The 56,004-nt window shown below is 66.2% G+C and carries 51 protein-coding genes (2 of these 51 only partly in view); 16 read left to right on the top strand and 35 right to left on the bottom strand.

The annotated features are described in order from the left end of the window. The 11 genes from AC13GF_RS06435 to AC13GF_RS06385 form a co-directional block, all read right to left on the bottom strand. Positions 1–224, bottom strand: partial view of a RebB family R body protein gene (locus AC13GF_RS06435; protein WP_006446865.1) — the 5' portion only. It extends 43 nt beyond the left edge of the window; 224 of the gene's 267 nt are visible here — the first part of the coding sequence; its start codon is at positions 222–224; its stop codon lies beyond the left edge, outside the window. 26 nt (positions 225–250) lie between these two features. After that, positions 251–520 carry a RebB family R body protein gene (locus AC13GF_RS06430; protein ID WP_046985582.1) on the bottom strand — a complete coding sequence of 90 codons (270 nt, stop codon included), beginning with the start codon at positions 518–520 and terminating at the stop codon, positions 251–253. 43 nt (positions 521–563) lie between these two features. Next, positions 564–854, bottom strand: a complete 291-nt coding sequence (locus tag AC13GF_RS06425; RefSeq protein ID WP_483003942.1) for a RebB family R body protein — start codon at positions 852–854, stop codon at positions 564–566. A 244-nt stretch (positions 855–1,098) separates the two neighbouring features. After that, positions 1,099–2,052: an NUDIX domain-containing protein gene (locus tag AC13GF_RS06420; RefSeq protein WP_483003941.1), complete on the bottom strand. Its 954-nt coding sequence runs from the start codon at positions 2,050–2,052 to the stop codon at positions 1,099–1,101. A 30-nt stretch (positions 2,053–2,082) separates the two neighbouring features. After that, a complete protein-coding gene (locus tag AC13GF_RS06415; RefSeq protein WP_483003939.1) occupies positions 2,083–3,762 on the bottom strand; it encodes a hypothetical protein in 1,680 nt (559 codons plus the stop codon). A gap of 177 nt (positions 3,763–3,939) precedes the next feature. Continuing rightward, on the bottom strand, positions 3,940–5,232 hold the full coding sequence (locus AC13GF_RS06410; RefSeq protein WP_483003937.1) for a transporter: 1,293 nt from the start codon (positions 5,230–5,232) through the stop codon (positions 3,940–3,942). 46 nt (positions 5,233–5,278) lie between these two features. Further along, positions 5,279–6,028 (bottom strand): hypothetical protein, encoded by a 750-nt coding sequence (locus AC13GF_RS06405; RefSeq protein ID WP_483003936.1) that lies wholly within the window; start codon positions 6,026–6,028, stop codon positions 5,279–5,281. Between the two features lie 12 nt (positions 6,029–6,040). Next, positions 6,041–6,745, bottom strand: a complete 705-nt coding sequence (locus AC13GF_RS06400) for a C39 family peptidase (protein WP_483003934.1) — start codon at positions 6,743–6,745, stop codon at positions 6,041–6,043. Between the two features lie 100 nt (positions 6,746–6,845). Beyond that, on the bottom strand, positions 6,846–8,162 hold the full coding sequence (locus tag AC13GF_RS06395) for an adhesin (protein WP_126929059.1): 1,317 nt from the start codon (positions 8,160–8,162) through the stop codon (positions 6,846–6,848). A 43-nt stretch (positions 8,163–8,205) separates the two neighbouring features. Next, the gene (locus AC13GF_RS06390) at positions 8,206–8,823 is read right to left on the bottom strand and encodes a hypothetical protein (protein WP_111151031.1); all 618 of its coding nucleotides are present in this window, start codon (positions 8,821–8,823) and stop codon (positions 8,206–8,208) included. Continuing rightward, entirely contained in the window at positions 8,820–9,350 is a 531-nt protein-coding gene (locus tag AC13GF_RS06385) for a hypothetical protein (RefSeq protein ID WP_483003933.1), read from the bottom strand. Before AC13GF_RS06385 ends, AC13GF_RS06390 begins: the two co-directional genes overlap by 4 nt. 396 nt (positions 9,351–9,746) lie before the next feature. On the opposite strand from AC13GF_RS06385, the gene AC13GF_RS06380 reads away from it, so the two are divergent. Then, positions 9,747–11,102: a sigma-54 interaction domain-containing protein gene (locus AC13GF_RS06380; RefSeq protein ID WP_483003932.1), complete on the top strand. Its 1,356-nt coding sequence runs from the start codon at positions 9,747–9,749 to the stop codon at positions 11,100–11,102. On the opposite strand, the gene AC13GF_RS06375 is transcribed toward AC13GF_RS06380, so the two are convergent. The 4 genes from AC13GF_RS06375 to AC13GF_RS06360 form a co-directional block, all read right to left on the bottom strand. After that, on the bottom strand, positions 11,103–11,411 hold the full coding sequence (locus tag AC13GF_RS06375) for a DUF6958 family protein (RefSeq protein WP_088479274.1): 309 nt from the start codon (positions 11,409–11,411) through the stop codon (positions 11,103–11,105). Continuing rightward, entirely contained in the window at positions 11,404–11,940 is a 537-nt protein-coding gene (locus AC13GF_RS06370; protein ID WP_483003931.1) for a GFA family protein, read from the bottom strand. The genes AC13GF_RS06375 and AC13GF_RS06370 overlap by 8 nt, the downstream gene beginning before the upstream one ends. 68 nt (positions 11,941–12,008) lie before the next feature. After that, entirely contained in the window at positions 12,009–12,890 is an 882-nt protein-coding gene (locus AC13GF_RS06365; RefSeq protein ID WP_483003929.1) for a TolB family protein, read from the bottom strand. Beyond that, a complete protein-coding gene (locus AC13GF_RS06360; protein ID WP_483003927.1) occupies positions 12,887–13,927 on the bottom strand; it encodes a hypothetical protein in 1,041 nt (346 codons plus the stop codon). Before AC13GF_RS06360 ends, AC13GF_RS06365 begins: the two co-directional genes overlap by 4 nt. Before the next feature lie 91 nt (positions 13,928–14,018). Between AC13GF_RS06360 and AC13GF_RS06355 the strand changes: the two genes are divergently transcribed. From AC13GF_RS06355 to AC13GF_RS06340, 4 genes are read left to right on the top strand one after another with little or no spacing between them, the layout of a single operon-like run. Next, on the top strand, positions 14,019–14,945 hold the full coding sequence (locus AC13GF_RS06355) for a LysR substrate-binding domain-containing protein (protein ID WP_111151038.1): 927 nt from the start codon (positions 14,019–14,021) through the stop codon (positions 14,943–14,945). After that, entirely contained in the window at positions 14,942–15,403 is a 462-nt protein-coding gene (locus AC13GF_RS06350; RefSeq protein WP_483003925.1) for a helix-turn-helix domain-containing protein, read from the top strand. Before AC13GF_RS06355 ends, AC13GF_RS06350 begins: the two co-directional genes overlap by 4 nt. 10 nt (positions 15,404–15,413) lie before the next feature. Continuing rightward, positions 15,414–15,839 (top strand): VOC family protein, encoded by a 426-nt coding sequence (locus AC13GF_RS06345; RefSeq protein WP_088436517.1) that lies wholly within the window; start codon positions 15,414–15,416, stop codon positions 15,837–15,839. Next, complete coding sequence (locus AC13GF_RS06340; RefSeq protein ID WP_483003923.1) at positions 15,836–16,066, top strand: hypothetical protein; 231 nt, start codon at positions 15,836–15,838, stop codon at positions 16,064–16,066. The genes AC13GF_RS06345 and AC13GF_RS06340 overlap by 4 nt, the downstream gene beginning before the upstream one ends. A 7-nt stretch (positions 16,067–16,073) precedes the next feature. Here the strand turns inward: AC13GF_RS06340 and AC13GF_RS06335 are convergent, their stop codons facing one another. From AC13GF_RS06335 to AC13GF_RS06320, 4 genes are all read right to left on the bottom strand, one after another. Then, complete coding sequence (locus tag AC13GF_RS06335) at positions 16,074–16,769, bottom strand: HAD family hydrolase (RefSeq protein ID WP_483003922.1); 696 nt, start codon at positions 16,767–16,769, stop codon at positions 16,074–16,076. A 104-nt stretch (positions 16,770–16,873) separates the two neighbouring features. Then, positions 16,874–17,614: a DNA/RNA non-specific endonuclease gene (locus tag AC13GF_RS06330; RefSeq protein ID WP_483003920.1), complete on the bottom strand. Its 741-nt coding sequence runs from the start codon at positions 17,612–17,614 to the stop codon at positions 16,874–16,876. 328 nt (positions 17,615–17,942) lie between these two features. Beyond that, positions 17,943–18,332, bottom strand: a complete 390-nt coding sequence (locus AC13GF_RS06325; protein ID WP_483003918.1) for a hypothetical protein — start codon at positions 18,330–18,332, stop codon at positions 17,943–17,945. Continuing rightward, entirely contained in the window at positions 18,329–19,255 is a 927-nt protein-coding gene (locus AC13GF_RS06320) for a hypothetical protein (RefSeq protein WP_483003916.1), read from the bottom strand. Before AC13GF_RS06320 ends, AC13GF_RS06325 begins: the two co-directional genes overlap by 4 nt. Positions 19,256–19,597: 342 nt before the next feature. Here AC13GF_RS06320 and AC13GF_RS06315 point away from each other — a divergent pair, with 342 nt between their 5' ends. The 3 genes from AC13GF_RS06315 (at position 19,598) to AC13GF_RS06305 (ending at position 23,585) form a co-directional block, all read left to right on the top strand. Then, a complete protein-coding gene (locus AC13GF_RS06315; RefSeq protein WP_483003915.1) occupies positions 19,598–21,172 on the top strand; it encodes a CocE/NonD family hydrolase in 1,575 nt (524 codons plus the stop codon). Between the two features lie 87 nt (positions 21,173–21,259). After that, positions 21,260–22,711 (top strand): S41 family peptidase, encoded by a 1,452-nt coding sequence (locus AC13GF_RS06310; protein ID WP_483003913.1) that lies wholly within the window; start codon positions 21,260–21,262, stop codon positions 22,709–22,711. Positions 22,712–22,970: 259 nt separating this feature from the next. Beyond that, positions 22,971–23,585, top strand: a complete 615-nt coding sequence (locus AC13GF_RS06305; protein WP_483003911.1) for a hypothetical protein — start codon at positions 22,971–22,973, stop codon at positions 23,583–23,585. A gap of 17 nt (positions 23,586–23,602) precedes the next feature. Here AC13GF_RS06305 and AC13GF_RS06300 read toward each other — a convergent pair whose 3' ends face one another. The 6 genes from AC13GF_RS06300 to AC13GF_RS06275 are packed head-to-tail and all read right to left on the bottom strand — an operon-like array spanning position 23,603 to position 31,607. Then, positions 23,603–24,622 (bottom strand): sugar kinase, encoded by a 1,020-nt coding sequence (locus AC13GF_RS06300; RefSeq protein ID WP_483003909.1) that lies wholly within the window; start codon positions 24,620–24,622, stop codon positions 23,603–23,605. A 10-nt stretch (positions 24,623–24,632) separates the two neighbouring features. Further along, the gene (locus AC13GF_RS06295; RefSeq protein ID WP_483003907.1) at positions 24,633–25,820 is read right to left on the bottom strand and encodes a GDSL-type esterase/lipase family protein; all 1,188 of its coding nucleotides are present in this window, start codon (positions 25,818–25,820) and stop codon (positions 24,633–24,635) included. A 21-nt stretch (positions 25,821–25,841) separates the two neighbouring features. Next, positions 25,842–26,594, bottom strand: coding sequence for an SDR family NAD(P)-dependent oxidoreductase (locus AC13GF_RS06290; RefSeq protein WP_483003905.1), 753 nt, complete (start codon positions 26,592–26,594; stop codon positions 25,842–25,844). Positions 26,595–26,641: 47 nt separating this feature from the next. Continuing rightward, positions 26,642–27,946, bottom strand: coding sequence for an MFS transporter (locus tag AC13GF_RS06285; protein WP_483003903.1), 1,305 nt, complete (start codon positions 27,944–27,946; stop codon positions 26,642–26,644). After that, complete coding sequence (locus AC13GF_RS06280) at positions 27,943–30,171, bottom strand: oligoalginate lyase (protein WP_483003902.1); 2,229 nt, start codon at positions 30,169–30,171, stop codon at positions 27,943–27,945. The genes AC13GF_RS06285 and AC13GF_RS06280 overlap by 4 nt, the downstream gene beginning before the upstream one ends. After that, the gene (locus AC13GF_RS06275) at positions 30,168–31,607 is read right to left on the bottom strand and encodes a polysaccharide lyase 6 family protein (protein WP_483003900.1); all 1,440 of its coding nucleotides are present in this window, start codon (positions 31,605–31,607) and stop codon (positions 30,168–30,170) included. Before AC13GF_RS06275 ends, AC13GF_RS06280 begins: the two co-directional genes overlap by 4 nt. A gap of 241 nt (positions 31,608–31,848) precedes the next feature. Here AC13GF_RS06275 and AC13GF_RS06270 point away from each other — a divergent pair, with 241 nt between their 5' ends. Further along, positions 31,849–34,740, top strand: a complete 2,892-nt coding sequence (locus AC13GF_RS06270; protein WP_483003898.1) for a TonB-dependent receptor — start codon at positions 31,849–31,851, stop codon at positions 34,738–34,740. A 102-nt stretch (positions 34,741–34,842) separates the two neighbouring features. Further along, entirely contained in the window at positions 34,843–35,586 is a 744-nt protein-coding gene (locus tag AC13GF_RS06265) for a FadR/GntR family transcriptional regulator (RefSeq protein WP_032127248.1), read from the top strand. 68 nt (positions 35,587–35,654) lie between these two features. Here the strand turns inward: AC13GF_RS06265 and AC13GF_RS06260 are convergent, their stop codons facing one another. Further along, complete coding sequence (locus AC13GF_RS06260; RefSeq protein ID WP_483003896.1) at positions 35,655–36,581, bottom strand: hypothetical protein; 927 nt, start codon at positions 36,579–36,581, stop codon at positions 35,655–35,657. A gap of 192 nt (positions 36,582–36,773) precedes the next feature. On the opposite strand from AC13GF_RS06260, the gene AC13GF_RS06255 reads away from it, so the two are divergent. The 3 genes from AC13GF_RS06255 (at position 36,774) to AC13GF_RS06245 (ending at position 39,566) form a co-directional block, all read left to right on the top strand. Next, entirely contained in the window at positions 36,774–36,926 is a 153-nt protein-coding gene (locus tag AC13GF_RS06255) for a hypothetical protein (protein WP_162292569.1), read from the top strand. A 150-nt stretch (positions 36,927–37,076) separates the two neighbouring features. Beyond that, a complete protein-coding gene (locus tag AC13GF_RS06250) occupies positions 37,077–37,712 on the top strand; it encodes a lasso peptide biosynthesis B2 protein (RefSeq protein ID WP_483003894.1) in 636 nt (211 codons plus the stop codon). Positions 37,713–37,724: 12 nt separating this feature from the next. Next, on the top strand, positions 37,725–39,566 hold the full coding sequence (locus AC13GF_RS06245; RefSeq protein WP_483003892.1) for an asparagine synthase-related protein: 1,842 nt from the start codon (positions 37,725–37,727) through the stop codon (positions 39,564–39,566). On the opposite strand, the gene AC13GF_RS06240 is transcribed toward AC13GF_RS06245, so the two are convergent. The 4 genes from AC13GF_RS06240 to AC13GF_RS06225 are packed head-to-tail and all read right to left on the bottom strand — an operon-like array spanning position 39,563 to position 45,499. Continuing rightward, positions 39,563–40,273, bottom strand: a complete 711-nt coding sequence (locus AC13GF_RS06240; protein ID WP_126929713.1) for an ABC transporter ATP-binding protein — start codon at positions 40,271–40,273, stop codon at positions 39,563–39,565. The two genes, AC13GF_RS06245 and AC13GF_RS06240, sit on opposite strands and share 4 nt — an antisense overlap. Before the next feature lie 12 nt (positions 40,274–40,285). Beyond that, on the bottom strand, positions 40,286–41,644 hold the full coding sequence (locus AC13GF_RS06235; protein WP_483003890.1) for an ABC transporter permease subunit: 1,359 nt from the start codon (positions 41,642–41,644) through the stop codon (positions 40,286–40,288). Beyond that, a complete protein-coding gene (locus AC13GF_RS06230; RefSeq protein ID WP_483003889.1) occupies positions 41,641–43,104 on the bottom strand; it encodes a DUF3526 domain-containing protein in 1,464 nt (487 codons plus the stop codon). The genes AC13GF_RS06235 and AC13GF_RS06230 overlap by 4 nt, the downstream gene beginning before the upstream one ends. 10 nt (positions 43,105–43,114) lie before the next feature. Beyond that, positions 43,115–45,499 (bottom strand): TonB-dependent receptor plug domain-containing protein, encoded by a 2,385-nt coding sequence (locus AC13GF_RS06225; RefSeq protein ID WP_483003887.1) that lies wholly within the window; start codon positions 45,497–45,499, stop codon positions 43,115–43,117. A gap of 167 nt (positions 45,500–45,666) precedes the next feature. Between AC13GF_RS06225 and AC13GF_RS06220 the strand changes: the two genes are divergently transcribed. Together AC13GF_RS06220 and AC13GF_RS06215 are read left to right on the top strand one after the other, a co-directional pair. Next, positions 45,667–47,316, top strand: a complete 1,650-nt coding sequence (locus tag AC13GF_RS06220) for an ABC transporter ATP-binding protein (RefSeq protein WP_483003885.1) — start codon at positions 45,667–45,669, stop codon at positions 47,314–47,316. Between the two features lie 137 nt (positions 47,317–47,453). Continuing rightward, positions 47,454–48,053, top strand: a complete 600-nt coding sequence (locus AC13GF_RS06215; RefSeq protein ID WP_483003884.1) for an NADPH-dependent FMN reductase — start codon at positions 47,454–47,456, stop codon at positions 48,051–48,053. Between the two features lie 19 nt (positions 48,054–48,072). Here the strand turns inward: AC13GF_RS06215 and AC13GF_RS06210 are convergent, their stop codons facing one another. Next, positions 48,073–49,719: a fatty acid--CoA ligase gene (locus AC13GF_RS06210; protein ID WP_483003882.1), complete on the bottom strand. Its 1,647-nt coding sequence runs from the start codon at positions 49,717–49,719 to the stop codon at positions 48,073–48,075. A 129-nt stretch (positions 49,720–49,848) separates the two neighbouring features. Between AC13GF_RS06210 and AC13GF_RS06205 the strand changes: the two genes are divergently transcribed. Beyond that, positions 49,849–50,523: a response regulator transcription factor gene (locus AC13GF_RS06205; RefSeq protein ID WP_483003880.1), complete on the top strand. Its 675-nt coding sequence runs from the start codon at positions 49,849–49,851 to the stop codon at positions 50,521–50,523. Between the two features lie 4 nt (positions 50,524–50,527). On the opposite strand, the gene AC13GF_RS06200 is transcribed toward AC13GF_RS06205, so the two are convergent. The 4 genes in view from AC13GF_RS06200 to AC13GF_RS06185 are tightly spaced (at most 36 nt apart) and all read right to left on the bottom strand, a layout consistent with a single transcriptional unit that may run on beyond the window. Then, positions 50,528–53,854, bottom strand: coding sequence for a hybrid sensor histidine kinase/response regulator (locus AC13GF_RS06200; protein WP_483003878.1), 3,327 nt, complete (start codon positions 53,852–53,854; stop codon positions 50,528–50,530). Positions 53,855–53,890: 36 nt separating this feature from the next. Then, the gene (locus AC13GF_RS06195; RefSeq protein ID WP_483003877.1) at positions 53,891–54,367 is read right to left on the bottom strand and encodes a MaoC family dehydratase; all 477 of its coding nucleotides are present in this window, start codon (positions 54,365–54,367) and stop codon (positions 53,891–53,893) included. Then, positions 54,364–55,242: an alpha/beta fold hydrolase gene (locus AC13GF_RS06190; protein ID WP_483003876.1), complete on the bottom strand. Its 879-nt coding sequence runs from the start codon at positions 55,240–55,242 to the stop codon at positions 54,364–54,366. The genes AC13GF_RS06195 and AC13GF_RS06190 overlap by 4 nt, the downstream gene beginning before the upstream one ends. Before the next feature lie 32 nt (positions 55,243–55,274). Further along, positions 55,275–56,004, bottom strand: the end of a protein-coding gene (locus tag AC13GF_RS06185) for a TonB-dependent receptor (protein WP_483004290.1). Its footprint extends 1,445 nt past the window's final position; 730 of the gene's 2,175 nt are visible here — the last part of the coding sequence; its start codon lies beyond the right edge, outside the window; its stop codon occupies positions 55,275–55,277.

Here is a 56,004-nt window from a genome sequence, read left to right as displayed (position 1 = left end):
TCGACGGCGTAGAGCAGCGCGACGCCCATCGTGGTCGCGGCCTGTGCCGTGACATACATCTGCTGCTGGGCGAGCGTCGCGTTGTGGGCGGCATTGGCCAGCGCCTGCGCGGTGGCCTGGTACAGCGTGCCCATTGCCGTGGCAGGCGCCACGCCCAGCACCTGCAGGTTGGCCTGGCTGACCGAGTCGGTGATCTGGTCGTTGACGGCCGTGGGAAATGCCATGGCTCAGCTCCTTGCCTGCCGGCGCATCACGCGCCGAGGATCTGCTTGGTAGCCACGCCGGTGGTGGCGGTATCGATCGCGTACAGGGTGGCCACGCCCATGGTGGTGGCTGCCTGCGCAGTCACATAGGACTGCTGCTGGGCATTGGTTGCGTTGTGGGCAGCGTTGGCCAGCGCCTGCGCGGTGGCCTGGTAGAGGTTGCCCATGGCCACGGCGGGGCCGTCGCCCAGTACTTTGGTGTTGACCTGGGTGACTGAATCGGTGATCTGGTCGTTTACAGCGGTCGGGAATGCCATATCGATCTCCTTGAGGTTGGCGGGTCAGCTACGGAACGACAGATCAGGAACCCAGGCCGCGCACGCGGGTGCTGAGAATTTCCTTGCTCGCTACCGCCGTGGTGGCGGTATCGATCGAGTACAGCGTGGCCACACCCATGGTGGTGGCCGCCTGCGCGGTCACATAGGACTGCTGCTGCGCGTTGGTGGCGTTATGCGCGGCGTTGGCCAGTGCCTGTGCGGTGGCCTGGTACAGATTGCCCACTGCCACGGCGGGCGCATCGCCCAGCACCTTGGTGTTGGCCTGGGTGACCGAATCGGTGATCTGGTCGTTTACCGCGGTTGGAAATGCCATGTCCTGCTCCTGCGAAAAGGTGGAAGTGCGTGGTATCCAGTGTCACGGTGCGTGGTGCGTAACTGCGTGTGCTTCACCGTGGATGCAGATTAGAAAGAAGCGGCGATGTCGGATTGGTGGAATCGACGGAGAATGCGGGGGAAATGGTGTGAAGATCGGCGCCGTGATACGGGCGGATTGCTGGTCGGTAAGGTATTTCGTCGATGATGCATCAGCACACGGCGCGGCCCCGTCACGCGCTGGCTCAGCCTGCGGGTAGGCCTTCGATGTAGCGTGCGATCGCGGCGTACCAGTCGATGCTCTGCCGGTGCGCGGGACCGCCCGGCGGCGGATCCACCGGCTGGCGAACTCCCAGCTGCGACGAAATCGCGGCCTGTTCCACCCGCTGTACGCGCGACAGTTCCCAGTCCACGATCGAATCCGAGGCCGGACGGCCCATCCAGGCCGGTCGTGGCGCCAGCTGCTGGTTGAGCGTTGTCGCCAATACCGCCAGATCGATGTCTGCGGGCGCGGTAAAGCAGACCAGGAAGAACAACACCTGGCCCGGTCGATTGCCGAACGCAGCCGTGTGGTCCATGACATAGCCTGCATCGAGGACCATCCCGGTTTCCTCCACAAACTCACGACGGGCCGCCGCCTCCGCCGCCTCGGCAGCGCCCATCGCACCACCGGGAAGCGCCCATTGCCCAGCCTGGTTGACGGTCACCGGCGGCCGCTCGGCGGTCCAGGTTTCCAGCGCTGCCTGTGCCCCGGCGATGCGTGCGCCGAGCCCTGCATCGGGCCACGCGGCGATGGGAGGTGCGCCGAGCGCGACGCGGCCGGCGAACCCGGCGGCCAGCGAGGCACGATCGACGGCAGTCAGCACTGACGGAATCGCGCCCTGCAGTGCCTCGACGGTGTTGACGCCGCGGGCGGTCTGGACTTGACCCGCCGCGGTGGCGACCGCCGCGATGGCCGCGGCATTGGCTGGGACCGTACTCCAGGCAGTGCGGGCGGCAGTCTCGGCATTCGCCAGCAGCGCGATGGCGCTGTCGGTCTGGGCGGCACGGTCCGCCGACGTCAATGCGGTGTTCAACAGCGCCGCAGCCTCCATCACCAGAACCGGCGTGGCATAGGCGCTCCACCAGTTGCTGGTAGCGCGCTTCTGGGCAATCAACCATTGGGTGCCGGATCGTACGGCGGCATAGACCTGGGGCATCGGTGTTCTCCTTCGGGTGGGTGGTTGCGGTCAGTTGTTACGGTGTTCGATCAGATAGCGGGCAGGCTGCACGGCATTGCCCTCGGCGTCGGTGACGATCGGCCGGTACAACGTGTCGTAGCGCGCTTCCCATGGCGGAACGCCTTCGCGTTCCAGGAAGCGGCGTTGATCTGGCGGTGGCAGGTCAGCCGGGCCCGGCACCGGTGGCAGCGGTTGGCCGAGATCGGTCAACCGATCGGCCAGTTCCCGCGCAACGGTCTGTATGCGTGCGGTCAACGCCGCACGGGTTTCACGGCGGCGGAAGTAGTCCAGGTCATTCCAGTCCACATCCGCGCGATCGCGCAGCCGTTCGATGGTTTTGAGCACATCCCAGTCTTCGAACGCGGTGAACCAGATAGTGGGATCTCTCAGCACCGCAGGCAGGTTCAGCACCGCCCATTGGTAGGTGGCCAGATCCTGTGTGCGCAGTACATCCAGCAGCGAGGCTTTCAACCAGATGCCGGTCAGGTCCTTCAGGCTGCTGTGATAGGGCGCCCAGTCACGCTGCGCCGCTGTCAACGTGCTGCCCTGGTCCGCGTCGATGGCCTGGGTGGAGCTGGCGTCCCAGGCAGCACGTTGCATCTCCAGCTGCAATGGCTCGCTGATGGCGGCCATGGCACCGGTAAGCAGCTTGCTTGAGACCAGGTAGAGCACGGCGCAACGCGGCAGCTGTACGGGATCGAAGGCATGCTGTGTGTCCAGGCCCTGTACCTTGAAGATGTAGCCACAGCAGGCGCGCAGCAGGACATGCCGCCAGTACCAGTGATTGAGCTTGCGGTTGTCGCGCTCGGTGATGCACGGAGGATGCCCGAGGCCGGTGAGCAGTTCGTTGTACCGGGGCATGGCTGTCTTGCGCAGCATGTAAAGGTAGTAGCCACACAGGGTCATGGGCAGGTTCATCTGCGAGGAGAATCCGCTGGACCAGAACTTGCTGTACTTGGCAAGAATGATCTGCCGGGTGTAGTCCGGCCACGTGTCCTGCTGCAACTGGAGGCGATAGCGGGCGGCAGGAATGTTGATGCCATCGTCAACGTTGTAGAGATTGACCTCCTCGTCCACCCGGCGCCAGTCGGCGTACTCGCAGCTGGCAGGCGCAAGCTGCTGTGCAGCGTTGTCCCGCTCGTGCAGGCCAATCAGGCCAGCATTGGCTGCATCAGTGAGAAGGGCGCGCAGGCGCCCCTGGAAACGCTCCTCCCAGCGGTGGAAGAGGCAGGCTACGATCGGTGTGCCGGCCTCCATCGGCGGATCCTCGATCTCCATGCGGTCGTCCGGCAGCGGCACGGTGACCGCGACCGAGTCGCGCAGCGCCTGAACCAGCTTGGCCTTGAATCCGTATGCTGCCTCGATGGTGCTGAAGTGCAGGGGCGGGCTGACGAGTTCTAAGGTGTGGTCGGAATCGGACTCGATCATCCATGGGCCGTTCTCGCCCAGGTTCAGCTTCGTGTTGTTCTTCCACGGGATCTCTCCGGGCCAGAGGCGGGCGGCGGTCACATGGGTGAAGGCGAAGATCGAACTGTCGTGCGTACAGAACTCGATCTCCATGCCGTAGGTGTTCCACGGAATGGCTTCGCCGCCCTTGCCGACGGTGATGTTGTTGAGGACCAAGGCTTCCGTCGGACTCGAGTCCTGCACGGTCCAGCCGATGATGTCGTTGCGGATGATGTTCAGCATGGAGCACCCTGCGCGGCGCGAGGCCTGGAATGGCCGGCTCAGGGGCATGCTAGAAACGGGGAGACTGCGGGAATCGGCGGAATCGACGCGCAATGCGGCGCCATCGCGTGGATCTGTGCCGATGCGGTGGAATCGACGACGGCGGGCAGCAGCCGCGCCGTCGACGGCCCGAGAGCGCTAGAGCATGTACGGAATCTTGAACGCCAGCGTGAAGTCCGGCGCATCCGGGGTCAACCCGATGCCCAGCAGCGTCACCAGCGTGGTGTGCTGGTTCAGCGCATAGGTCACGCCCAGATTCAGGGATGCCGCATTGGCGTCACTGCCGATCACCTTCATCCACTTGCCGCCCTGGAAGCGGGTGGAGGCGCGGGCGCTGATGCGGTCACTGAAGGACAGGCTCAGGCTGGTCCGCTCGTTGAATGCGAAGGCAACGCCTGCGCCGAAGTACACCGAGCCGCCCAGCTTCACGTCGCCCGGGTTGACCGTGTCCGGATTGCTGTCGATGTCGTTGAATCCGCGCGGGATGGAGTGCACATAGCCGATGTTGGCAAACAGGATGGCCGGGTCGGCGGTCTTCACCATCGACAGGCCGAGGTTGGCCTGCCAGACGCCGTTGCCGGTGGGCTGCTCGCGCGGCACGGCGAAGCGGATGTAGTCATCGTCATCGCGCTCGATCACCTTCCAGTCCAGGCCGTAGGGTGCGCGCCCGGTGGGGGCGGTGACGCCGGCCGTGAGCACGGTCTCCGGGCGCCAGCCGCGTTCGCCGAACAGCCGGTAGTTCGCGCTCAGGCCAATGTCGCCCAGGCCGTTGCCGTTGGTCTGTTCCTGTGCGATGGCGGCTGCTGCACCGCCGGCGCCGCCTTTCTGGTACACGGTGCGCCGCGCCAGATAGGGCACATCCAGGTTGAGCGTCAGGTTCGGGCTGACGCCCCAGCGGGCCGCCACGTTGTAGGTCAGCGAGTCGGACTCCACGTTCTCGATGGCGATATTGCCGAGGAAGATGGCGTCCAACGCGAGGAAGCCGTTGAGGGTGAGCTGCTTGCGGTCGTAGCGTGCGTAGGTGAGGCTGTTCTCGATGGTGAAGCGGCGCGAGAACAGGGCCGATTGCTGCTGCTTCACGTCGTCCACGCTGCGCCGCGACTCCTGCTTGGCCTGCTGGGCCTCGGCAGCGGTACTGGCGTAGCCCTCGCTGCTCGGCGGAACCGCGGCGGCCGCCGCCTGCGCCAATGGCGCGGCCGGTGGGGTCGAGGTTGGGCCAACCCGCCCGCCCAGGCGCGCCTGCATGGCCTGCACCTGCATGTCCAGTTCGCGCAACCGCCGCACTTCCTGTGCGTAGTTGGCCTTCAGCTGTTCCAGCTGGTTGGCCAGGGCCTGCACGTCAGCGCCATCGTCAGGCGTCGGCGGTGCAGCAAGGGCGGTGCCCGCCAGCGCCGCCAGCGCCAACGGGGTGATCCTCATCAGGGTGTGCATGTTCGTGTCCTGCGTTGTGGAGCGTTTCCCCCAATGCCAGGCCCTGCTACTGGCCCGGCCCCATGCCGCGGTTCAACGCAATCGCCTGGGCCACGTTCTGGCTCAACGGCAGGTTGCCGCCCACGGCGTTGCGCACCAGCTCCAACCGCAGCTGGTTGCTGGCGATCTGGCCGTCACCGGCGAGGGCGATGCCCTGGCCGACGCTGCCATTGCGGATCCACTGCTGCACCAGCCCCTGGCCATCCACCTGCAGCAGCAGGCGTGCCTGGTTGCCTTCCAGCACCGCCGTCGCGCTGGCGCCAGACTGCTGCGCGCTGACGCTGCCTGCGCCATCAGAGAGAGCAGCCGGCACGCCACCCTCGCGGACGGTCAGCGTGGTGACGTTGCGCGCGACATTGCCATCGCCGGCCACTTGCACGCTCTGCACCAGGCCGCTGGCGTTGGCCAGGCCGCTGCTGTCGATGCTGCGTCCCTGGGTATCGGGCAGCGGCGCATCGGCTGCCGTGACATGCACGCTGGGCTGGAAGCTGAGTTTCGGCGCGCCACCGCCACGGAAGTCCATGCCCAGGGTCAGGCTGCCCTGCAGGGTCGTGCCGTTGCTGGCCTGCCACTGCGACACCATGGTGACCCCGAACCAGGCAACGTTGCTGCCGCCCACGGTGTAGCGCCCCCGCATCAGGCTCAGCTCCGGATCGGGGATTTCCGTGAGTCCACGCCCGGTCCTGCCGTCGGCGGCCTGCAGGGGCAGGGCAGGGGCCATCAGCAGCAGAGCCATCCATACGTGTTGACGGAACATGGTCGTACCTCCTCAGAACAGGTCGGCGTGGCTGAAGCCGAAGTCGACCAGTTCGGCATCGGTGATCGGCCCCTGCCGCGCGTAGAGCGCGCGGGCACTGGGCCGTTCGCTGGGTTGCAGAAGAACCGTGTTGCGATCGAAATCGCTACCGATTACCACGAAGACCGCGCGCGATGGCCAGGCGGCCAGGAACTCCGGCAGCGCCAGGCTGCGGTTGCCGAGGATCGGGTCAGCCACTTCCACGATGCCGTTGCGCACCTGCTTGAGCACCACGAAATGGCGGAAGCCGCGCACGTCCATCAGCACCAGCCCTGGCACGCGAAGGGTGCGCAGTCGTGTTTCATCGATGCGGTAGCCCCGGCCACGCATGCCCAGCGATTCCACGTAGCGCTTGATGTCGAGCAGGGAGAAGCCGCGTTCGGCCACCAGCGCCGGGTCGGAGACCCCCATCATCCCTTCGATCACCGTCGCTTCGTCGGTCTGCAGGTGATAGGCATGGCGCAGGATGGTCGCCAATGAGGCCGCCCCGCAGCTGTAATCGGTGTGCTGGCGCACCACGTTGCGGTAGCGCCGCTCCTGCATGCTTTCGACCTTCTGCTGCAGCAGCGCGCCGTTGGGCAGCACGCCGGCGAAGTGGACCTCGCCCGCCCACGCCGATGCGGTGCCCAGCAGCAACAGGCAGGCCAGCAGGCGCATCGATGGAGGGCAACGGATCATCTACGTTCTCCGGCAGCAGGGGGGAGCCCCCGTTCCAAGGGGGAGGAGGAACAGGGGCTCCCGGGGACCCGGCCATTGGCGGACGGCCGGGGTGTTGCGCTTACTCGCCGTTGCCGCCACCGCCGCCGGTGCTGGGCTGGGCGACTGCCAGGGCCAGGCTGTTGGCCTGCAGGTTGCCGGTGCCCGCAGCAACGTTCACGCCGATGTTGCCGGAGGCGCCCGAGAAGGCACTGCCGGACAACGCCGAGGTGTTGGTCGCGTTGACGTTCACCCAGCGCGTGGTGCTGACCGTGCCGCTGAGGCTGGCATACAGGTCGGCCACGCCCAGTTCGACGAACTGGCTGGTGCCACTCTCACGCGTATCGAAGCCCAGGCCGCCCACCCCCGGCCGATTGGGGTTCATCGTGGCGTTCTGGATCTCGTTGTCCAGGTCGATGTGGCCGGTGCTGTTGCCACCCGGGTGCGGCAGCTCGCCATTCCACGTATCCAGGTAGTAGTTGGCCATCTGGTAGGCGTTGCCGGTGCCGCGGTAGGTGCCGGCGCCATAGGCCAGGGTCAGGCCGCTGACGCCGCCACGCATGCCGACCTGCACGGTATCGGTGTAGGACTGCACGAAGCCGGCATTGCTGACCGTGTTGCCGGTGGAGACCTGGTTGGAGCTGATGCTCGACTGGGCCACCGCCGTGGTCGCTACCGAGGCCGCGAGCGCGTTCTTCTGCTCGTTGTTGTTGCCCGAGGCGATGTTCACGCCGATGTTGCCGGACGCGCCGCCAAAGGCATTGCCGCCGAGACCTGCGGCGTTGGTGACGCCGGAGTTCATGGTGGCGTTGCCGAAGCCGGCCTGGTTGACGAACACCTCGGCGTCGGCCATGCCGAAGCTGAAGGACGCATCGGCAGCGGACAGCGACGCGGCATTGTCCTGGGCGTTGTTGTCGCCGGATACCACGTTGAAGCCGAGATTGCCCGATGCGCCTGCACCCACGCTGTCACCGATGGACGCACTGTTGGTGACCAGGCTGTTGCTGGTGGCGTTGTTGCTGATCGACTGGCGGTTGTCGATCACGGCAATGGCCGCCGAGTCGAGGTCGATGTCGCCGGTGATGTTCGGGTCGCCGGAGAAATTGATGTCGGTGCTCAGCCGCAGGTCCTTCTCCAGGTTCACGTCGACGCCGTGGTTGTTCTTCTCCTTGCGTTCGTCGGCCTGGATGTTGCTGTGCTTCTGCACATTGACGTTGACGGTGCGGTTGCGCACGTCGTTGTCAGTGTGGTTGTGGGTGTCGTTGCGGGTTTCGCTGACGGTGTGGTTGTGGTTGATGTTCGCGTTGGCGTTCTGGTTGTCCCAGCCATTGGCCGCAGCGGCGGTCGAGGCAGTGGCAATCGCCATGGCGAGCATGGTCTGTTTGACGGTCGCTTTCATGGTGCCCTCTCTCTCATCAGGTGGTGCATCGGTTGGGTGGTTGTCACGGGCGGTCCTGCACGACCAGGCCCAGTACGTTGGCCGTGTCGTTGCCGTTGCCCGCGATCTGATTGAGTTGCAGGACCCCGTCGAATCCCCGCAGTGCGGTGCTGGCTACACCGGCGCTGCGGGTGCCCGTCGCGACGCCGCGACCGGTGTCGTCCCGCCCCCCTGCCAACGCGGAACCCTCGGCGGCCAAGGCCGTATCGTCGGTTTCGCGTATGCCCTGTCGGGCCAGCGTCGCGCTGACGACGTTGAGCGTCGTGTTGGCGATGCCGCTGGCCTGGTTGATGGATGCGATGCCACTGGCACCGGCCAGTGCGTCACCGCCAATGAATGCAGTGGCCTGCAGCGGCCCGGACAGCACGCGGTTGCCCTGCTGCAGTTGCCGCGCATTGATCGCTACGTCGGCGCGATCGCCCTTGGCGATACCCCGCAGGTTGGCCTGCACGTTGAGGTCGCCGGCGGCCTGGTTCACGGCGATGGCGCCATTGGCCCCGGCCAGTGCGTGGCCGTCGATCCGGGCCACGTCGAGATAGGCGAGCATGCCGCTGTAGTCATCGGCCCAGGTCGCCGCGGGCATGGCAGCGAGCAGCAGAAGCACGCCGTGCAGGGTCTTCATTTTCCACCTGCCGGGGCCGTGCCCTGCAGGGGGAACTGGGCCAGTGCGCCGCGCACGGTGTCGGCGATACCGCGGGTGCTGCTGCCGACCGCACCGAGCGGACCACTCATGGCGCCCCCCAGGTTGCTGCCGACCATGCCGTCGCCACTGCGGCCAAGCGTGCCGCCCAGGGCCTGCCGGGTGACCCGTTCAACGGTGGTTCCACCCGGCGCCGCGATGGACGCTGCCTGGCCGGCCCCCATGCCGGCATAGTCCTCATCGCTCAATTCATCCATGCCGGTCGTCGTGCCGCCGGCGCCCAATGCGGTGGCGATCTCGCGCTGCGGTTTCGGGTCGGCAATCAGCGCCATGCCCGGTGGTGCCATGCGATAGGCCGGCCGCGCGGAGACGTCCCGCAACAGGACGATTTCGCCCGGTTGTGCCTTCACGCCCTGGCGGGCGCCCGACGCGGACGCGTCGACGCCAACCGACAGCAGGGCTATTGCCAGCGCTGCGGCCAGGCCTCGAATCAGGGTGGTGCCGTCCATGCCGATCTCCCGCGATGGGTGCGGCGGAACCACGCATCAACCGTGCCAACTTCGAAGTGCCCACGCGCCAACATGGTGACCGCGCAGCACCTGACCGGGCTGCTGCCACGCTGTTACAGGCACGTCGCGGAATTGTTGGGATTTCGAAGCCCCAGGCGCCGCAGGGCAAGGGCTGCGGGCGACTGTCGCATCGGTGTTACAGGTGGCGTCGCCGTCTGCTACGGTGCCGCTTCAGCCAGGAATTTCTTGACGCACTGCTCATTGCGCCGCCGTTTAGGGAAGCGCTAGGATCCGCCCAACAAAGGCCACCCCGGTGGCCGTAGAGGTCCCGGCGGGGGGCGGCACGCCGGTGATTGCCTGACAGTCCGCCGACGGTGTCCGGATGCTGGGGGAAGCATGGCAGCGGTCCCGGAGGCTTCTACGTCACGTTGCGTGCTCTGGTTTGGCGAGCCGTTGGCGAACGAGCGCAGTGCGCTGGCGGCAGCGGGCTGGTATGTGCGCAGCATCCATCCCGATCCCGCCATGGCGATTGGCCTGCGTGGGCGCGATCGATTGCTCGCCGTGCTCGATCTGCGCCATCTCGATGCGGTCGCGCTGCAGCTGCTGGTGCCGTGGATCGAGCAGCACCAGCATCTGCCCTGGCTGGCGGTACTACCACCGGGTGCCGGACCCACATCGCCGGCTTGGCTGCCGTTGCTGCAGCGATGCTGCGCGCGCTTCACGCTGCCGTTCGGCCTGCAGGACCTGGTCTGCGCAATGCGCCAGCAGTTCGACGCGGATGATCCGCCTGTCGACGCAACCTGCGGTGGGCACGGACCGCACGCGCTGATTGGCGAAAGCGCCGCGTTGCATGCGGTACGCACGGTGCTGCACAAGTTTGCGCCGGTGGAACTGCCGGTGCTGGTCACCGGTGAAACCGGTACAGGCAAGGAACTGGCCGCACACGCGCTGCATGCGCTGTCGGGGCGTGCCGGCAGGCCTTTCATTGCAGTGAACTGCGGTGCGATTCCGGCCAACCTGGTGCAGTCGGAGCTGTTCGGCCACGAACGTGGCTCGTTCACCGGTGCCGACAAGCGGCAGATCGGCGTGTTCGAATCGGCCCACGGCGGAACGGTATTTCTTGATGAAGTGGGCGATCTGCCGGCAGAAGCACAGACCAGCCTGCTGCGCGTGCTGCAGGAGGGAACCTTCGAGCGCGTGGGCAGCAGCCAGCCGCTGCGCGCAGACGTGCGTGTACTTGCCGCGACCCACGTCGAACTGGAACACGCGGTGGCGCAGGGACGGTTCCGCAGCGATCTCTACTACCGTCTGAATGTGCTGCGCCTGCTGATGCCACCGCTGCGTGAGCGCGGCGCCGACGTGCAGCTGTTGGCCGAGCACTTCCTGCGCTGCTTCCGGTTGCGCCACAGCGTGCGTGCACGCGGCTTTGCACCGGCCGCAGTGCACGCCATGCGGCGCTTCGACTGGCCCGGCAACGTACGCGAACTTCTCAACCGTGTGCAGCGTGCAGCGATCATGGCCGAAGGCGAGCTGATCAGTGAGCGTGACCTGGAGCTGGGCGCATCGGCGGCGGTCCTGCCCGCGGCGATGCTGCACGATGCACGGGGGCAGGCTGAGCGCGATGTGCTGCTGCAGACCCTGCGCCAGACCGGCTACAACGTCTCCGAGTGTGCGCGGCAGATGCAGATATCGCGGGTGACGGTGTATCGCCTGTGCCGCAAGCACCGGCTGGAGCTGCCAGCGCAGCGCTGATCAGCCGGCCGCCAGGTGCTTGAACAGGCGCAACGGCTTGCCCGCGACGCGCTCGATCACGCCCTTGGCTTCCAGGTCCAGCTGCACGGCCTTCAACCACCAGCCGGCGGTGGCACCAGCCGGGAACAGGGCGGCGGGCAGATGTGGCAGCAGTGCCTGTTTTGCCTGCGCAACGGTCAGGCCGGGCGGTTGCGCAGGCAGGGCCCGCAGCAAGGCATGGCGCATGGCGAGATACTTGGCACGATCCACGCGCTGGATGTGCCCGGGCGTGGTGATGCTCTCGATCTCGATCCGCTCCGGCTCAGACATGGGTATCTCCTGCGACTTCGATGCGTGGGCTGCGGAAGCCCATGGCGATCCACGCCTTCATCAACCGGGCATAGAATTGCAACGACCGGGTCTCCAGGTTCGGCACATCGTCGGGAAGGACAGACGGATCAGGAAGATCACTGACCATCGTCCGCATCTCCACGGCGGGTCTTGCCGATGCCGGCCACAACAGGCCATAGAGGCTCAGCCAATGGCCGCCGCTGAACTCCAGGAAGAGCGGTGTATTGCAGCATCCTGCCAGGACGCGGCGGCTGCCGCCGCTGCTGGACAACCGCAACACGCGCAGCATGGAATGTCCGGCATCGATGCTGACGCGATCCTTGCGGTGCATTACGAAGAGCGTCTGGCCGTGCGGGCCCAGCACGTCCGGTGCTCGGGGCATCGACTGCAGCATGGCGCCGGCCTTGCGGCAGCTGTCGCAGCAGCATTCGACGGTGGCAATGGGTTGGCCCGTGGCGGTCAGGCGCACCTGGCCGCAGGCGCAGGCAAGGGACTGGTGTGAGGCCATCTGCGTTTTCTCCTGGGGTAGTCATCCTCTCGACGAACGGGGGCGCCGAAAATCGACAACATCTGCCTTCAAGGGCGCATCATCCGATAGCGGATGCGGTACAGGTCCAACCCTGCACCGTCCGCACGCCGCGCCGAATAGGTCAAGGTGTCGGGTTGCGAGCCATCGAGCATCGCGCCGTAGCTGTCGCCGGAGGCCTCGTTCAAGGGGGAGGGCAATGCAAGGCCTGCGTCATAACGGCCTCCACGCGCGTAGGCAATGAACTGGCGTACCGGTGCACTGCCGAAGTCCAGGGCGCGGGCAAACACCAGCGTCCGGCCGTCGCCCAGGAAGGTGGCATCGAACTCCTGCGCTGCGGTATTGAGGTCTCCCGGCAGCGGCCGTGCCGGCTGCGCCATGCCACGGACCATCGCTGCGACGTAGAGGTCATGGCCACCCGCACCACCTGCGCGATCGCTGGAGAACAGCAGCGTACGACCGTCTGGCGAGAGCATCGGCGCGAACTCATCGGCCGCGCTGTTCACTGCGGGGCCAAGATTGACCGGCTCCCCGAATCGACCGTCGCTCCCCATGCTGACCCGATACAGATCGTCGCCGCCCTGGCCGCCTGCGCGATCCGAGCAGAAATACACCACGCGGCCATCGGCGGAAAAGGCGGGATCGAAGTCGCGCCCCGGCGTGTTGAACGGCACCGGCGTCGCCGGCCGCCAGCGCTGCCCATCGTTGCGGGAGACCCAGATGTCATACCCGCCCGGACCGCCGGGCCGGTTGCGGCTGAACCACAGTGCGGTTTTTCCGTCCGGGCTCAAAGTCAGTCGAATCTCGTCGTACTGCGTGGATGCAACGCCCGGGGCAAAGCGCTCGGCCGGGCCGACGATCTGCAGCACCCTGGATGGAGACGCGGCAGGCGACGCAGCAACCAGCAGCAGCACGGCCAGCAGCGCCTTCATGCCTGTCGCTCGAAGTCGCTGACCCAGTTGGTTTCCCAGCTGCGCCCACCATCAATCGAAGCCGCCTGTTCCCAGCGCGCCGAACGCGGGGTGATGCGCGACCAGATCACCCGCGTCTGGATTGATCGACCGTCGTGCTGGTCTTCGCCGAAGAAGCGGCCGACACCGGCCTGGAAACCACCGCGCAGTGGCGCGCCGATCCGGGTCGGCTCCCGGCCATCCAGCCACCAGCTCAGCCAGTGCTGCTCCGCCGCATTCCAGGCGCGGATGCCCATGCCGCGCAGCGGCGCTCCAGGCACGTTCATCAGGTTGTCACCCACGTTGCCGAATCCTCCCAGTACCGGCCAGTTGTGCAGGGTGCCGTTGAACGCGTCCCACGCATCGCTGCCCGCCAGCCGAGCGCGCAGGCGACGATGGCGCACGTTCCAATGGCCCACCAGGAAATCAAAATCGCCCGGTGCATCCGGCAGCTTCGGAAGCGGAGAGGGGATCGCAGCAGTGCGGCGGAACCCGTTGCGCCAGTTCACTTCCCAGTGCGCACCGGCATCGTCGGAGAACGCCTGCTCCCACCACGGCTCCTCGCCGTGGATGTCATGCCAGCGGAACCACACGTCGATGGGGCGCCCGTCGATCCGGTCGGTGCCGCGGAAGCTGCCGGCATCGCCCTCGAAAACGCCACGCACGGGGGCTTCGATACGGGCAGGATTGCGGCCATCGATCCACCAGATCGACCACGTGGAAGACACCGGATCAAATGCACGTACGCCCAGGCCCCTGTAGGCACCTGAAGGCAGCGCCATGACGTTGTCATCGATGGTGCCGAGTCCGCCCAGGGTGAGCCAGACCGCGCTGGAACCGGTGAAGGACTCCCAACGGGTATCGCCGACCAGGCGCTCCTTCAGGCGTTGGTGCCGGACCTGCCAGTTACCCTGCAACCATTTCCAGTCTTCGCCGTGGCTGGCCAGGGCCCACCCGGAGGGCAGGGCAGTCGACGCCGCCGCGGCGGCCAGGGTAGCCAGGAACTGCCGTCGATCCATGTGCGTGATCCCGTGTCGAAGGTGCCTCCATCGTTGCGGACAGGAGGGGGATTGACCACGCAGATATCGGGGCTCAGGCTAAGTCACACTTATGGTCACCCAACGCCAGCTGCCATCACTTGCCGCCATCCGCGCCTTCGAGGCGGCGGCGCGGCTGGGCAGCTTCGCGCGTGCCGCCGAGGAGCTGGACACCAGTGCGGCATCGGTGAGCTACCACGTGCGGCGGCTGGAGGCCCAGACCGGGACCTGCCTGTTCCTGCGCCACGCACAGCACGTGGAACTGACGGTGGCGGGTGCCAGCGTCGCCCAGGAGGCGACCCGGGCATTCGATGCACTGCGCGCCAGCTTCATGCGCGCCGCTGACATGGATGCGGCGCGACTGCGCCTGTCCGTGCTGCCGACGCTGGGCACCAGTTGGCTGACGCCGCGGCTGGGCACGTTCCGCGCCCGCCACCGGCAGTTCGTGCTGGAGCTGGATCTGTCAGCAGAGCCGCAGGATCTGACCGGCGGTCACTTCGATGCCGCCATCCGCAACGGGAATGGTGAGTGGCCCGGGCTGCGGGCCACGCCGTTGTTCCCCAGCATTTTTGCCCCGTTGTGTGCGCCGGCGCTGCTGCCGGCGGCGCGTGGGCTGGGCAGCACCGCGCTGGAGATTCCCCTGCTCGGGCGGCCGGACTGGTGGGCCCTGTGGTTTGCCGCGCACGGGCACATGCCACCACCGGCACCGGAGAGTTTCGTCGCGCCCTTTGCCGTCGAGCATCTGGATGTCGGCGCCGCGATCGCAGGGCAAGGCATCGCCATCGGTTCGCCGATCCTTTTCCAGGCCGAGCTGGACAGCGGGCGGCTGGTGCAGGCGCATCCGGGTGTCGCCAGCGACGGTCGCAGCTTCTGGTTCGTGGCACCCACGGCGCGGAATGGCAGTGCCAAGGTCATTGCATTCCGTGATTGGCTGGTCGAGCAGGCCGCTGAGGCGCGGCATGCGGCACGCCACTATCTGGCCCAGGCGGTGATGCCATGAACCAGAGCCCCGAACTGCTGCGGCGCCTGCTGCGTGCCAAGGACCGGATGGACCGGGCCAGCCACGAAGAGTGGCCAGTCGCGCGCCTGGCAGAGGTCAGTGCGGTGTCGCCGGCGCACTTCGCCCGCTCGTTCAAGCAGGCCTTCGGGCTGCCGCCGCACCGCTACCTTCTCAGCCGCCGCATCGAACGGGCCGTGGCGATGTTGCGTGACACCGATCTGCCGGTCACCGAAATCGCCGCGCAGACGGGCTGGAGCAGCCAGGGCACCTTTGGCCGCATCTTCCGTGACATCACCGGCGACAGCCCGGGCAATGTGCGCGAGCGCGAGCGTGCTGGCCAGGCGGCGCCGGCCAGCGTGCCGGAGTGCCACGCACGTGCCGCGCAGCGACCGGACCTGAACATCGCAGTTTTGGAGAAGCGGCGCCGTGAGGCGGTTGCTAACGTGGATCCCACCTGAGGGAGGTCCCATGACAAACACTGTGAACACGGTCGGCCTGTATGTGCGCGACCAGGATGAAGCACTCGCGTTCTACGTCGGCACGCTCGGCTTTGAAGTGCACACCGACGTGCGCAATGGCAGCTACCGCTGGCTGACGGTACGCAGCCCCGGGCAGGACGGTTTCCAGCTGGGCCTGTTCGTGCCAGGCCCGCCCACCCACGATGCGGCCACCGCGCTTTCGCTGCAGCAGCTGGTGGCCAAAGGCGCAATGCCGCCCCTGGTGCTGGCGGTCGATGACTGCCAGGCGTGCTACACGCAATGGCTGGCACAGGGCGTGGAATTCACCCAGGAGCCGATCGAGCGCTATGGCGCCGTCGACGCCGGATTCCGTGACCCGTCCGGCAATGGCTGGAAGATGATCGAAGCCCGTTCCGAAGCGAGGCGCCGGCAATGAGCCGCGGTGACTGGGCGCGGCCCGTGCATCGCTGGACCTCGATCGTGTTCACCCTGGCGGTGATCGCCAACTTCGTGGTGCGTGGGCTGGGGCAGGGCGAGCCTGCGGCGTGGATCACCTATTCGCCGCTGCCGCCGCTGTTCCTGCAACTGTTCACCGGCCTGTACCTGTTCGTGCTGCATTACGCCGGGAGGCGCCGCAACGCCGCGCTGGGCGCTGCGGGCTGAGGCTGCCTCAGGCGGCTGCGTCGGCGGCGTAGGCCGCAAGCAATGCAGGCAGCTGGTCCATGCGCTGGAAGATCACCTTCGCACCCGCAGCACGCAGGGCTTCCGGCGTGCTGTGGTGCGGGCCGCCCTCGCTGAAACCAAACACGGTCGCACCCGCCGCGAAGCCGGCGGTGGCGCCGGTGACGGTGTCCTCGATGACTGCACAGCGCGTCGGGTCCACGCCCAGTGCTGCGGCAGCAGCCAGATACGCGTCCGGGTGCGGCTTGGTGCGTGGCATGTCCTGGCCGCTGAAAACGTGGTCGCCGAAGGCATCGAGGATGCCGACCTTGCCCAGCTGCAGCTTCACCTTGAACAGGTCCGCACCGGAAGCGCAGGCGATCCGCCCGCCGGTGGCCGCAGCGATCGCACGCACGGCCTCGGGTGCCCCCTGGATCGCTTCAAGGTCACGTTCCAGTGCCCGGTTGCGCTGCTGGCGGAACTCCTCCAGCCATTCCTCGGTGAACGGCTTGCCGGTGCGCTCCTCGATCAGGCCTGCCAGATGGGCCACGGACTGGCCGAGGAAGACTTCACCCGCCTGCGCCGGGGTCAGCGGCCAGCCGCGTGCGGTCAGCATTTCCGAGAGAACGCGGGCGACCAGCGGCTCGGAATCGACGAGTACGCCGTCGCAGTCGAACAGCACGGCATCAAACGGGAAACGGGACATCTACAGCTCCAGGGGGCAATGCGGTGGTGCAATTGCCCGCCATTTTCCCACAGCCAACCTTGCGTGGCACCCGGAGCGGGTGCCACCCATTCCCGGCAGGCCGGTCAGCCCAGATCACAACCCGCCGGCTGCGGCCAGGTGCTGGCCGGCAGCATGTTCTTCAGCGAGGCCGGTGCGTTGATCGCCACGTAGCTGGCACCCAGCAGCTCTTCCAGATCGGCGATGGTCACCAGGTAGCTGTCAAGGCTGCCGAGATTGGCTTCGTTGGGAATGATCCAGCTGATCGCCTTGGCTGTGCCTGTGTTCGGGTCACGGGTGATGATGGTCTTCCAGAAGAACTCCGGCGTCGGGATGCCGTGGCTGGAAAGGAAGTAGTCGTTGGAGGCGTTGCCGTAGACCACACCACCATAGACATCCACCGGCGCGATGTCGCGGTAGCACTCGGCCACGTTCTCGGCCTTCACCCAGATGCCCTGGTTGAAGCTGGATACCTGCGGAACGATGTTGGTCATGTAGTTGGCGCGGCGGATGTAGGTCGCGTTGTAGTCCATGTGGTTGGAGGTCACCAGATGACCGCGGTCATAGCCGGATCTGATGCTGGCGTAGGAAGCGGTGCTGGTCTGGCCGAGGCAGCCTGCCGGCAGGTCGGGGTCCTTGTAGAAGCTGGACGGCCGCGCGGCCGAGCCGGTGTCTGCGGTCAGGGTGTACTCGTAGCGGGTGGCGCTGTGGATGCTGCAGTCGTAGGTGAGTACGAAGCCGCCCTTGTTGAGGGTGACGACCTGGGCCTGGGCAGCGCCGGCGACGGCACTGAGGACGAACGCGAGGAAGAAGCTTGCAAGGCGCATTGCGGTTCTCCAGCAGAAGTTCAGGGCGCAGTCGTCCGCCACGACCGTGCCGGAGCCGGGTCATGCGGAGACGTTGCGGAGTCGGGTGCTGCGGATTGCGGTAGGACGTGACCGCACGGGTGGGGCCATGCAGGCCCTGCCGCGTCGTAAGCGTCACAAGCTGCCGTCTTTAGGTCAACGACGAAAAGGCGAAGCTGTGACAGCGCGCAAGCACTGGTGATGTGTCAGATCAGGCGGCGCGTGGGTGACACGCGCGAGTGCTAGGGCGTGGCAGGGAGCGTCCGGATGTGCAGTGTGCAGCCAGCCGGAACCGGTTGCTTCCTGCGGTTCACTTGTACTGATTGTGGCAGGAGCCGCAGCGCAGGGACATCTGTTTCTTGGTCATCTGAGTGCCTGGAATCGGCTCGATGCCAGTGGTCAGGAAGGGATCAGCGGCCAGTCCCTTCTCGGCGGAGCCGTCCGGCCAGATGAAGGTGATTGTCTCGCCGCGCTTCACCGAAGCAAGGCCATGCGACAGGCGGTAGGCACCCACCATCTGGAACATGGCGGCCTGCCGGATCCCGAGATCGGAGCCGATGCTGGCATCGACCACGTTGGCGAGGTCCTTGTAGATGCGATCAGCGGCATTGATCACCTTTCCCATGCCCTTGGCAGCCATAACAGTCACCGGGACCATCAACGTTACCAGCAACAACTTCCGTACCACAGATGCGTTCACTTCATCTTCCTTGACATTGCGATGATCGTAGAAGCGCGGGTACGCGCCTCGTTCATTTCTTCGTTGGTGAGTACGCCATTGGCGTAGGTATCCTCGACCGATCCATAGCCACACATGCCGGCTTGCCCGCACATGCGGTTCAGCAGGGCGGAGTCGGTACCGCAGGGCACTCCTTTCTGGCAGCCGACCAGGATCCAAGCGACTTCATCCACCTGCGTGCCGACCTTGAAAGGCTGCATCTGCCGGGTGCGGCTGGCAGCGGTGTCACCCATCAGGCCAGCGAGTGCGATGTAGGCTTCGCCGTCGTCCTGCATCAGGACCGCGTCGACCAGTGTCCGGTGATCCTCGACTGAGAAGTTCCTGTCGGTCAGGACAAGCGCTCCCGAAAGCACGGTCTTTTCGATCTGGGCCACGAGACTGCCCTGTTCGGCGGCAAGATCGCGGTAGTGACGCTGCCTTTCGATGGCTTCGGGCGCGGTGACGGCGACGCCATCACAGCGCTGCTTCAGCCATCCGCTGCTTCGCGCAAGTGCACTGAGGCGTTCGCGCGGAATCTCCGCGACGCTGAGCAGCGAGGCGTCGATCGAGCCGCTGCATTCGCTGTAGACGCGGCTCAGGATCAGGCTGGCGCTGCCATCGCCGCTGCCGGACAGGTATTCGAGATCCGCAATGAGGGGGCGCAGTCGATCTGTGTGGTTGTAGCGATCAAGTACGGAGTTCCTGGCGGCGTGTAACGGAGCACCCTGCCGGATCGCGGCGGCGGACAGAGGTTCCGATGCCGCATCAGTGATTGATGGAGAAGGCGCGTGAACCTGGTCGGCTTCAGATCCACAGGCGCCCAGGGAAAGCGCGAGCGCGAAGGCGAGGATGGCTGAGGGTGCGGGGCGGGCGCGGCCTGGTATTGACTGGTATCCGTATTGCACGAGTTCCTTTGGCTCCAATGTCCATGAAAGCGCAGGCAGCCGCAGGGTCGCGACTACGCTGGAAAGAGGGGGGGGGGATGAGGCACCTGGGCCAGGAGTAGGCGCGGGTGCAGCGCTGCACATGGCAGGCAGTGAACAATCGGGTTTTCTACATCGGGCAGCACTCTGGAGCGAGTCCGCTGGCGATGGCTGGGACGTTCTTGACGTTGCTGAATGATAGCACGTCGCATTCGCATTGAAGGCGGAGCCCTTGCCCGGCGATGCTGCGTCGCAAGGTGTCACCCACCATTCGCACTGGTACGGTCCGATCCGTTGCACCACCACCGACGGGGAGAGACCACGATGCGCAAGGTATTGCTGCTGTTGATCCTGCTGACCGGGCTGGCGCCCACCGCCTGGGCGGCCACGGTCAAGACCACCCATCGCACCATTCCCAGCTGGGATGGCACGCCTCTCGGGGCCTTCGTCATCGAACCGCAGGACGCGGGAAGCGGACGGTATCCCCTGTTGGTGATGCCCAGCAGCTGGGCCGTGCCCAGCGTGGAATACGTGGGCGTGGCGCAGTCGCTGGCCCGGCGTGGCTACGTGGTGATCAGCTACAGCTCGCGCGGCTTCTGGGAGTCCGGCGGCGCCATCGACATCGCGGGGCCGGCCACGGTCGAGGACGTCAGTGCGCTGATTGACTGGGCGCTGGACAACACCCGCGCCGCCCCGTCACGGATCGGCGTATCGGGCATCTCCTATGGGGCTGGCACCAGCCTGCTGGCGGCCGCACGTGATCCGCGCATCAAGGCAGTGGCCGCACTGAGCGGCTGGGCCGACCTGCAGGCGTCGCTGTACAGCAACGACACGCCCAGCGCGCAGGGCATCGCGCTGCTGGTGGCAGCCGGTCTGGTAACCGGCCGCCCCGGACCGGAGCTGTCCACCATCAATCGCAATGTGCTGGTCGGCAACTACCAGGGCGCGGTGGACTCGCTGTTGCCGGTGGCGGCGCAGCGCAGCCCCGGGTCCAGCATCGACGAGATCAACGCCAACCAGCCAGCGGTGTTCCTGGCCAACGCGTTCAACGACAGCCTGTTCCCGCCAGGCCAGCTGGTTGATTTCTTCAACCGCCTGAAAGGCCCCAAGCAGCTGCAGCTGCGCCATGGCGATCACGCGCTCAACGAAGCCTTTGGCGCATTGGGTATTCCCAACGAGGTCTACGATTCGGTGGGCGACTGGTTCGACCATTACCTCAAGGGCGAAGCCAATGGCATCGACCGGCAGCCTGCGGTGCAGCTGAAGTCGCAGAAGGGCAGCTGGAGCACCTACCCGAACTGGCAGGCGACCAATGCCGGCGCCGTCAGCTATGCGCTGACCGCCCCCAAAGGGCTGCTGCTGCCCACGGGCGGCCTGGCCGAGAACGGCAGCAGCACCGGCTGGAGTTACCGCATCGGCAGTGGCCTGCTGACCGCTGCCAATTCCGGCGTGGCAATGGCCTCTGGTGCACTGCAGATGATCAACCTGCCGCCGGGTGCCTACGTGCCGTTCGTGGGCCGCAACGCCGCAGGCGTGTGGCAGGGGCCGATTCAGTGGACTGCGCAGCGTCTGGACGGCACCCCGGAAGTCCGCTTGACCGTCACGCCCAGTCGCGCCAACACCACGCTCTATGCCTATCTGTATGCCGAGGACGTGCTGGGCAACGGCCAGCTGATCAGCCACAAGCCCTATACGCTGCGTGGTGCCACCCCGGGGCAGGCGAAGACCATCGACCTGCGGTTGGAAGCCAGCAGCTGGAACGTTCCGGCCGGCAGCCGCCTGACCCTGGTGGTTGATACGGTGGATCTGCGCTATGCGGGCATCAGCCAGTTGGGTGGCACGGTGACCTTCAGTTCACCGGCGAACGCGCCGTCGGTACTGAAGCTGCCGCTGCATTGATGGAAGGCCGCGCCCGTTGCGGCGGGCGCGGTACGCCAGGCTGGAAAACTGCGAGACTGGCGTTTGTTCCGGCAAAGGGATGAATCCATGGTCATTGCATGGTTGCTGCTCGGTGCGGTGCTTGCGGCGCCTACCGCGCAAGGCGCGCCGATCGACTGGTCGGACACGCTATTGAAGGATCTGGACGCTGCCGACGCCGCCATGTGCGGCAGCCATCCCGGCGCCGTGGATCTGCGGAATCCCGGTTTCGTTCCGCAGCTGGAGGCCGCCTCGGCGCTTGCCCGCGCGCGCGCGGGCAACGTCGAAAGCTTCGCAGGCTACTGGTGGGCCATGAAGGGCTACGCGGCCTCCTTCAATGACGGCCACGCCAGCCTCAACGCGCTTGCCGGCGCTCCCGATCTTCCAACGCAGTGGCCCGGGTTCCTGACCGGTTTCGACGGCGATGCGCAGGTGGTCATGACCGTGGACGGTGGTCCGGGCCATCCGCCGCTGGGGGCTCGATTGCTGTCCTGTGATGGCATCGATGCGCAGGCGCTGGCTGCGCGCCGGGTGGGTGACTTCAGCGGGCGCTGGAACCTGCAGGCCAGCCGCATCCAGGGTGGCGGTGAAGTGCTGCTGGAGCAGGGCAATCCGTTCGTGCCCACGCTGCGCAGCTGCGTTTTCCGTGTGAATGGTCGAGAGCAGGCCCATGCGCTGCGTTGGACGCCACTCGATCCGGCAGCCCTGAAGGAGCGCCTGGCCGATACCCGGCGCAGCTTCCGCCCGGCCAATGGCTGGCACACGATGCCAGGCGGTGGCTACTGGATCACCACCAGCAGCTTCAACGCCGATCCCACTGCGGCCAATTTCAAGGAGCTGACCCGGATGCTGCAGCAACTCACCCCGGTGGCTGATGCGTTGCGGCAGGCGCCCCTGATCGTGCTCGATGTGCGCGGCAACAGCGGTGGCGCGTCGCACTGGAGCATCGAGCTGGCGCGGTTGATCTGGGGGCGCGAGGCCGTGGATGCAGTGCGTGACGACAGCTGGGTGGAGTGGCGGGCGTCCGAGCCCAACATCGCACAGCTTCGTGGTTTTCTGGAGAAACTGAAGCAGGCGCCTGACGCATCACCCGCGTTGCTGCACATGCTGGAGTCCGTGACCGAAGGGATGGCGCAGGCAAGAGAGCAAGGCCAACCATTATGGCGGGAACCGGCCAATGATCCGGCCGCCGCGGTACTGCAGGTAGAGCAGTCCGGACCCGGACACACGGGCAGGGTGGTGGTCGTGGCCGATGCGTCCTGCGGCTCGGCCTGCCTCGATGCGCTGGATCTGTGGAAACGGCTGGGCGCGATGCAGGTCGGTGTCGAAACTTCGGCCGACAGCCTCTACATGGATGTCAGGCCGGAGCGGCTGCCGAGCGGACTGGCCAGGATTTCCGTACCGATGAAGGTTTTCCGAGGCCGGGTGCGCGGTTCCAATGAACCGCATGTTCCGGATCGCCGCTATGACGGCGACATGCGGGACACCGCCGCACTTGAAGCGTGGATCTCCGGACGATGATCCGGTCCCGGTGGCCTGCCGGTGGCGCTGCACCGGTGCATTAAACCTCTTCACCGGCAGCGGCATCCAATCCGCAAGGGGCACGGCACCTGCTGCGGCTCTACTGAAGGAAGGAGCCCTTGGATGTACGAACTGCCTCGTACTGCGCTTCAATGCGCGATGCTGATCATGCTGGTGCCTCTCGCAGCAGGTGCTGCGGTCACCGACATTCCCTTCGAGCAGGGCAAGGATCACCGGATCTATGTCGAGGGTACGATCAATGGCTCGCGACCACTTCGCTTTCTCGTCGATACCGGCGCGTCTGGGAGCGGTGGTGATCGACTACAGGGGACGCCCCTTCGATGCGGTGCTGGGCTGGACCTTCTTCCAGGGCAAGGTCCTGGAAATCGACTACGACCGCAGCCTGCTGCGCGTGCACGACGATGTTCCCGACCTTGCCGGGTATGTCCGGGCCAACGTGCGCTGGATCGACAATATCCCAGCCATCCAGGTCACGCTCGGCAACGGCAGCAGCACCTTCGCGCCCTGGCTTACCCTGGACACGGGCAGCAACGGCAACATCGACCTGTCCTACGCCTTCGGCACCGCCCACCGCCTGCAGGAGGCGTTCCCGGAACGGCTCGGCACGTCACAGTTCAGCGGCAGCGCGGGCCGGAAGATCCGCGCGGTGGACGTGCGTGTGCCCGTGGCCAGCATTTCGACCCTGCAACTGAAAGGGCCGAGAGCCTCGATCACCGTCGATGACGAAGGCTCCTCGGACGACGGGACGCTTGGCAGCGAAGTCCTGCAGCAGTTCAATATCCTGCTGGATGCCCGTTCCGGCAGCATCTATCTGCGCCCCAATCGTCGCTTGGTCAGCGCGCCGACAGAGTGACCACGCGCGTCCCGCGTTCAGCGCCGGACATCCGCGCCTGCATTGCCCAGCAGGGCCAGCACCTGCGCCTCAGCTACCGGGCTGAAGTCGCCGGGAATGGCGTGCTTCAACGCGCCCGCAGCCAGTCCGAAGCGCACGGTGCCTTCTGCGTCGAGCCCGGACAGCAATCCGTGCAGGATGCCGGCGGCAAAGGCATCGCCACCCCCGATGCGATCAACGATACCGGGCAGCGGACGCGGTGGTGCCTGCGTCCGCGTGCCGTCGCGCCCCAGCAGCAGCGCGCCCAGGATGTGATGGTCTGCACTCACTACGTGACGCTGGGTGCAGGCCAGCCACTGCAGGTGAGGAAACGCGGCAAAGGCAGCGGCCGCAGCGGCTTCGGTTCGGGCGACTACATCGTCCTGCGGGAAGTGCAGCCCCAGCACCAGTTCGATGTCCCGATGATCGGCAAAGACAATGTCGGCCTCGGCGAAGACCTCACGCAGGATCGCCGCTGCGTCGCCATCCCAGCGTCGCCACAGTGAGGGACGGTAATTGCCGTCGAAGGACACCTGCACACCGGCCGCGCGAGCCGCACGCACGGCACCCAGCACCGACTCGGCCACGTTGGCGCCCAGCGCCGGGCTGACGCCCGAGACATGCAGCAGGTGCGCGCCGGACAGCAGGGTGGACCACGCATGATCCTTGGCGCTGCTGTTTGCGAATGCAGAACCGGCCCGGTCATACACCACTTCGCTGGCCCGCTGTACCGCACCGGTGGCCAGGAAGTACAGGCCCATGCGGTCACCCTCCACTTCATGCACGGCGGCCACGCCCACGCCATGCCGCCGCAGCTCGGCCACGGCATGCCGGCCCAGCGCGTTACCGGGTACTGTGCTGACCATCTGCACATCGTGGCCCAGGCAGGCCAGCGAGACCGCCACATTGGCCTCGGCGCCTCCCACATGAACCTGCAGCTGCGGCGTCTGCAGCAGCAGTTCACGACCGGGCGCGCCCAGGCGCAGCAGCAACTCACCGAAACAAACGACGCGGCTCATCGGTTCTCTCTCACTCGGGGGCGGTGCAGCCCAGCATGCGCAGATCGATGGCATCGGCCATGCGCCGGTAGCCTTCGTCGTTGGGATGCAGATGGTCGCGGGTGATGTCGTTGGGCAACGATTCGGCTGCCTTCGGGTCGCGCAGCGCGGCATCGAAATCGATGATGCCATCGAAGCCGCTGTTGCCGCCGCGTGCCCACTGGTTGATCGTGGTGCGGGTGGCTGCGGACACGGGCTCGTAGCGCTCGGAACCGCCGAATGGGGTCAATGTACCCAGCCAGGAGCGGATGCCATGCGCATGCAGCCGCGCCGCAACCTGCTGATAGCCCAGCAGCATGTCCGCCGCATTGCGTCCAGGCAGCGGCTGCGCGCCACCGCCATGGCGGATGTCATTGATGCCCTCAAACAGGATGGCCTGATCGGCATCGGCCACCGCGATCACATCGCGATCCAATCGTGACAGCGCACTGTGGCTGCGGCCATGGTCAAGCAGCTTGTTGCCGCTGATGCCCTGGTTGAGCACCACGAACCGGTTCGGGCAGGCCTGCTGCAGGCGCTGCGCCAACCGCTCTGGCCACTGGTTGAAGGTGCCGCGACGTGCGGTGGCACCTTCCGTGATGGAGTCGCCCAGCGCCACGATTACCTGGGGGCGATCTGCGCGCTGCACCATCACTGCCGAGAACACGTTCTGCTGGTAGCTCAGCCGCACGCTGTCGGCGACGGTTGTCTGCCTGCCATCCGCAACCCGCAGCTCGGTGCGGCGCACGGCGGGGCGGGTGGGCTGCGGGAAATAGGCACTCACGCTGATCTCCTGCAGCGCCGCCACCGGCATCCGCACCGGGTCGCTCAGCAGTGCGGCACCCACCGGCACCTCGATGACCGCGCGGCCATCCACCGTTACCGGCAGCGGTGCGGCCTTGCCGTTCTTCACTCCCACACGCAGGTCCTCGACCCGCAAGGGTGCCGTGCCGAGCTCGTTGCTGATGCGCAGCCGCAGCGCATCGCCACGGCTGCCGATACGCATGTCCTGGCGCACGGTCTGTGCGGCGAACTGTACCGGCGCATCGGACGTTCCGTCCTTGCGGTCGGGCGCAGGCGCGGCCGTCCAGGCGGTGACCCACACGGGTGCGGCCCACACAGCGGGCGCCGTCATGGCGGAGCCGAGCGTCAATGAAAACAGAAGTGTCCAGCGCTGCATGGGCGGGAGTCCGGTCAGGTGTCAGGAGAAGTAGGTGCCGCCGTTGACGTCCAGATTCGCGCCGGTGATGAACGCCGCCGCATCCGAGGCCAGGAACACCGCAGCGTCGGCGGCTTCGTCCGGCGCGCCCTGGCGGCGCAGCGGGGTGGCGCCGGCAACGGCCGTGCGTACTTCCGGCTTGGTGAATTCGTCGTGGAAGCGGGTGGCGATCATGCCGCAGCACAGTGCGTTCACCCGGATACCTTTCGGCCCCAGCTCCTTGGCCATGGCACGGGTGAAGGTCATCACCGCCGCCTTGGCGGTGGCATAGATCGATGCGCCCGGACCGCCACCATCACGACCTGCCTGCGAGGCGAAATTGACGATGGCCGCGCCTTCGCGCATGTGCGGCACCACCGCGTGCGTGGTCAGGTAGGTCGAGGTCAGATTCAGGTCCATCACGGTGTGGAAGAACGCCGGGTCGATGTCGGCCAGCGGCCGGCGCTGCACCATGCCACCGGCCACGTTCACCAGCAGGTCGATGCGCTTGCCGAACGCGGCCTGTGCCGCAGCGACCAGGCCGGCGACGGCCATGGCATCGGTGACGTCGGCGCGATGCACGATGGCCTGGCCACCGGCCGCCTGGATCTGTGCCAGCGTTTCCTGGGCGCTGGTTTCATCATTGGCGTAGTTGATGCAGACGCGTGCACCGGCGGCAGCCAGCTTGATCGAAACGGCGCGGCCGATATCGCGGCCACCGCCGGTGACAATGGCCACCTTGTCCTGGAACGACATGCGGGAAACTCCTTGGTTTGCGGGGGAATGTAAAGAGAGATGCCGGCTCAACCGCCGCGGCGGTCGAGCTTGTGGATAGGTCCGGTCCACCACCACAGCGCAGCCAGCGACAGCGGCACCAGCGCGGCAACGAGAATGAAGATCGGGGCATAGGAGTGGCGGGTCAGCACCGGCACCAGCCAGGTGGTGATCAAGGTGCCGGCCACGGCGGCCAGGCCCCCCAGGCCCGCCAGCGTGCCCACCGAGCGGCCGTCGAACAGATCGCCCGGCAGGGTCTGGATGTTGCCGATGGCCACCTGGAAGCCGAACAGCACGGCAGCGATCGCCAGCACCGCCAGCAGCGGCTGGTTGGCCAGCACAGCGCCCAGCAGGGCTGGGGCCATGATCACGCAGCCCAGCGTGATGGCCAGCTTGCGGGCGCGGTCAACGCTGTGCCCGGCGCGGATCATCCGCCCGGACAGCCAGCCGCCGCTGAGGCTGCCGAGCATCGCGCCGACAAACGGCACCCAGGCGAACAGGCCGATCTGCTTGATGTCGAAGCCGAAGGTTTCAGCCAGGTAGATCGGCAGCCAGGACACGAACAGCCACCAGATCGGGTCCAGCAGGAAGCGGCAGGCGAGCATGCCCCAGCTCTGCCGGTGGGCCAGCAGCTCGCGAACGCTGGCCTTCGGCGCCACCTCTGCCTGTTGCCCGGCCTGGTCTTCCTGGATCAGTCGGCGCTCGGCATCGCTCACCCACGGGTGCTTGTCCGGGCCGGTGCGGTAGACAAACAGCCATGGCAGCAGCCACAGGAACCCGATTGCACCGACCAGCACGAAGGTGCCGCGCCAGCCCAGCCACAGGTAGAGGCCGGCGATGGCCGGTGCGGAAACGATCGCGCCGATCGACGCGCCGGCGTTGAACACGCCCTGCGCCAATGCGCGCTCGCGCGCCGGGAACCACTCGGCATTGGCCTTCACCGCGCCTGGCCATGCACCCGCTTCGCTGATGCCGAGCATCGCCCGCACCAGGCTGAAGGACAGCATCGAATGGGTGATCGAGTGCAGGGCGATGGAGATCGACCACACGCTGATCGACAGGGCGAAGCCCAGGCGCGTGCCGATCATGTCGAACAGGCGCCCGAACAGGAACTGGCCGGCGGCGTAGAACAGCATGAACACCGTCACCAGCAGGGCGTAGTCATCCTTGGTCGCGCCCACTTCCTTGGCGATTTCCGGCCACATCACCGCCAGTGCGTTGCGGTCGATGTAGTTGATGACCGTGGCCACGGCAATCAGGCCCACGATCAGCCAGCGCACTGCTGAACGCACCGGCACCTTGCGCAGGTTGGCCACCACCGCAGGGCCGTTCATTTGCCGTCACCCTTGCTGCGGTCCATGCGCGCATGGCTGCCGTTCCAGCGGTAAGTGTGGCCTTCGACGGACACGCTGTGCTCGCCCTTGGCGCTGCTGTCGTCGGCCACGCCGAGGGCGATGCGCGCGCCACTGGTCAGGCGCAGCTCGATCAACTCGGCATCTCTGCCCCGGCTGCGCACGATGTCCCTGATGCGGCTGTCGGCGCCGTGCACATACTCGGCGGTGCCGTTGTACTCGCCATGCGGCTCCAGCACGCTGAAGAAGGTGACGTCCTTCTGGCCTTCCACGCGCTGCAGCAGGGCGGGCTCGCGGCGCAGGTTGAATTCCGGATCGTTCGCGCCGCTTTCCATCAGCAGCGCCTGTGCCGGCGCACTGCTGCCGAAGCGGTAGGTGTAGAAGCGCCCGTCCAGCAGCCACGCCAGCGACCGCGGCTCGCTGCCGGGTTTGCTGCGTGCATCCAGCCACAGGTGCTGGTAGCCGTTGTCCTTGCCCAGCACCGGGCGCTGGGCGGGGAAGTGTTCGGCCTCGAAGCCGGTGGTAACGATGTGGCCGTTGAAGTGCAGCGGCAGGTCGTAGCGCGCGGCCTTGTCGCCGTGCACCTGCAGCAGGTCCAGTACCACCGGCAGGCCCAGGTCGGGGTGGCGCAGCAGCGCCTGGGTGCGGGTGAACACCACGCCGGGATAGGCATCACGCATCGTTGCCGAGGCAGTCTGGGTATCGGCATCGGCCTGGAAGAAGCGCACCTGCGGGGCATGCTCCTCGCCGCGCTTCCAGTCGCCCTTGAAGTGGCTCTGCTCGTCCACCACCAGGGTGTTGTGGGCCACGGTCTGCTTGGCCCAGCTGCGGTTCTCGGCCAGGTAGATGCCCCCACGCTTGGCTTCCACATTGAGGAAGCGGGCGGCACCGTAGTCGGTCACCACCGGATTGCCGTTGTCGTAGAACAGCCAGTTGAGCTTGTCGAAGTGGCCATGGCCCATGCCCTGCATGGTGTCCTTCTGCACCAGCGCCTGGCCGCGTTCGCCGTTCATGCGCAGGATCGCCAGGCCGCCACGGTCGCCGTCGGGGCCATCGCGCAGCAGCATCGGGCGGTAATCGAAGGGCTTGGCCTTGTTGGCGGCCAGTGCCTGCGCCACCTGCAGGCCTTCGGGTGACAACAGCAGGCGTTTCTGCTGCTGGGCCACCGACAACAGACGGTCATCACCGGTGCGCGCATAGGCGATGCCGATGCCGGCCACCAGCTCTTCGGTGTCGATGCCCTTGTCCAGGATCGCATCGTTGATCGGGAAGAACAGGCCGTCGTAGCTGGTCTGCACGAGCACATCCACGGCCTTCAACAGCACGCCGTCACGGCGCGCGAAGATCTTCCGCTGCGGCTCGTTGCGCTCGATGGCGTTGGCGAACAGCAGGAACGGCGCCAACGCATAGCGCTGATAGTAGGGGCCTTCCTCGTAGTAGCCATCGGGCGAGAACAGCAGGTCGATCTGCCGCAGGAAGCCGAACCGGTCATCTTTCTGGCTGCCGCGCAGGGACTTCTCCACCAGTTCCTTGTCGCGCAGCACGTAGCCGGTCATGCCGGTGGCGGCCACCGCCCAGGTGGCATGGTTGTGGATCTGGTCGTAGTTCTTCGGTTCGCTGACGAGGAACTCGGCCATCGGCCGGAACACCTTCGATTCGATGGTGTCGCGGTCCTCGGCGGACAGCGCGTCACGGATCGCGTCGTAGCCCTGGATGGCGTTGACCAGCCACACCGAATCGTTGAGCACCTGCCAGAACACGCGGCCGGGAATCTGGCCGCGGCCTTCCGGGTGCGGGCCCAGCGTGGGGTAAAGCTTGGCGTACTGCAGCAGCATGTCGCGCGCGTAGTCCACGTAGGCCCTGTCGCCGGTCAGCCGGTACAGCGTGCCCGCCGCCAACAGTGCCTGGTAGTTGCGCTTGTGCTGTTCATGGGTGCGCCCGCCGCCCTTGTCCTTGGGCACCGGCACGTCGATGCCGGCCTTCATCATCTTCTTCAGTGTTGCCTCGGTGCGCGCCTGCTCCTTGGAGAACCACGGGTAGCGGCGGCCTTCGCTGGCCATCTGCTGCCACTGCGCAGCGGTGACCAGCACCGGCGCGGTGTCGGCCTGCCGCGCGGCGGCAGCGGGCGCTGCGGACAGCGACGCGGTCGGCAGCAGGGCGAAGGGGGCGGCCAGGGCCAGGGAAACGAACAGCGGCTGCAACCTCATCGATCAACTCCATTGCCGGTGCGTGACGGGGCAACTTCGCCCACCTTGGGATACCAGGCGACGCCGGTCGACTCGCGCGCGGTCATCGCCAGGGCAGGATCGGCGCCCACGGCGGGCAGGGCAGGCGTGGCCACCCACAATCCGCTGGCAGCCTGCTGCAGGCTGACGCCACGGCCTTCTACGCCACCCGGGAACACGGTGCTGGCTGTCGGCGACTGCACGTTGCCGCTGAAGTCGATGCCGGCCAGCGAACTGGCGGCAGTTGGCGGGTTCCTGCTGCTGCGGTTGACGATCAGGTTGCCGGTGAAGCGGCTGCTGCTGGCGGCGACCACGATGCCTTTGGCTTCATCGTGGCCGACGCCGAAACTGATCTTCGCCACGTCCACGAAGGTGTTACGGCTGATCGTGGCATTCACCACCGGCGCATAGCCGGACAGCGGCGGACTGGCCTGCGCATCCATCACCGCCAACGCCGAACGGTTGCTGGACCCGGCCAGCCGCTCGAAGTAGTTGTTGCTGACGGTCTGGTCGGCGTTGATGATGCGTACGCCGCCGGTGCCGGCCTTGTCATCGCCGAGGAAGACGTTGTCGATCACACGGTTCCCGTTGCCATGGCGCAGCGTGAGTGCGCCGGCAGAGCGGTAGAACACGTTGCCACGGTAGGTGTTGCCACCGGACTTGTTGCTGATGATCTCGGTCTCGCCGTCGCAGCCTTCGAACCAGTTGTCCTCCACCGTGCTGTTGGAATCGCTCAGTGAGCTGTCGCTGGTGCCGACGCGGATCGTTTCGCCCCCGTTGACGCCCAGCGCCGGGCGCGGCCCGAACCAGTTGTGGTCGATACGGTGCTGGTTGTCCAGGCCCTGGGTGGCATCGCGCACCACCACCACGGTCGGCCCGGCGTTGGTCTTGCCGCGCAACTGGCTGTGATCCAACCGGTTGTTGCTGCCATACAGCGATACCCAGTAGTCCTGGTCGCTGGCATCGGGGTTGGTGTAGTCATCGATCACCAGGCCGGTGACGCGACTGTTGCTGGCGACGGCCTTGCTCGACTCGCGGAACGCCACCACCGCATCACCCGGCGCATAGCCGTTGCGGAACACCAGGTTGGACACCTGCAGGTAGCTCCCCGCCAGGCGCAGGTCTGAGCGCCCGCTGAGGACAACTTTGCCGGCGGTCTGCGCGCGCAGCACGATCGGCGCGTCTGCCGTGCCCTGGCCCTTCAGCAGCAGCCGGGCGTCTGTCCAGGTGCCGTCAGCCAACACGATCTCATCGCCGGGCTGCAGCGCCGAGGCGGCGGTAGTGAACTCCGCGACATCGTGGACGAGCCAGCTGGCTGCACTTGCCGCTGAAGTGGTCAGGCACATGACCATACCAGTGGTCAGGCAAAATAGTGATGCGTTGTTGGACGGGTGACGCGCCAGCGAGTGAATGCGCATGAAATCCTTCCAGGGACGGCCGGGCCGTCGTTTTAGGGTGAGCCTGCATACCACTTTCGGGTCTGTTGTAAGCCAGCTTTCGCGCAAAGTCATGCTGCATGAGCACATTAAATTGCGATCAATTGGTATGGATCAAAGGCATTTGAACATTCGCATACCAATTGGTTGACATTCTCATGTCGCCGTGCCGAAGCTGCGTCCCACGCCTGGCATGCAGGCGATCCTTTGGGAGGAGGAAACCATGCGGCGACCCGCCGGAGCAGTGCACAGCATCTCGTTGTCCCCCACACCCCTGATCGTGGCGCTGCTCGCCGTGCTGGCGGGCCTGCCCACGGCCCAGGCGCAATCCAGCAAGGACGCGGCAGGGCAGGATCCCACCACGCTGGACCAGGTGCAGGTCACCGGCATCCGCGAATCGATGCAGAGTTCGATCAACAAGAAGCGCGACGACACGGTCATTGCCGACGTGCTCTCGGCCGATGACATCGGCGACCTGCCGGCACCTTCGCTGGCCGATGCGATCGAGACCCTGACCGGTGCCGCCTCGACCCGCGACAAGACCGGTGCGTCGGAGATCTCGATCCGTGGCTTGGGCGCCTTCCTCAGCAGCACCAACTTCAACGGCCGCGAGATCACCAACGGCAGCGGCGACCGCTCGGTGAACTTCAACATGTTCCCGGCCGAGCTGATCAACACGGTGGCCATCTACAAGACCCAGCGTGCCGACATCATCGAAGGCGGCGTGGCCGGTACCATCGGGCTGGAAACAGTACGGCCATTGGAATACGGCAAGCGCTCGGCGCAGATTGATCTGCGTGGCAGCTGGGCCGAGTATGACAAGAAGTACCGCGACGACGACGGCATCGGCTACCGTGGCACCGCCAGCTACATCGACCAGTTCGAATTCGGCAACGGACAGAAGCTGGGCATTTCGCTGGGCTTCCAGCGCCTGGATGGCACCGACCCGGAAGAGAGCATCACCAGTGGTTCCACCTGGTATGCCTGCGATGGCACGCAGAACGTGGGCAATGCCAACTGCAATGAAGTGTCCGCGCAGGCCATCGCCAACGGCGCGCCGTACTACCTGGTGCCAAGCAGCCGCATCTACCGCCTCAAGCAGGAGCGCAACGACCGGCAGAGCGAGTTCGCCGCATTGCAGTGGCGGCCCAACGATGTGGTCGAAGTGAACCTCGACTTCGAACACACCGAGCGCAACTGGTACGAGAACCGCAGCGATCTGAGCCTGTCCAACGCTCGCCGCGGCATCACCCGGCGCAATGTGGACGCAGGGGGCATCGTGCGTCACCTGCATGGCAGCACCTCGATCGACTCCACTTCCAACCGCTACTGGCGTGGCGAGGAATACACCGGGGGTGGCCTGAACCTGATTCTGCGTCCGACCCCGGCGTGGGAGCTGTCTACCGATCTCTCGTACTCGCACACCAATCGCCTCGACAGCGAGCGCATGACCCGCCTGCGCGCCAACCAGCGCGACGTCAACAATGCCATCGTGCCGGGCATCAGCAGTGGTGCCACCGGCTACGTGGACTATGACTGGGACTGGCACGGCGAAGTGCCCAGTGTTGCCCTGGCGCCGAACTTCGACCCCAACAACTGGGATGCCTACACCGGCGCGGCGCGCGTCACCTCCAGCGCAACGGAGAACGACCACAAGATCAAGGCCGGTCGCTTCGATGCCAGCTTCATGCCCGAGTCCGGCTTCTTCACCCGCATCAAGGGCGGCGTGCGTGCCAGCCAGGCTGACTACCGCCTGCGCGACAACACCCTGGTAACCGACTACGACCAGCGCGTGGCGGCCGACAAGGCGAAGATCATCGCCGCCAACCAGGCCTGCCGCGCGCCGTTCCCGCAGGATGACTTCATGGATGCCGCCAGCGGCAACACGATCTCCTCGTGGGCGTACTTCGATCCGAACTGCCTGTACCAGTCGTTCCGTGGCAGCCTCGACAGTGGGTTGGATCCGGGTTTCCAGGACCCGAACAATGTCGATATCACCGAGAAGACACGCGCGCTCTATCTGATGGGTGAGTTCAGCAGCAACCTGTTCGGCTTGCCGGTGACCGGCAACCTCGGCCTGCGCTGGGTCAAGACCGATGTTCGCTCCGAAGGCGTGCGTACCGGGCTGCGCATCGAGGACAACGGTGACGGCACGATCCGCCTGCAACCCACCGGCGAGTACAGCACGCAGGTGTTCAAGGCGGGCAACGACAAGCTGCTGCCCAGCCTCAACGCGGCCTTCGAACTACGCCCGGACGTGTTGCTGCGGGTCGGTGCATACCGCGCGATGTCACGGCCGGACATCGCTGCGCTGGGCGCCGGGCGCACCATCAACTTGAGCAGTGATGCCACCTACGGCAATCTGGCCGACGCGTTGGATGACATCAGCGCCAGCGGCAACCCCGCCGCGCAGCCGCTGATGTCCTGGAACGGCGATCTGTCACTGGAGTGGTACCCGAACCCGGACACGATGCTGGCCGGCGCGGTGTACTGGAAGCAGTTCAACGGCGGCACCGCCACTGCGCTGGTGCCGGAGACCTACACCATCGACGGCCAGAGCGTGACCGTGCCGGTGCGCCAGCAGGTAACCACCGACGAGGACAGCACGCTGACGGGCTTCGAGCTGACCGCCACCCATCGACTGTCCTACCTGCCCAAGCCGTTCGATGGACTGGGCTTCAAGGTCAGTTACAACTACGCCGATGCCGACTACCGGACCCAGGGCTCGCGACTGGGCGAGCAGCTGGCCAGTGATGGCACGATCATTCCGGCGATCGTGCCGCCGGCTGGCCTGAGTGGTTTCTCGCGGCACGTGCTGTCCGGCTCGATCTACTGGGACGTCGGGCGCTTCAACATCCAGGCCATCGGCAAGTTCCGCTCGCACTACTACCAGGACTTCACCGGCAACACCGCGCAGCAGAACCGCTACTACGATGACAACACCAGCGTGGACCTGCGCCTGCGCTACCGGGTGAACAAGCAGTTGTCGCTGTCGCTGGAGCTGATGAACCTGACCAACGAGCCACGCGTGGCCTACCAGCCGCTTTATGGGAACTTCCGCGAAGTGGTTACCTACGGGCGGCGTGCGTATTTCGGTGTACGATACAAGTTCTGAACAGGGCGGCGCGGCCAGTGGTCGCGCCGTCGCTCCAACCGGACCCTTGCCGGCCGCGGTGGCAGGGCAGGGACCCGGAAGGAATCGCCAAGGGTCAGCCGCATGTCCGCCAACCGCCTATACCAGACCATCGCTGCCAAGCTCCGCAAGCTGATCGAGGACGGCGAATTTCCGCCGGGCTCGCGGCTGCCGGGCGAGCGTGAACTGGCCGAACGGTTCGGTGTGAGCCGGGTCACCATCCGCGAAGCCGAGATCGCACTGGAAGCACAGGGCTGGATCGCGATCCGCATCGGTTCGGGTGTGCATGTGAAGCCGCGCCCGACGCAGGCGTCCGGCGGACTGCCGGATGTCAGCGCCTTCGACCTCACCGCTGCCCGCGCGGTATTCGAGGCCGAGGCCGCCGCTCTGGCGGCAAGCAATTTGGATGATGCCGGCATTGCCGAGCTGCAGGCGCTGGCCGAAGCACTGTGCCGTCGCGACCTGAGCGATGCGGAAGCCGGCGAGTACGACCGCCGTTTTCACCTGGCCATCGCACGGCTTTCCGGTAACCCGGTGGTGGAGTTCTTCGTGCAGCAGATCTGGCGCATGCGCAGCGAACTGCCGCGGGTGACCGAGGTCTATGCACGGGTCTGCCATGATGATGGCGCCAGCCGTGCCGACGAGCACATGGCGATCTTCGAAGCCCTGCGTGCGCGCGATCCGGTGGCTGCGCGCAATGCGATGCGTCATCACTTCCAGCGCCTGTTCGAGGCCATGCTGCAGGCGACCGAAAGCCAGGCGCTGGAGGAGATCCGTCGCCGCACGCAGCAGGACCGTGAACGGTTCATGGCCACGACGCGAATCTGAAAGGCGGTCTGCGGGCGACGACCTGATGTAGCTGGCTGCCGCCGTCGGGCTTGATATCCACGGCCTTTCTACACCGCCGGAACGGTGATCCTCTGCAGATCCAGCTTGGCCCTGAGCGCATAGTGCTTGCGGGTAACCGGCACAGTGCAGGTCAGGCGCGGATCCAGGTAGTCCTTGAACATCGGCGGTCGCGAAGCGCCCAGATAGAACTGCCGATCCTGTTTTACCGCGGCGGGCAACAACACGTCGGACAGATCGCTGTCGGACGCATCGGTCACCAGGCAGGGGGCATGGCGGAAGCCGAGCCTGCGCAACAGGAACAGCCGGTGCGAGCCGTTGGTCAGGATGATCCGGCGGCCAATACGTGTGGCACTGATCAGGTTGTCGCTGAAACCGAGATAGATGACAAGGGCGTGGCTGGCCGCGCCGAACGGCTCGTAGCCGGCGATGGTGCGAGGATCGATCGTCGCCACGTCGAGGAACCGCAGGTCGTTGGACGCAGATGCAAAGGTGTAGCTGCCATCGGACTGGGTAAAGCGCACATCCGGATGTGCGTGGCGTCCCGTTCGCGCCACCAGCTCCATGATTTCGCGCGCATCGGGTGACGCGGACGTGGTTGCCGCAAGCTGATCGATATGGTGCAGGTTGATGCATTCCTGGAAGACCACCAGGCGATCGATCTCCACCATCTGCCAGCTGCGGGGCACCATGCTCGTCATGCGGTGCATCGAGGGTTGGCGAAGGGCCTGTTCGGCCAATGGCCGCATCTCTTCCGGCAGGGCGAGGACATCCATGGCATCGGCATCATCCGCTTCGTCCTGATGAAGTTGGCGCACCAGCGCACGCGCGTTCCGCCACTCCTCTACCAGCATCGCTTCATCAAAGCTTCCGGGTGGGCAACGCTCCCGGACGAAGCGGATGAACTTCGGCAGCGGAAACAGGCCCTTCAGCAGAAGGGTGGGATCAAGGCCATCGTCATTGATCTCAATGGGCATCCATCTCGCTCTCTTGGGAGTCGCTGCAGCGACGTCCGATCACGGTCGGTCGTCACGCCAAAATAATATGTTATATCGTAACATTTAAGTGCCTTGGCGGCAATCGTCCTGAAACATGCAGGGCGACGCTGGCTCGGCTGCCATGCATCCACTGCATCGCGTGGGTGCATCCACTGACTAGAGGAGATGTTCATGAACGAACTGATTGAGCTGGGCGTAGTGGCTGGAGAGCAGAATCACGAAGACCAGGGTGAACTGATCGAGCTGGGCTCGGTGGTTTCCGAAACCAAGGCGCACAACCACGGCACGTTGTGGGATGGCGTCTTCCCGACCACCTCGCCCTGATCCATCGCGCCATGCATGACCTGCGGTGCATGCCCCCCGCATGCACCGCTCTGATGCCTGCAGCAGCATGAGATCACGCTCGCGATGGACCAGCCTGAAGCCCAATACTTCCTTTCGAAGCACGCACATGTCTGTGTGACCGGTGACGCAATGGTCATTCTTGACCAGGCCTCCGGCAGCTATCTCTCCATCGATCGGCGCGGGGCGGCGGGCCTGGGCGGGCTGGTGCATGACTGGCCCCTGGCCTCCGACGGAGCGCCGAGGCCGAGGATGCTTCAGTCGCTGCTTGATCGGCGCCTGATCACCCAGGATCCGCTGCGTGGCAAATCCGCAGCAAGCGCCGCGATCGCGTTGCCCCGGCACTGGGTGCGCGAGGGCGAGCCCCGAGGATGTCCGCCGATCACGGCCCGCGATGTGCGCCGCTTCCTGGCCGCGGTCACGCGCGCGGCCTGCAGCAGGACGTTCCTGCCTTTCAGTCACACGGTTTCGGCAGCGCGCAGGCGCGGCCAGGCATCCACGCCGGACGAGGTGGACCTGCAGCAGCTGGCCCTGCTGGTTCGCGTGTTCGATTGGTTGCGACCAATCGCCTTCAGGAAGACCGACGAGTGCTTCCTCTACTGCCTGGCCATGCGCGAATTCCTGTCGCGGTACGGCATCGTTCCGGCGTGGGTGTTCGCGGTGCGGACCCAGCCGTTCGCAGCGCACTGCTGGTTGCAGCACGGCGACCAGGTCCTGACCGACATCCCCTTCAACCTGCGCCGGATGACGCCCATCCTGGTGCTGTAACCGGCCTGAGGCATGTACCGATACATCGCTCTGTTCTGGAACGAACATTCCGAATTCGCCCGTGCGCAGGCCCTGCAGGCCATGGAACGGATCGAGGCAGACCGCCCCGGAATCGACTGCGTGATGAGGGGCAGCGGGGCCGCGGTCTATGCCCAGAGTGACAACCCTGGCTACTTCGAATACAGCCGGTCCGGCTCGCTGGTGGTACTCGGCAAGCTGTTTCACAAGACCTTCGGTGCCGATACCGTTCCCGCCCAGGCGTTCCCTGATCCCGGCTCGGCCGAGGCCGCCTGCAGTACGCAGGGCAGGAGCCTGGTCGAGCAATACTGGGGCCGCTACGTCGCCCTGGGCTACCAGCCGGATACCGCCAGCTGGTTCGTGCTGCGCGACCCGACGGCGGAGATTCCGTGCTACATGACCACGGTCGATCAGTTGACGGTGGTCTTTTCGAGCATGGAAGACTGCCTGTTGCTGGGTTTGCGTGAGTTCAGCGTCGACTGGTCGTTCCTGTCCTACTCGCTGTTGTTCCCGTTCCGGGACGGCCTGCAGACAGGCTTCGAGGAGGTCACCGCGCTCGAGGCGGGCGAGGCGGTGACGATCCGTGATGGCCGGCCGGTTGACCGGCACTACCAATGGGATGTGGTGCGCCAGGCCAGTGAAGCGCCCATTGAAGATATCGAGGAAGCCGTGCAGCTGGCACGTGCAACGCTGCTGGGCTGTATCGGTGCGCTGGCGAGCCAGCATCGACGCATCCAGCTTCAGTTGTCCGGCGGGCTGGACTCCTCCATTGTCCTCGCCGGCCTGCTGCATGCGCCGTCCGCACCGGTGGTGAAGTGCGTCCATCACTACGATGCCGGCATTGGTGCCGATGAGCGCATGTTCGCGCGCATGGCCGTTGCCGGTGCCCGAGAATCCTCCGGAAGAAGTTGTGAGTTCGTCGAGTACCAGCGGCAGCCGCACTGCTCGCTGGAAGAGATCATGGACTTCCCGCGAACCGCCCGTCCTGCGCATTGCTCGGGCTACCTGCTGCATCGGCGCGACGTTGATTTCGACGCGGATACGGTGCAGTTCACCGGTGTCGGCGGCGATGCGGTCTTCCTGCGCTTCAAGGGCAATGCCGCTGCCATCGACTATGCGTGGCGGCGTGGGATCGACCGCGACTTTTTCCGTGTCGCGTTCGAAACCGCGCAGTCGGGCGATTCGCTGTACGGGGTATTCAAGGATGCCTTCGTCCATGGCGTGTTCAAGAAGCCTGGCAGCATCAACGGCCGTTGGGGCAACCCGTGCGAATGGGTGAAGGTGGATACTTCCGAACAGGATGGCACGCCGCCGGCCTGGCTGCGGCATGCACGCGCACAGGGGCACAGGCTCTCTCCGTACAAGCTGGCGCATATCGGCCGCATGATTTTCCCGACCAGCGTGCTCGATCCCTTTGAGGGTGCCGGACGCTGGCACGGCGTATCACCCATCAGCGCGCAGCCTGTGGTGGAACTGTTCGCCCGCCTGCCGCTGCACCTGCTGATGGCCGGCGCGGAAGACCGGACGATCGCGCGTCGTGCACTGCAGGGCCTGCTGCCGCAGGCGCTGCTCTCGCGCAAGGTGAAGTCCTACCTCGACGATCACTCGGTGGCGGTCACCCAGCGGCATCAGCAGTTCATCAGGGGCCTGCTGGTGGATGGCCTGCTCGCGCGGCGGGGCTACATCGACAGCACATCGGCCGACGCGGGCATCCGCAGGGTCAGCCCGGATCACTCATCCCAGGTGCTGGGCATCTTCGGCCCACAGGTCAACATCGAGGCCTGGCTCAGGCGCTGGATGGGCCGGCCAGGCGCGCCTGCGGCCGGCGTGGCCTAGGCGCTCCGGCTCATTTCCTCAAGGTAGAGGCTCTCCAGGTCATTGGCGGTGATTGTGCTGGCATCCAGCGTCCTGCGCAGCCTGCCGGCCTGCATCAGCCCGATGGTGGTCGCCACTTCGCGGGCACGGAACAGATCGTGGGTGGCCATCAGGATCGCCGTGCCGCGGTCGCGCTGGCGCACGATCAGCTCGTGGAATTCGGCCGAGGCAGTCGGATCCAGGCCGGACGTCGGCTCATCAAGGAGCAGTGCCCTGGCTTCCTTGATGATGGCCAGCGCGATGCCCACCTTCTGGCGCATGCCCTTGGAGTAAAGGCCGACGCGTCGCCCGAATGCCTCGGGTGCCAGACCGGCGGACCTGAGCGCTTCCTTCAGCCGTGCGGGCGAGCGTTGCTCCACCGCAGCCAGGCGCGCGAAGTAATCCAGGTTTTCATAGCCGGTCAGTTCGTCATACAGCGCCACGTTCTCCGGGATGTACAACAGACGCCGGCGCGCCTCCTGCGGCCGCTGCCAGGCACTGAGCCCGTCAACCTCGGCAGATCCGGAGGTGGGTTCGAGGAAGCCCAGGAACAGCTTGATCGTGGTCGATTTGCCGGCCCCGTTGGCACCCAGCAGGCAGAAGATCTCGCCGGGGCGCACCGTGAAGCTCACATCATCCAGCGCCCGATGCGTGCCGTGTTCCTTGACCAGATGCGTTGCAGTCAGCATGTGTGATGTACCTCAGGGGGTGGCCAGCCGACGCCGCATGGACCAGGCCGCGATCAGCAGAAGCAGGGTGGCGACGGCCAACGCGGCCAGGTCGATCAGTACACCGCGTTGCAGGGCGCCCGCCGTGTCCTGGAATTCGAAACGGGGCAGGGCGTCGTACTCGTCCAGCGTCTGTGGCACGTCACGGTCCAGATACGCCTTGTGCAGCTGCCGACGTGCCTGCCAGTACGCGAGGACCTGCTGCTGGAACGCCAGCGCCCGGTCGGCGTCGGATCCGGCGAGGCGGTCCAGTGCATCCTGCACCGCGACCGACGGCAACAGCAGGCGCGCCCGGTCGAGTGCCTGGCGTCGCACGTCCTCAGCCTCCGCATGCGCGGCGATCAAGGGCGCGATGGCCTGATCGGCCTGGACAAGATCGGCGTAGGCCACGCGTACGGCGTCCGCAATGCGCGGCGCGGGCGAACGCGTGGCAGATGGTTCTGCCGCGTGGCGCAGCTGCTGCTGGCGGGTAATGTCGGCCAGCTGCGCCTTCAGCGCGGTCGCCAGCTGCATCTGCGAAGGCGGTGGAACCCTCAGATTCACTGCCGCCAGAGCCAGCGATGGGGCCATGACCACGATCAGCAGCCACAGTGCACCGGCGGCGATGGCGGCCTCGGTGGTGCGCCGGGCGAAGCAGCCGATAAGCACCGCCAGCGCCAGCCAGAAACTGCCGTAGGCGAGCACGATCAGGGCAAGCACGGCCAGGCCGGAAGGGCTTGTTGCGCCCGAGGCAGCGGCAACGGCCAGGATGATGGCCAGTGCAGGCAGCAGCACGATGGCGCCGCGGGCCGATGCCTTCACCGCGATCAGCCGTCCTGCCGCGATGGGTTGTGACAGCACCAACGCTGTGATGCCGCGCTCGCGTTCGCGCGACCAGAGATCGAAGGTGGTCGCGAGGATGACCAGGGGCAGCAGGAACACAATGACGAAGGCCAGATCAAATCGGCCTGCGGCCTGCACGGCGGGATTGCCGATGTCGGACCACACATGCCTGAGCAGCTGGGTACGGTCACCCAGCGCAACCACGTCGGCGGTGTAGGGGTAGGCTTCCGCCTGGCCGATCGACAGCGCCGCCATCGGGCCGGGAGGGAGCACCGGCTGGACGCGGGGCAGTACCGACGGCGCCTTGCCAACGAACCCCCGGCTGCGGTCCCTGGCATCCTGCTCTTCCGCGTTGATCAGGCTGATGGCTGCCTCGCGCTGCCCGATCCATGCACTGCCATTCCATGCTGCATAGGCCGCCAGTACCACCAGCAGGCCAAGCAGCACCGGCAACGCCCGGTCACGCAGCAGGCGACGGATCTCATGCCCTGCGATCGACAGGCTGCTCATGGGGTACTCCCGAGATGCCGCGCCGACGTGAACACCAGCCCCAGGGCCAGCAGCACCCAGGCCAGCAGGATGGCGAAGTTCACCGACTGTGCCGCAGCGATGTGGCCCAGCGATGGCTGTTGCGGGCTGTACACCACGGAGCGGGTAAGGGTCGCGATATCGGCCAGGTGCTTGCTGCCGTTCGCGGCCTTGTGCTGTTTCACTTCCAGGTTGAGAGCCTGGATCAACTGATAGCGATAGTCTTCAACCCCGCGCAGGAACGCCAGGTGTGCAGGGAAGTCGGTGCGCGCCAGTGCCCGTGACGCGGCCTGCAGCGCGAGGGTGGGGGACAACGTCGCGAAGGCGCGTTGCGTGATCGCCTGCCGCTGGTAGGTGGCATAGATGCGTTCGAAGTGGCGGTTGTAGGTCTCGGTGGAATTCGCTTCGGCGAACTCCAGCGCGACACCACGGAAGTTGACCGGAAGATCGTCCACGTCCTTCACCTGGTAGCGTGCCAGCATCTCTGCTTTCAGTGCATCCAGCCGCTTGTCCGCCGGGTCGTGGCCATCGGCGCCGTGCTCCGCGTCCTCGGTGACCGCCGCCCGGAACGCGGGTGCGGTAGGCGTGGGATCCAGCGACTCGGCCAGTGCGGGGGCCACCCGTGGCGCGAGCAGGGTGGCTACCACCCAGAAGCCGAGCAGCACCACCAGCGACGTGCGTGCTGCGCTGAAGCGCGCCGAGACACCGATGGTGATGGCGCAGAACACCAGGAGATAGAGCGCATACGCCGCGACCATCGCAACGAGCGCCATGATGTCGGCCGTGCCGAGGGTGCGGCCGGCCATGCCCGGAAGGCTGACCGCCAGCAGGGCGAGGACCAGCAGCAGCGATGCCGTCGCCAGTGCGATCAGGCGGCCACCGATCAGCACGTGGGCCGATGCACCACTGCCGAGCTCCTGGCGGAGGGTCTCGCGGGCGACATCGCCGGAGAGGCTGGCGAATCCGGCAAGGATGATCAGCAGGGGCGCCACGACCTGCAGTGCCCATGCTGCGGAGAAGCCACCGAACCGGCTGAGCGCGGCGCCGGCGTCGACGGGTCGGTGCCGGGCCGGGTTCTGCGCGTGGCCTTCAATGAACACCGACGTGCCGACAAAATCCGTGATGCCCGGATCGAGTGCCGCCAGTGGCCGCACCGGCGCGGGAATGGCGCGGCCGACGTGGGCGGCGGCATGCGGATCGATCGTGCCCTGGCTGTCCCACAGCTCCGCCTCCTGCTCCGCTACGATCTGGCGCTCGAGGGCCTGCTGGGCCAGCCGTGCTGCGCCCGTACCAACCGACGCTCCCGCAAGCAGCAGCAGGGTGAGTGCGAGCCACAACAGGCGCCGCTCGCGCCACATCAGCTTCAGCTGGGTCGCGGCAACGGCCAGCATCTGGCGCAGGGCCGATGCGGGCCTGGAGAGGGCGGGGGAGGCATCGCTCATGGCGGTCGCCCTACCAGCGATGGGTCAAGGTCATGGACAGGAAGCGGCCGAGCGCCGTTGCATTGGTCGGGTCGAAACCGGTGTTGATGCTGTTGACGATGAAGGGCGGATTCCGGTCGAACAGGTTCTGCACGTTGAAGGCCAGTGAGGTGCCCTGTCCGGCATCGGCAGCACCGCTGAAGTCATACCTGAGATTGAGGTCGACCGTCGTCCACGAGCTGACATGGGGGTCGATGCGGTTGGCGGGGTCGCGATAGCTGTCCACATAGTTCACGAACAGCCCGCCGGCGACCTGCCGGTGGCTCACGGCGAGGCCACCGCGCACCTTCAGGTCGACCGGGAAGTACACCGCATTCACCGCGTCCACCTCGGGCGAGGTGGCGGTCACGCGGCGCTTGGAATCGATGATGTACTGGCCGGTAAGGTTCAACGCGATGCGGGCCTGGCCAGCGTCGAAATCGTAGGAGGCATTGAAATCGACGCCGCGCTGCGAAGTGAACGCGTTGTTGCGGAAGCGGTTGTCGAGGATGACCTCGCTGCTGGTTTCATCGGTTCCTGGCGTCAGGGCATAAGGGCCCACCCGCGATACGAACAGGCCCAGGCCGGAGGCGCCCAGCTGGCGCGCCTGCTGGATCTGCTGCGGCGTCGGGTTGACGGTCAGCAGGTCCGCATAGGGCGCGGTGGACTGCAGGAACAGCGACGGGAAACTGCCGCCGAACCCGCTGCCGATCCGGTCGGCATACTCGATGTGATAGTAGTTCGCATCGACCTTGAGGCCCGGCAGCGATGGAGGCGCGAACGAGAAGCCACCGGTCCAGGTCTTGGCACGTTCGGGCCCCAGATCCGGGTTCCCGTTGGAGAGCATCATCAGCACCGTGCTTCCGTTGGCCGCGCTCGGGTTGGGCACCTTGGCCACTACCACGGTGTTGTTCAGCTGCATGTCCTGGTAGACCGGGGCCCGGTAGGAGCGGCCGTAGCTGGTGCGGAACGAAAGTCCTTCCGTCGCTTCCCACAGCAGGCCGAGCTTGGGATTGAGGGTGGAACCGAAATCGCTGTAGTCGTCGTAGCGTGCGGCCGCAGTCAGCGACAGCCGGCGAACACCAGGCATGTCTGCCAGCAGCGGAATGTTGAGCTCAGCGAAGGCGGAACGGATCGTGCGCTGCAGGTCCAGCGGCTTTTCAAGCCCACGGTGGTCGAGCAGTTCATAGCCATCGCGGCGGTAACCCGCGCCGAATGCCGCGCGCACGCCGCCGGCCGGAAGATTGAACAGCTCGCCGTCGGCGATCACTTCCAGATAGCGCGATTCGGAGTTCGTATCCGTCGGCGGTGCGGTGCTGACCGAGCTGCCGGTGATGGTGGTTCTCTCGTAGGAGACGTCGCTCCTGCCGAATCCGGAATTCAGGCGGGCCTGCCACTGGCGCGGAAGCTCGAGGGTAAGGCCGGCGAACACATCGAACTGCCGCGTGTGCGGGAACAGGCGGGTCTCGTCGGCAGTGCCGGAAATGGTGGTGTCCATTTCGCGCTTGGCAAAGGAGCCGGTCAGGTTGAGCGTCAGCACATCGCTGAGTTCCTGCACACCGTCCAGGTACAGGCTGTGCCGCTTCGAGCCGGGATAGATGTCGTACGGCCTGACCGTGACGTTCCGGGAAAAGTCCTTGTCGACCGCAGCGAGGTTGCCCTGCTTCAGGAACTCGTAGCTGGCCATCAGGTGGCCGCCCTCCCAGGACCAGCCCGCCGACTGTGACGCCTGGTACTCGTCCATGTTGCCGCGGGTGACGCTGCCATAACGCAGCGAGGTCTCATAGCCGGTGAAATCGCGGCGCAGGACGATGTTGACCACACCGCCGACGGCATCGGTGCCGTAGATGGCAGAGGCGCCATCGGTGAGGATCTCCACGCGCTCGATGGCACTGAGCGGAATCAGTGAGATGTCGACGTACTGATAGCGGTTCGAGGAGGTCACGCGGTGGCCGTTGATCAGCGTCAGCGTGGTGCCCGTTCCGAGGCCACGCAGGTTGATGGCCGTGCCCTGGCCGAAGTTGTTGCCGGTATCGCGGTCGACGCCGAGGTTGCCGACATTGGCGCCGTTGGCACCGCCACCGAAGTTCTGCGGCAGCTTCTCGAAGAGCTGCTGCAACGAGGCTACTCCGGTTCGATCGATGGCCTCACGGTCGATCACGATGACCGGCGAGGCGCCACCGCCAATGGCATCGCGGATGTTGCTGCCAATGACCATCACCTTGTCCAGCGTGGCGGTATCGGATCGCCGGTCGCCCTGGGCAGCGCTGCCGGGAGTGCTGGCGTCCTGCGCCATTGCCGGCGCGTTGAGCTGCAGTGCGGCGGCCAGGCTGGCGACCACCAGTGCCGCCGACCTGGCGTTGGATGCGTTGTTCATGCCCCGGTCCATCGATCTCATCGGATGTTGGTCTGCGGCACGAGCCATCGCGCCTTCAATGGCGATGTTATATCATATCATTCAGGATGCGTGACGCCCCCCGCTGTGCCGGGAGGGCAGCCGCGCCGCCACACAGGAGCCACTGCACCGATGCCGGACCGACGCTGATGAAAATGTTCGCGCTGCCGCCGCCGGTCACCGAGATCCTCACCGCGTACTGGAAGGCAGACCGCAGGCTGCTGCTGTTGATAGCCGCCATCGTCGTGCTTTCAAGCCTGGCCACGGTGGCAGCGCCGTATCTGTTCTCGCGCCTGATCGACCGCATCAGCGTGGAAGGCCTGCGTGAACTGGCGGGAGGGTTCCTGCTCTACGCGGTGATGCTCGGTGCCGCCAGCATCCTGCAGAACACCGTGCAGTACCTGTCGTTCCTCAGTGGCGAGAACCTCGGTTTCATCACCAGCACCCGCTACTTCGCGCGCCTGCTGAAGAAGACCCACAGCTTCTTCCTGGATTACAACGCAGCCGAACTGCAGGTGGCCGGCGAGAAGGGCCGCAACGCCCTGAAGATCGTGGTGCAGCTCGGCCTGGTGGTGTTCATTCCCAGCGCACTGCAGATCCTGCTGACCCTGGTGACGCTGGGCGCACTGATCAACCTGCAGATGGTGGCGATCGTGCTGGGCTACGGATCTGTGGCCGTCACGCTTTCGGCCATCGCCACCCGGCGAGCGCGGATCCATCGTGAGGCGGCGGTCGAAGCCGGTCAGCAGAATGCGCGCTTCGTCGGCAATGCGATGAACGCGATGGAGACGTTGCGCCAGTTCGGCGGCAGCGCGTGGATGATCCAGCGCTTCGAGCAGAAGGCCCTGGAGGTCCGCGACAGTTGGCGCGCCTACGTGCTGCAGCGGATCGGCTTCATCGCGCTGCTCGGCGTCGGCCTGGCGGTCGAGTTCATCGTCACCTTCGCACTGTTGCTCCCGCGCTATCAGAGCGGCGAGCTGAGCGTCGGCGATATCGTGCTGTTCAACCTGCTGTTGCTGCAGCTCAACATGCCCTTTGAAATGATCGCGCGCTCGATCGATGACGTTGCGCGTTCGTGGACCCTGCTGACGCCGCTATCGGCGCTGTGGGCGGCACCCGAAGAACGGCAGGCGGCGAACGCCGGTCGATTCCACGGAGAATGCGGCCGGATCGAGTTCCAGCATGTCAGCCATCGCTACGGCAATGGCCGCGGCGTCCGTGATGCGTCCTTCCACGCCGGGCGCGGCGGCATCAACTTCCTGATGGGGGAGACCGGCGCAGGGAAGTCGACGCTGTTCAAGCTGGCACTGAAGTCCATCGATCCCCAGCACGGTCGTATCCTGGTGGATGGCACCGACCTGGCCCACATCGACCGTGCCGCGTGGCACGCCACCGTCGCCGTCGTTCCCCAGGATGTAATCCTGCTCAACGAGAGCCTGGCCGACAACATCCTGCTGGGGCGCCCGCGCGACGACACCCGGTTGCGTAACGCGACCCACAAGGCGTCGATCCTGGCCTTGATCGACGCGCTGCCCGAGGGCTTTGAAACCACGGTGGGCGAGCGCGGCCTGAAGCTTTCCGGCGGCGAACGGCAGCGCATCGCCATTGCCCGTGCACTCTACGGAGAGCCTGCCATCCTGCTCCTGGATGAAGCCAGCTCGGCGCTGGACGAGGCGACCGAGCGCGAGATCATGAGCCATATCCGCGCGCTTGCCGGTGATGTCACGATCATCGCCATCACCCATCGCCGCAGCGTGGTGACCGCAGCCGATCAGGTGATCGTGCTTGCCACGGGCTGACGGGACCTGGCGGACACCTGCACCTGCAGCTGGGGCGCAATGCTTCTGGGGTACGCTGTGCGCGTCCGTTCCCGGTGCCTCCCGCGCTGTCGATGCCTGGCCCGTGACCCCGCACCGACTCATTCCAGGAATCCCGCATGTCCGACAACCCTCCACCGCTGAACATTCTGGCGTTTGCCGGCAGCCTGCGCAGCAACAGTTACAACCGGCGCCTGGTCAGGGCAGCAGCAGGCGCCGCGCCTGCGGGCCTGCTGCTGACCGTGCATGACACCATTGCCGATATTCCGCTGTTCGACGAGGACCTGGAAGCCGCCGACCCGGCCGGTCCTGCCGGGGTCAAGCGCCTGCGCGCGGCCATTGCTGCCGCTGACGGCGTGCTGATCGCCACGCCGGAGTACAGCCAGTCACTGCCCGGCGTACTCAAGAACACGCTCGATTGGCTGTCCCGCGACGATGCCGAGTACCGCACGGTCCTTTCGGCCAAGCCGGTAGCGATCATCGGCGCCACGCCGGGTCACTGGGGCACCAAACTGGCGCAGTCGCAGCTGCGCCATACACTGACCGCCATGGGTGCATTGACCATGGCCTCGCCACAGCTCTATGTGGCCGAAGCAGCGGCCGCCTACGACAATGACGCCGAAGATTTCGACGTGGCGACGCGCAAGCGCCTGCAGCGCTTCCTGGAGGGATTCCAGAGCTGGGTCCAGCTGCTGCAGGGTGGGGCGTCGCGCGCTTGAGTGGTGCCGGCAGAGAGCGTCAGCGCCCGCCGGTGCCAGGGCCCGGATCATGCAGCCCGCGCAGCTTCTTCTTGTTGATCTTGCCCACGCTGGTCCGCTCGATCGCATCCACGAAGCTGACACGCTCCGGAATCGCATAGCGTGAGATGTCTCCGGAACGGCTGCGCGCTGCGACCAGTTCGATGATCTCCGCTTCTGACACATCGCGGCCCGGCTGCCTGACCACCAGTGGCAGCGGCCGCTCGCCCCATTTCGCATCGGCGATACCGATCACCGCGACCTCGCTGACCGCCGGATGCAGCGCGATGATGTCTTCCAGCGCGAGCGAGGAGATCCATTCGCCACCGGTCTTGATCACGTCCTTGATGCGGTCGGTGACGCGCAGGTAGCCACCTTCGTCGATGTTGCCGATGTCGCCGGTGTGCAGGTAGCCGCCCGCCCACAGCGTTGCCGAAGCCTCGGGATCGTGCAGGTAACCCTGGGTCAGCCAGGGTGCACGCGCCACCACTTCGCCGGTGGCGATGCCATCATGGGCGACATCGCCCATGTCCGGGTCGACGATGCGCAGGTCCACCAGCGGAACCGGAATGCCGGCCTTGGTGCGCAGTGACAGCACCTCATCGGCACCGGTCACGCTGTCCACGTCGATCTGGGCGATGGTCAGCAGAGGGCAGGTCTCGGACATGCCATAGCCGCCGAAGATGTCGATGCCCCGTGCCAGTGCACGCTGCGCCAGGGCACGGGGCAGGGCGGCACCGCCGATGATCACCTTCCAGCCCTCCAGGTCGGTCTGCGCCGCGTCCGGGTGCTCCAGCAGCATGTGCAGGATGGTGGGCACGCAGTGCGAGAAGGTCACCTTTTCGCGGGCAATCAACGCCAGCAGCTTCGCAGGCAGGTAACGCCCCGGATAGACCTGCCTGATGCCCATCGCGGTAGCCACGTAGGGCAGGCCCCACGCATGCACATGGAACATCGGGGTGATGGGCATGTAGACATCGTCACGATGCAGGCGGCCCTGGCGGGGTGCGCCGCCGAGCGCGGCCATCGCCGCCAGCGAATGCAGCACCAGCTGCCGGTGGCTGAAATAGACCCCCTTGGGCAATCCGGTGGTTCCGGTGGTGTAGAACACCGTGGCACGGGCATTCTCGTCGAAGTCCGGGAAGCGGACGACCGGCGTGGCACCGCGCAACCCCGCTTCGTACTCGGTGGCGAAGCCTGGCGGCAGCGGGCCACCGGCATCGTCCAACAGGATGCGCGTGCGCAGGTCCGGCAGCTGCTCGTCGATGGCGTCCAGCAGTGGCAGGAACTCGCGGTTGGCCAGGATCACCCGCGCGCCGCTGTGGTTCAGCGTGTACGCGATCTGCTCGGGGGCCAGGCGCACGTTCACCATCATCAGCACCGCACCGATCATCGGAACCGCGAAGTAGGCCTCCAGGTAGCGGTTGCTGTCCCAGTCCATCACCGCCACCGTGTCGCCGTGGCCGACTCCCAATGAGGTCAACAGGCCGGCCAGCTGGCCGATGCGCGCCTGCAGGGTGCGGTAATCGAATCGGACCTGGTCGCCATAGACGATTTCCTGTTCAGGACTCACCGCCAGCGGCATCAGCAGCAGCTGCTTGATCAGCAGTGGATAGGCATGGGCATCGGGAGTGGGGGCGGATGACATGGCATTTCCTCGTGGGCGGCGTTGCGGTCGCCGGCCTTCTCCGCACCACACTAGCAAGCCCTTCCTGCTGTACCAGCGTACCTAGGTACCTGTTCCCGCGCGCACCCGATTTGATAATCTCGCCAGGACATGCCAACCCTGCTCATCGCCGATGATCACCCCTTGTTCCGCGCGGCACTGCATCGCGCGGCGGAAGAGGCGGTCGCCGATCTGCAGATCAGCGAGGCGGATTCGCTGGACGGCGTGCTGGAGGTGATCGAGAACCAGTCGATCGACCTGATGCTGCTGGACCTGCACATGCCGGGCAACCACGGGCTGGCCGGGCTGGCCACGATCCGTGCGCTGCAGCCGGGCCTGGCGATCATCATCGTCTCCGCCAACGAGGAGCCGCAGGTGATCCGGCGCGCCATCGACCTCGGCGCCGCGGGCTACCTGCCCAAGAGCTCGGGTTTGAACGAGCTGCAGTCCGCGCTGCAGTCCGTGCTGGAGGGCGAACGCTGGATCCCGGCGCTGCTGCGCGAACCGGTGGCGCGGGTGGCGCCGTTCAGCAGGGATGCCGATCTCGCCGAGCGCCTGGCCAGCCTGTCGGCACATCAGTACAAGGTGCTGGGGCTGGTGGCCGAGGGCCTGCTCAACAAGCAGATTGCCGACCGGCTGGGCGTACAGCTGCGCACGGTCAAGGCGCACATGACACGCATCATGGAGCGCCTGGGCGTGCGTAACCGCGCGCAGGCCATCCGCGTGCTGCACGAAATGGGATTGGCCGATCCATCCCGGCAGATCGAAGAGCTGCCCGAGCCCTGAACGGTCAGCGCGTGGCAGTGGCCGCCAGCAGGTGGTTGATCGCCCAGCGCAGCGCCAACGGCTTGAACGGCTTGTTGAGCAGGGACAGGCCAACGCCGCGCACCGCCTCGCGCGTATCGCTGCCGGTATCCGCACTGAGGATCACCGTCGGCCGCGGCCCATGCATGTCCGCCAGCCGCTGCCACAGCGCAACACCGGTATCGCCGTCATCCAGGTGATAGTCGAACAGCCACAGCGCCGCCTCGTGCGCTGAGGGCCCGATGTCATCGGCGCTGCCTGCCGCGATGACGTCGCAGCCCCAGGAAAGCAGCAGTTGCCGCATCGCCTCCAGTGCGTCCGGGTCATTGTCCACTGCCAGTACGCGGATACCCTTGAGGGCGTTGCTGCCACCCGTAGGTGGCGAACTGCGCGGGGTCACAGGCGGTGCTGTGCGTTGCACGCTGATCGAGAAGGCCGAGCCGCGCCCGGGCACGCTGCGCAGGTGCAGGGGTGCATGCAGCAGATCGGCGATGCGGTGGGCGATGGTCAAGCCCAGTCCCAGTCCCTGGCCGTTGCTGCGATCGACCCGGTGGAACTCCTCGAACACCACCGCCTGCTGCTCCGGAGCAATGCCGGGGCCGGTGTCATGCACGACGATCATCAGTGCCTGCCCCTGGCGGCGCACACCCAGCAACACACCGCCGTGGCGGGTGTAGCGAATGGCATTGGCCAGGAAGTTCTGCAGCACCCGGCGCAGCAGCAGGGGATCGCTATGCACCCAAGCCTGGCTCCGCACGTGGCGGAACTGCAGGCCGCGCGCCGCCAGCACCGCGAACTCCTGCGCGAGCGGATCCAGCACCGTCGACAACGCGAACGGGCGCGGATCGGCCACCAACCCACCGGCTTCCAGTCGCGAGATATCGAGCAGGCCGGACAGCAGGTCATCGGTGGAATCCAGTGCGCCGCGGATCTGCCGCAGGAAACTGTCGAGGAACTCGGATTCGATGTGCTGCGACATCGCCTCGGTCAACAGCTGGGCCGCATGCAGGGGCTGGATGAGGTCATGGCCGACCGCCGTCAGGAAGCGGGTTTTCGCCGCGTTCGCGCGCTCGGCCTCCTGGACCGCCTGCTGCAGCCGCGCGGTGCGGTCCTGTACGCGGCGTTCCAGGGTTTCATTGCTGCGCTTGAGCGCATCCTCCGCGCGGCGGAACGCCGTGACATCGGTGAAGGTGGCTACATAGCCACCGCCCGGCATCGGGTTGCCGCGGATCTCGACGATGGTGTCATCGGGGAAGATCCGTTCGGACAGGTGCGGCGTGCCACGGCGCATATGCGCGACGCGGCGCTGCAATGCCTTGGTGGGCGTGTCGCCGGGGCCATCGCCGATCTTCAGCTGCCCCAGTGCCCACGCCGTGAGGTTGACCACCGGCTGCCCGACCTGCAGCAGCTCCGGCGGGAACTTGAACAGCGCGGCGTAGCGGCTGTTCCAGGCCACCAGCTGCAACTGCGCATCGACCACGCTGATGCCCTGGCTCATGTTCTCCAGCGCGGCTTCCAGCAGGCGCTGGTTGAAGCGCAGCGCCTGGGTGGCCTCGCCGACGGCGCGGGTCACCGCATCCAGCGGCGCGGCGCCGCCTTCGCGTGCGGCTTCGACCAGCAACCGTGCCATGCCTGCGCCGACCACGGCCGTCAGCTCACGCTCGACGGCGGTGACCCGGTCGTCATCCAGCATCTGCCCGGCGTGGCCCTCCAGCAGCTGGCGCGCACGCTCCTGGCCAAGGAAGCGTCCGGCGGTCCTGCGCAGGGACGCCGCAGCCACCGCATCCCGCCTCCGCGGCAATGACGGACGCACGGCCCGCGACACCAGGGCCACGGTCAGCAGGTTGACCGCCAGGCTGGCCCCCATGCTGATGGCGATATGCCCCGGCTGCACGCGCAGCGAGACCACCGACAACCAATGCAGCCCGTCGGCGCCGACCGACGGCGTCGCGGCCGGGATCACCATCGGCAGCAGTACCAGCCACAGCCAGGCCAATGAGCCCAGCACGATGCCGGCCATGATGGCCGCGGAGGGCGTACGTGGGCGATACACCGCGAGCAGCACAGCCGGTGCCAGCTGCGAGAGCGCGGTGAAGGACATCAGGCCGAAATCGCTGAGTGCCTCGGTGTCGCTCATCGCGCGGCTGTACAGCCACGACATCAGGAACACGGCGAGGATGCCGGCACGGCGGAACGCCAGCACGCGCGGGCGCAGATCGGCGCTGGCCACGCCGCCCCCGATGCCGCCGAGCAGGCGCGAACCGAATCCGTGGTTGCCAAGCATGATCGACAGGGTCAGCCCGGACAGGATCATCATGCCGGTGGCCGCGCTCAGGCTGCCCAGATAGGCCAGCAGCGCCAGCAGATGATGGCCACCGGCCTGCGGCAGCGCCAGCACGTACAGGTCAGGCGATACCGAGGCTGGCAGCTGCGCGGCGCCGGCCAATGCCATCGGCACCGACGGCAGTCCGATCAGCAGCAGGTAGACCGGGAACATCCAGCGCGCTGTCTTCAGGTCCGATGTCTGGCGAAGCTCGACCACGCCGACGTGGAACTGGTGGGGCAGGGTGAACGCGGAGATCGCCCCCAGCGCGACCATGGTGAGATAGTCCGGCACGATGGCCGGTGGTGGCAGCTGCGCCATCTTCTCCAGCAGTGGTGTGCCGGCCTTGTGCACGGACAGCGCCGCATACAGGCCAATGGCCAGCAGTGCGACCAGTTTCAACACCGACTCCAGGCCCAGCGCGACCACGATGCCGCGGTTGGGCTCGGTGGCCGAGGCCTTGCGTGCACCGAACAGCAGGGTGAACGCGGCCATCGTCAGCGCGAACCAGAACGACATGTCCAGCTGCGCACCGGCAGGCGCGAACCGATCACCCAGCAGGGCACCCAGCCCCTGGCTGACGGCTTTCAGCTGCAGTGCGATGTAGGGAATGATGCCGAACAGCGCCACCAGGGTGATGGTGAAGCCGAGGCCACGATCGGCACGCAGTCGTGCAACGACCAGATCGGCGATGGTGGCACTGTTGTGCTGCTTGGCCAGCCGCCCGAGGCGGAGCAGGAACGGCAGGCCCAACGCGAAGATCAGCGCCATGCCGGCCAGGGTCGGTGGAATGGGGAAGCCCCATTGCAGCCCCTGCGAGGCCGCACCGTAGTAGGTCCACGCGGTGCAGTGCACAGCCAGCGACAGTGCATAGATGAGCGGCCATGCCTTCGAAAGCCGGTGCCCCCGGCGCTCGCCCCACAGCGCCACGCCAAACAGCAGTGCGGTCCATGCAATGCAGGCGAAGAGGACGATGGAGGGCGTCAACATCGCTCCAGTGTAGGGAGAGAACCGGGCAGGGTGGTGCTAGGCGGCAATCACGATCAGTGACAGCTGCTCAGCGACCAGTGCCAGCTCGCCATCGGCGACCCGCTCGACGGCCTTGCGCTGGGTCAGCAGCCACTGGCCGGGCTGGTGCGCATCCAGTGACACCAGCTGCGAGCGTACCCGCACCTCGGACCCGCTCGGCACCGGCGCCAGGAAGCGGACCTTGTTCAAGCCGTAGTTGAGTACATGGGCGATGCCGGGGAAGCCGGCCAGGGCGGCCACATCGTCCTCCACCGTCAGCGAGAGCAACAGGAAGCCATGTGCGATGGTATGCCCACCCGGCATCTGCGCCTGCGCCCGCGCTGGATCGACATGGATCCAGTTGTGGTCGCCGGTGGCGTCGGCAAAAGCAGCGATGCGCGCCTGGTCCACGCGGGTCACGCCACTCAGCCGCTCACTGGCGGCCCACTGCTGCAACGCCTGCAGGGCGGGAGGCAGGTCGCTGTCCGCACTCACGCCACACGCTCCAGCAGGGTCAGGATCGCGTCACGTGCCTCTGGCTCGGACAGCATCGGCGCGTGCCCCACATCGGGCACCTCCACCAGGCGGGCACTTTCCGAGGTGGCCGCCATCTGCCGCGCGACATCGGCCGGCAGAATGTCGGACAGCGCACCGCGCACCACCAGCACCGGCACCCGGGCGGTCAGCCCGCGGACCGCACGCCACAGCACCGGACGCAACAGCCACAGCAGCCATGGCCGGGTGGTGCGGATCACTGCCGGGTCGTAGTCCAGTTCCAGCAGGCCATCGCCTCGCGGGCGGAAGGTGCGCACCGCCATCTGCCGCCAGTCATCGGTGCTGAAGCGCGGGAACGCAGCCTTGCCGATGGATTCCACGTAGGCCGTGGCCTGCACCAGGTCCATTGGCGGTACCGGCTTGCCGGCGTACTTGCCGATCCGTGCCAGCGCCTCACGCGGCACCTTGGGGCCGGCATCGTTGAGCACCGCGCCCGCGATCCGCTCGGGCGCGCGCGAGGCGAGGGTGATGGTCACCAGCACGCCCAGCGAGGTGCCGACGAACACCGCCTTGTCGATGTTCTGCGAGCGCAGCAGCGCGACCATGTCATCCGCATAGGCACGTGGGTTGTAGCTGGACGGGTCATATGCGCGTTGCGACCCTGCGCGACCGCGCAGGTCGACCGCGATCACGCGCCAGCCCTCGGCGGTGAGTACATCGGCCAGCGCATCGAAATCGGCGCCATTGCGGGTCAGTCCTGGAATGCAGACCACCGTACCACGTGCTGCCTGCCCCGCATCGGGTGCATGGTCGCGCGCGTGCAGGCGCAATCCATCCTTGCTGTTCCAGTACAGGTCATCGTAAGACTGCGTCATGCAGAAGCTTCCTGAAGATCGTAACGGATGCGCTAGAAATCGTACCGGACGCTGAGGCTATATTGGCGCGGCGGGCCATAGAAGCCAATCAGCGTGCCGACCGCCGGGATGTTGTAGCCGGTGGTGCGGTATTCCTTGTCGGCCAGGTTGGTGCCCTGCAGCGAGAAGGTCCACGCATCATCCAGGCGCCAGATGACGCCGGCATTGACCAGCCCGTAACCCTGCTGGCGGATTACCGGGCTGAGGTCGGTGGTCGGCCACACTTCGCTCTGGTAGCTGTAGCTCACCCGTGCCGACAGGTTGCTGCCGTTGGCCAGGTCGGTGCGGTATTCCACGTTGAACGCGCCGGAGAACTCCGGGGCATTGGTGAACTTCATCTGCTTGGCCACGTTGATGCCGCGGTCCATGTACTCGTCGTACTTGGTGTCCAGCCACGCCAGGTTGCCGGAAATCAGCCAGTGCTGGCTGGGCAGGTACTGATACTCGACTTCCAGGCCTTTGACGGTACCGGCGCCGGCATTGGTGAAATCGCCGAAGAAGGAATCATCGACGCCGTCGCCATTGGTATCCAGGCCGGTGAACACCGACAGCTGGATGTCCTTGTACTTGTTGTAGAACGCCGACAGGTTCAGGAACAGGCGCTGGTCGAGGAAGGCCATCTTGCTGCCGACCTCGTAGCTGTCCACGGTCTCGTCATCGAACGGCTCCGCCGAGCGCGGTACCGCTACCGCATTGGCACGGATGTTGTAACCGCCGGACTTG

Source organism: Stenotrophomonas sp. 22LJNL06-5-1 (genome assembly GCF_056861455.1).
This window is presented reverse-complemented; position numbering and strand designations above follow the sequence as displayed.

Bases quoted from the DNA above. Each gene is read 5' to 3' on its own strand.
- AC13GF_RS06430 (WP_046985582.1), bottom strand. From the start codon at position 520: ATGGCATTCCCGACCGCTGTAAACGACCAGATCACCGATTCAGTCACC.
- AC13GF_RS06425 (WP_483003942.1), bottom strand. From the start codon at position 854: ATGGCATTTCCAACCGCGGTAAACGACCAGATCACCGATTCGGTCACC.
- AC13GF_RS06420 (WP_483003941.1), bottom strand. From the start codon at position 2,052: ATGCCCCAGGTCTATGCCGCCGTACGATCCGGCACCCAATGGTTGATT.
- AC13GF_RS06415 (WP_483003939.1), bottom strand. From the start codon at position 3,762: ATGCTGAACATCATCCGCAACGACATCATCGGCTGGACCGTGCAGGAC.
- AC13GF_RS06410 (WP_483003937.1), bottom strand. From the start codon at position 5,232: ATGCACACCCTGATGAGGATCACCCCGTTGGCGCTGGCGGCGCTGGCG.
- AC13GF_RS06405 (WP_483003936.1), bottom strand. From the start codon at position 6,028: ATGTTCCGTCAACACGTATGGATGGCTCTGCTGCTGATGGCCCCTGCC.
- AC13GF_RS06400 (WP_483003934.1), bottom strand. From the start codon at position 6,745: ATGATCCGTTGCCCTCCATCGATGCGCCTGCTGGCCTGCCTGTTGCTG.
- AC13GF_RS06395 (WP_126929059.1), bottom strand. From the start codon at position 8,162: ATGAAAGCGACCGTCAAACAGACCATGCTCGCCATGGCGATTGCCACT.
- AC13GF_RS06390 (WP_111151031.1), bottom strand. From the start codon at position 8,823: ATGAAGACCCTGCACGGCGTGCTTCTGCTGCTCGCTGCCATGCCCGCG.
- AC13GF_RS06385 (WP_483003933.1), bottom strand. From the start codon at position 9,350: ATGGACGGCACCACCCTGATTCGAGGCCTGGCCGCAGCGCTGGCAATA.
- AC13GF_RS06380 (WP_483003932.1), top strand. From the start codon at position 9,747: ATGGCAGCGGTCCCGGAGGCTTCTACGTCACGTTGCGTGCTCTGGTTT.
- AC13GF_RS06375 (WP_088479274.1), bottom strand. From the start codon at position 11,411: ATGTCTGAGCCGGAGCGGATCGAGATCGAGAGCATCACCACGCCCGGG.
- AC13GF_RS06370 (WP_483003931.1), bottom strand. From the start codon at position 11,940: ATGGCCTCACACCAGTCCCTTGCCTGCGCCTGCGGCCAGGTGCGCCTG.
- AC13GF_RS06365 (WP_483003929.1), bottom strand. From the start codon at position 12,890: ATGAAGGCGCTGCTGGCCGTGCTGCTGCTGGTTGCTGCGTCGCCTGCC.
- AC13GF_RS06360 (WP_483003927.1), bottom strand. From the start codon at position 13,927: ATGGATCGACGGCAGTTCCTGGCTACCCTGGCCGCCGCGGCGGCGTCG.
- AC13GF_RS06355 (WP_111151038.1), top strand. From the start codon at position 14,019: ATGGTCACCCAACGCCAGCTGCCATCACTTGCCGCCATCCGCGCCTTC.
- AC13GF_RS06350 (WP_483003925.1), top strand. From the start codon at position 14,942: ATGAACCAGAGCCCCGAACTGCTGCGGCGCCTGCTGCGTGCCAAGGAC.
- AC13GF_RS06345 (WP_088436517.1), top strand. From the start codon at position 15,414: ATGACAAACACTGTGAACACGGTCGGCCTGTATGTGCGCGACCAGGAT.
- AC13GF_RS06340 (WP_483003923.1), top strand. From the start codon at position 15,836: ATGAGCCGCGGTGACTGGGCGCGGCCCGTGCATCGCTGGACCTCGATC.
- AC13GF_RS06335 (WP_483003922.1), bottom strand. From the start codon at position 16,769: ATGTCCCGTTTCCCGTTTGATGCCGTGCTGTTCGACTGCGACGGCGTA.
- AC13GF_RS06330 (WP_483003920.1), bottom strand. From the start codon at position 17,614: ATGCGCCTTGCAAGCTTCTTCCTCGCGTTCGTCCTCAGTGCCGTCGCC.
- AC13GF_RS06315 (WP_483003915.1), top strand. From the start codon at position 19,598: ATGCGCAAGGTATTGCTGCTGTTGATCCTGCTGACCGGGCTGGCGCCC.
- AC13GF_RS06310 (WP_483003913.1), top strand. From the start codon at position 21,260: ATGGTCATTGCATGGTTGCTGCTCGGTGCGGTGCTTGCGGCGCCTACC.
- AC13GF_RS06305 (WP_483003911.1), top strand. From the start codon at position 22,971: ATGGCTCGCGACCACTTCGCTTTCTCGTCGATACCGGCGCGTCTGGGA.
- AC13GF_RS06300 (WP_483003909.1), bottom strand. From the start codon at position 24,622: ATGAGCCGCGTCGTTTGTTTCGGTGAGTTGCTGCTGCGCCTGGGCGCG.
- AC13GF_RS06295 (WP_483003907.1), bottom strand. From the start codon at position 25,820: ATGCAGCGCTGGACACTTCTGTTTTCATTGACGCTCGGCTCCGCCATG.
- AC13GF_RS06290 (WP_483003905.1), bottom strand. From the start codon at position 26,594: ATGTCGTTCCAGGACAAGGTGGCCATTGTCACCGGCGGTGGCCGCGAT.
- AC13GF_RS06285 (WP_483003903.1), bottom strand. From the start codon at position 27,946: ATGAACGGCCCTGCGGTGGTGGCCAACCTGCGCAAGGTGCCGGTGCGT.
- AC13GF_RS06280 (WP_483003902.1), bottom strand. From the start codon at position 30,171: ATGAGGTTGCAGCCGCTGTTCGTTTCCCTGGCCCTGGCCGCCCCCTTC.
- AC13GF_RS06275 (WP_483003900.1), bottom strand. From the start codon at position 31,607: ATGCGCATTCACTCGCTGGCGCGTCACCCGTCCAACAACGCATCACTA.
- AC13GF_RS06270 (WP_483003898.1), top strand. From the start codon at position 31,849: ATGCGGCGACCCGCCGGAGCAGTGCACAGCATCTCGTTGTCCCCCACA.
- AC13GF_RS06265 (WP_032127248.1), top strand. From the start codon at position 34,843: ATGTCCGCCAACCGCCTATACCAGACCATCGCTGCCAAGCTCCGCAAG.
- AC13GF_RS06260 (WP_483003896.1), bottom strand. From the start codon at position 36,581: ATGCCCATTGAGATCAATGACGATGGCCTTGATCCCACCCTTCTGCTG.
- AC13GF_RS06255 (WP_162292569.1), top strand. From the start codon at position 36,774: ATGAACGAACTGATTGAGCTGGGCGTAGTGGCTGGAGAGCAGAATCAC.
- AC13GF_RS06250 (WP_483003894.1), top strand. From the start codon at position 37,077: ATGGTCATTCTTGACCAGGCCTCCGGCAGCTATCTCTCCATCGATCGG.
- AC13GF_RS06245 (WP_483003892.1), top strand. From the start codon at position 37,725: ATGTACCGATACATCGCTCTGTTCTGGAACGAACATTCCGAATTCGCC.
- AC13GF_RS06240 (WP_126929713.1), bottom strand. From the start codon at position 40,273: ATGCTGACTGCAACGCATCTGGTCAAGGAACACGGCACGCATCGGGCG.
- AC13GF_RS06235 (WP_483003890.1), bottom strand. From the start codon at position 41,644: ATGAGCAGCCTGTCGATCGCAGGGCATGAGATCCGTCGCCTGCTGCGT.
- AC13GF_RS06230 (WP_483003889.1), bottom strand. From the start codon at position 43,104: ATGAGCGATGCCTCCCCCGCCCTCTCCAGGCCCGCATCGGCCCTGCGC.
- AC13GF_RS06225 (WP_483003887.1), bottom strand. From the start codon at position 45,499: ATGAACAACGCATCCAACGCCAGGTCGGCGGCACTGGTGGTCGCCAGC.
- AC13GF_RS06220 (WP_483003885.1), top strand. From the start codon at position 45,667: ATGAAAATGTTCGCGCTGCCGCCGCCGGTCACCGAGATCCTCACCGCG.
- AC13GF_RS06215 (WP_483003884.1), top strand. From the start codon at position 47,454: ATGTCCGACAACCCTCCACCGCTGAACATTCTGGCGTTTGCCGGCAGC.
- AC13GF_RS06210 (WP_483003882.1), bottom strand. From the start codon at position 49,719: ATGTCATCCGCCCCCACTCCCGATGCCCATGCCTATCCACTGCTGATC.
- AC13GF_RS06205 (WP_483003880.1), top strand. From the start codon at position 49,849: ATGCCAACCCTGCTCATCGCCGATGATCACCCCTTGTTCCGCGCGGCA.
- AC13GF_RS06200 (WP_483003878.1), bottom strand. From the start codon at position 53,854: ATGTTGACGCCCTCCATCGTCCTCTTCGCCTGCATTGCATGGACCGCA.
- AC13GF_RS06190 (WP_483003876.1), bottom strand. From the start codon at position 55,242: ATGACGCAGTCTTACGATGACCTGTACTGGAACAGCAAGGATGGATTG.